This is a genomic window from Pseudomonas sp. ICMP 460 (assembly GCF_002723595.1).
In the GTDB taxonomy this organism is placed as follows: Bacteria; Pseudomonadota; Gammaproteobacteria; order Pseudomonadales; family Pseudomonadaceae; genus Aquipseudomonas; species Aquipseudomonas kitaguniensis.
This window is the reverse complement of sequence record NZ_LKBR01000011.1, coordinates 1-57,671: the sequence shown is the minus strand read 5'-3', so window position 1 is coordinate 57,671 and position 57,671 is coordinate 1. Positions and strand designations below refer to the sequence as shown.

Sequence of the window (57,671 nt, the reverse complement as noted above, 5' to 3'; positions counted from 1 at the left end):
CCAGGGCAGTGTGCGGTTGTTCTGACCAGACAGGAAGTTAACGCCTCGATGGTCTGTGAGTTCGTCGAGCGTTTGCGGTTGGCCGTGCTGGTGCAAATACTCGGGCGCAGCGCAGGTGACCATCGTGGCCATCGCGATTGGGCGCGCGATCAGGCTGGAGTCGGGTAAGTCGCCGATGCGCAGCGCGCAGTCGACGCCTTCGCCGATCAGGTCAACGGCGCGGTCGGTCACGCCGAGTACCAGGTTGATGCCTGGGAAGGCGGCGGTGAATTGTTTAAGGCTTCTTATGAGTTCGATTTGTGCGAAGGCGGTCGGGATGTCGATGCGCAGGCGGCCGCCGAGCGTTGCGCCGCTGCGGTCGAACATGGTGGTGGCGGCGGCTATGTCGGTGAGAATTTCTTGTACGCGCTCATAGAATCGCTCGCCCTCGGCGGTGAGTGCGACTTTTCGCGTGGTGCGCTGAAACAGGCGCACGCCCAATGAGGTTTCCAGCTCCTGGATGTAGCGGGTGACTTGTGGCCGCCCGATGTCCAGCGACTCAGCGGCTTTGGTGAAGCTGCCGAGCTCGGCCAGCCGTGCGAACAGTCGCATTGATTGCAGCAATTCCATGGTGTGTTCCTTTACGCCTGGCTGACTCAGCCATGGCTGACGCTGATTGTTGTTTCAGAATAGAACAATCATGTCTTTTTGCGCGCATTTATTGCGCGCTTGTAAAGGTGAAAGATGCGCTCAAGGCGGGCCGGTGTCGGTTTGCGATCATTGACGTGTATGTGGAGATTCACCATGAAAGCCTGGTTATTGAAAGATTTCGGACTCGACAATTTGCAGCTTGGCGAGACAGCGACCCCACAACCCAAGGCTGGCGAGCTTTTGGTCAAGGTCGGCGCCGTCTCGCTTAACTTTCGCGACAAGGCCATCGTTGACGGCATCTATGAGCCGCACACGGTGCCCAAGCCATTGATTCCGGTCAGCGACGCCGCAGGCACGGTGGTTGCGGTGGGCGAGGGCGTCACGCGCTTCGAGGTCGGTGATCGGGTCAATTCGCACCTGTACTCGCGCTGGCTGGACGGCGAGCCTGGCCCGAACGAGCCGGATTACTGCTTTGGCTCGCCGTTGCCGGGCGGTTTGGCCGAATACATGATCATCCACGAAGACAGCGCAGTCGGCGCACCCGCGAACATGAGTGACGAGGAGGCGGCCACATTGCCGATCGCGGCACTCACCGCGTGGTATTCACTGGTTGATTTCGGGCAGATTCAAGCCGGGCAAACCGTGTTGGTTCAGGGCACTGGCGGTGTGTCGATATTCGCCGTGCAGATTGCTACCGCGCTTGGCGCGAAGGTGATTGCAACGTCGAGCAGTGATGAGAATCTGCACGCGGTTAAGCGTTTGGGTGCAGTGGCGGGCATCAATTACAGGACCACGCCGAACTGGGCAGACGAAGTGCTGAAACTCACCGAAGGCAAAGGCGTCGACCTCTTGCTCGATGTGGCTGGCGGCAGCGGTATCAATCAATCGGTTGCCGCAACCAAGGCATCCGGGCGTATTGCCCAGATCGGTTTTTTGACGGGGCAGACGGTCGAGCTCAACCTGATGCCACTTATATTCCGCCAGACGACCATTCGCGGTATCGCGGTGGCGCCACGCTCATCGTTCGACCGGATGAATGTGTTCCTTGACCAACACGCTATTCGCCCTGTTATTGATCAGGTGTATCCGTTTGAACAGGCTCGTGAGGCCTACGAGCATTTGGCGAAGGGGGCGTTTGGGAAGGTTGTTATCAAGGTCGGTTGATACGAATGAAGGCGCCGAAATGGCGCCTTTTTTGCAGACGTGGAAAAAGCGTGCGTTGCAGCATCTGATTCACGATTGACCTGAGGCTTTTTGTCTACCCGGCCGCATAATTTTCAACCGCCCACATCGCGCATCTCGTCTCTACCGCTCGGGGTCAGCGGGAGCAACAAGCAAAGTTTTACTTAAGCTAAAAAAATCAAGGTTTTTGACTTGCGCGACAACAAGCTGTTTAGCCAAGCCTTCGCCCGACTCTTTCGCCCTTGTTTTGACATATTTAGTATGTCTTTTTTTAGTATGTCTTTTCGGAAGTCTCCTACAGCTCGATTAAAATCTTATCGTAATAAGATGCTGGGCTAACTAAAAGGAGCGCGATAAATGGCTAGCCACAGCTACATGACTATTACCGGAAAAAAGCAAGGTTTGATTTCTGCTGGTTGTTCTGGTCAAGAATCTATTGGGAATAAATGTCAGGCTGGCCACGAGGATGAAATTATGGTGCTGGCTTACTCTCATAATATGGCCGCTGGTAGTGACGGCAGCACGTTGGGTGGCAATGGTAAACATATGCCAGTCATCCTTACAAAGAATATTGATAAATCTACACCGTTGCTAGCCAGTGCACTTCATGAGGGCGAAGAGGTTGAGTGTAGAATAAATTTCTACCGCATTTCAGCTGCTGGCTTCCAAGAAAAGTATTTTACGGTGGTTTTAATTGGAGGGCGTATTGCAAATTTGAGTGTTCAAGTCCCGCACGTCATCAATATGGGCGCCGCGCAGCCGCAGGAAATTGTTGCTATTAGGTATCGGGAGATTAGTTGGGTGCACCATCAAGCGAGTACGAGTGCGTACAGCGCTTGGGGTAGTAGAGGTGAGTGAGCCGTCGTGTGATATGAATGATGTGGCCAATGCTGCCTCTGACTTGGTGACATTAGGGTGTTCAATGGGCGCTATGAACCTCCATGATGGTCGTGCTCAGCTTCAATTTAGCGCAAGCGTCGCCCATTATGTAAATGGAATTATAAGCGATGTAAGTGACGGAGTAATAAGTGCTTGGGACGGCGTGCAGCAAATGATGGCAGAATATACTGAATTGTCCTCTGAAGCCCTTTTCTATGCTCAGAACGGTATAGGGGTTGCTGCTGGCGCCATGCAGGTTGAAGTAGGGTTCGCGTTTACAGGGGCGTCATACGGAGTGGCGGCACCAGTAGGTGCATTATTTGTTGTGCACGGCGTTAATAATATTTATGAGGGTGCAGCGAATATCTATAATGGTCCTGCTGCAACACCAGCACAAGGCCCTATCAGAAGTGCCTACCAATCTTTTTTGGGGGATGATTATGACGAGAATGTGGCCTATGGAACCATTGACTTGCTTTTGTCTGCAGGTGGCATGATGCGGCTAATACGCAAGACTGATTCAGTACAGCTTTTCAGGCACGATCCGCTTAATTATCAGTCAGCCTACCAGGGGGCTGGGAAGTTGGCTTTGCTTTTCGAGGCGTTAGTCGATTCAATTACGGTTAACTCTATTCTTTCAGAAGAAAGGAATAGAGCGCAGCATCAGTGACGTAGTATGTAATGGTTATGGCTACCACACATTGCGTAGTCTAGGAATATAAAAAATCAAGCCGGCGATAGTCAGGGAAAGGAACACAATACCGCTGGTAACCCAATAAGCTGTGCCTGTGAGGGGAAATATTTTTTTTATTCCCCACATAATGATAATTGTGTAGCCCATAGAGCATCCGATCATAATCAGTCCTAAACTAACTAAGTATCTTATCGTGTACATGCGCTACACATTTCCTTGCTGAAGATCCAGGAAAAGCAATATACCTTAGATTCATAAGGTGCGTGCAACACTGGAATCAACAGTCCGTCGTTAAAGTAGGAAATATCTGTAGCTTGTTTCGTATTTTGCAGATCCGCCGGGTATCGACTTGCTACACACACGCGGCCGTAGCCGGATTATCACTACTCTGTGAGGAGAATCGCTAGGTTCACGAAGGCCGCGAGTGAAACTGTAAAAACGGCGCATCCTTGCACCAGTCCAACTTAAAAACTGTACTTTGCACTCAACATCATATTGCGCGGGCTGCCGTAGGAATCACCGCCATAGCTCACCGAATTCGAGATGGCCTGGTAATAGCGGCGGTCGAAGATGTTATTGGCGTTAAGTTGCACGTCCAAATGCTGGTTGACCTTGTAGCCAGCCATCACGTCGGTAACGGCGTAGCCGCCTTGCTTGAGCCGGTATTGGCTGCCATCGGCCAGTGCGATGTCGTTGTACATGCGGCTTTGCCAGGAGACGTTGCCGCCTACACGGAGTTTTTCCAGCGGGCCCTGGAAGTGGTAGCGGGTGGTGAGTTTGAACAGGTGCTCGGGGGTGTCGGTGTCGAACTGTTGGTTGACGTTTTGCGGGTTGGCGGCGTCCTTGATGGTGTGGGTGCGCGCGTAGGTGTAGCCACCGCCCACCTGCCAGTTTTGCGTCAGCGCGCCTTGCAGTTCGAGGTCGATGCCTTGGCTGCGGATTTCGCCGGAGGGTTGGTAGCATGCGGTCTGCGGGCAGTTTTCGACGAACACTTGTACGGCGCGGTTTTCCTGGTCGACGCGGAACAGCGCGAGGCTGGCGTTCAAGGCGCCGTCGAGGTATTCGCCTTTGATGCCGACCTCGTAGTTTTTGCCGACGATGGGTTTAACCGGTGTGGCGGAGGTACTCTTTTCGGTCTGCGGGGTGAAGATGTCGCTGTAGCTGGCGTAGACCGAATGGTGTTCGTCCAGGTCGTAGATCAAGCCTGCGTATCGCGTGAGGTTGCGTGTGACCTTGTAGTCGCCGTCGCCATCACGGTTGTCGTAGTCGTACCAGTCCAGGCGTGCGCCGAGTATCAGTTTCAGCGGGTCGGCCAGGCTCAGGCGCGTGGTGACGTAAACGCCGTCCTGGGTGGTGACTTCGCGCGGGTTGTCGGTGCGCACGAAGTCGGGTTTGCCCGCCGTCAGCGGCCAGTTGCTGTCGTAGGGGCTGTAGTTGTGCGTGGTCATGTCGTAGATGCGTTTGCTGGCACCCACGACCAGTTCGTGGGTGCGCCCGAATGCCTGGAACGGGCCGCTGGCAAAGGCATCCACACCGGCCTGGTTTTCATCGAAGGCCGCTTGGTAGACGGTGCGGGCCAGTGTGTTGTTAACCCAGCGCGATTGATAGGAGCCAGAGAACACGCCGTTTTGTTCGGCGTAGTTGGCGTTGACCTGAAGGTTCCAGTCATTCGCCAGGCGCTGACGGAGCTCGGCGAAGACGGTGTTGATCTCCTGGTCTTTATTCTCCCAGTCGGTGCCTGGGTTGTAGGCGCGCGACAGGTTCAGGTGATGGCCGTCCTGGCCGATCATCGACGAGCCCCAGAAGTAATTGGTTTTGTCCTTCTGGTGCGAGAAACCCAGGGTCAGCGTGGTGTCGTCGCTCAAGTCGGCTTCCGTCACCGCATAGAACAGGCCGTGATCTTCGGTCACGTTATCGATAAAGCTGTTGGCGTCGCGGTAGGAGGTCACCACCCGGCCACGCAGTGTGCCGCTGTCGTTAAGCGGGCTGGAGGCATCGACCTCGCCACGGTAGTCGTCCCAACTGCCGGCGGCGCCGGTGAGGGTGACTTTCTGTTCGTCGAGTGGCCGCTTGCGGATCATGTTGATGGCGGCTGAAGGATTGCCCGCACCCGTCACCAAGCCGGTAGCGCCGCGTACGACCTCGACGCGATCAAACATCGCCAGGTTCGGCTGTGCGCCGATTGTGGCGCCGCTGTAGCCGCTCGGAATGCCGTCATACATCAGGTTGTCGATGTCGAACCCGCGCGCTGTGTATGACTGCCGCCCCGGCCCGTTGGAGAAATTCAGGAACAAACCGGGCGTCGCTTTTACCACATCATTGATGCTGGTCATCGCCTGGTCATCCATGCGCTGACGCGTGATCACCGTGACCGATTGCGGGGTTTCACGTTGGGTCAGCGGGAGTTTGGTCGCAGTCGACATCGCGCCAGTGGTGTAGGACTCGGAGCCTTCAGTAATGCTGCCGAGTTGGCTGCTGGTGATCTCGGTGGCGCCCAGTTCCAGCGTGGCCGCTTTGGCGTTTTCCGGTGGGCTACTGATTTCTTCGGCGAAGGCCGGCGCCAGGCTGGCCATGCATATAGCCATCGCCAACAGATCGCGAGCGGGGCGGAAGGTGCGTGGCGGGGTGGTGCAAATCGACATGACGGGGCTCTGTATTGATAATAATTATAAGAATCATTACCAACAAGTATGTCAGGATTTGTTACCGCGAAAAAGCCCGCCAAGCAAAACCGGCCTCAGATGTCGGGCCGCGGTGAGCGCCTTTATGGTGGGGCCGGTCAAGGTTTATCGGGATGTATGATGAACCTCGCAGCGTTTTAGCGGTTACTGATGAAACCTGCGCCCCAACGCATCCAGGCGCACCGCAATCGGCGGCAGCCGTTCACTGCTGCGCGCCAGTGTTTCCACGTCGTCCGCCGTGCTCTGCGCAACGCTTTGCACAGACTGCAAACGGCCCACGATCTCTTGGTTCGCCATTGATTGCTCGCGCGTAGTGGTCACAATCTGCCCGTTCAATTGATCGATATGCGCAATGTCGCTGCCCACCGCTTGCAGCATCTGAACCGCCATTTGGCTGTCTTGCACGCAGCGCTCTACGCCTTGTTGGCTGTCGTGCATGGCCTGGACCGCGTCACGGCTGCCTTGTTGCAAGCCCTCGATGATCTGTTTGATTTCCTGGGTGGAAACCGCCGTGCGCTGGGCCAAACTGCGCACCTCATCAGCCACCACGGCGAAGCCACGGCCTTGTTCACCGGCGCGCGCGGCTTCGATGGCGGCATTGAGGGCGAGCAGGTTGGTTTGGTTGGCGATGCTGCTGATCACTTCGAGTACCGAGCCGATTTGCTCCGCCTGGGTCGCCAAACCCTGCACGGTTTGGTTGGTACCGTTGATGCGCGCCGCCAACTGGGTGATTTCTTGCTGCGCACGGCCGACACTTTCCTGGCCGCGAATAATTTGTTTGCTGGCTTGGCCTGCGTGTTCGACCGCGTGCTCGACGTGTACGGTGATGTGGCCCATCGCGTCTTCCATGCGCTGCATCGAATCGCTCATCTGAGTGATTTCCGCCAATTGATGCCGTGCGCCTTTTTCCAGGGTGCCGCTGGCGCTGGCGAGTTCCTGGCCGAGTTGGCCAAGGCCTTGGGAGTCGCGGGTAACGCCGTCGATCAGGTGGGTGATTTGTTGCAGGAAATGGTCGAAACGTTTGGCAAGGGACACGTGCACCTTGCCTTCACCCTCGGCGTTTTCGACGGTGAGTTGGGAGGTCACGGCGAGCATCTTTTCGAGCATTTCCTGGCTCTCGACGGCTTCGGCGTGGCTATGAATGGCGAGGTAGAGCAGGGCGACGCTCTCCATCACCACGTAGAACGCGTGGAGGAACACCATGCTCCAGCCGCCGTGATGTTCCATTACAAACACCGGGAAGCCTTGGTGTTGCAGAACGTGAAAGACCACGTGGTGCACCGCAATGGTCGCCGCAGCCACCAGTATCGGCAGCCAGTCGCGGTAAAACGTCAGCACCGCGAGCAAGGCGAAAATCCCGAAGTGCGATTCGATCATGCCCCAGGACTGGTTGATGTGCAGGGCGGCCATCACCATCAAGCCGGCGCCGAGCAAGCAGCGCATCAAGCGAGTGCCGCTGAGCGCGCGGTAGAGCGCCGTCAGCACCACGCTGGTGCCACCGCCGACGATCACGGCCTGGATCAATGTGTCGTGCCAGAACGCCAGCCCGAGTGAAAACCCGAACATCAGCCAGATCAACGCCAGCATGATGCGATCGGCCTTGCGGTAATGCGCCAAAAAACGCGTGTGGACAGGCATTCACTCATACTCCGTGTGGTCGAGCCATCAACAAAGCATGCGGCGTGCCACCATGGCCCGCAGGTGCTTTGATCGCACCAGCTTATCGGCCTGCCCGATGGCGACTTGAGCCTTGCCGCTGCAGGCTTTTACACGCGGTAATACGCCACGCGCTAGGCAAACACGATTTCATACGGTTCGCGTATGCGCTCCAGCAGCTCTTGGGCAAGCATCGGCGCCAGGCCGATGTGTGGGTCACCGGCCAATTGGCTGGCGTACGCGTGGGTGGCGTGAAGTTTGCGCGCGACGCCCCAGCTGTCCAGGCGGATTTTGCGCGCGCGTTGCCAGGGGATCACCGCGCCTTCGCGCACCGGCCGGTGCCAGGCCCACACCGGTAATTCATAAAGCCGCGCGCCCAGCAGGCTGCAGGCTTTGGCGCTGGCGCGGCCGACGGCCTCGTGGTCGGCTGTACCGTCGTTGCGCCAGGTGGTGAACACCACGTCACCGGTGTGCAGGTAGCGCGCAATAAATTGGCTCATTGGCTGCTCACAGGCGGCCAGCGCATCGTCGCGAAAGCCGCCACGAATCCACTTCAGGCTGTGCAACGGCATGCCCAGGCGGCGCAGCGCCTCGGCACTTTCTTGCGGGCGAATCACGCTCAGGCGGCTGGCAGGCCACGTGCGCGAACCCGGATGGCTGGCGCTGCCATCGGTCAGCGAAATCAACAGCAGCGGGTGTTCCAGGGTGCTGAGCACTTGCAGCAAACCACCGCACACCACCACCTCATCGCCTGGGTGGGGCGCAATGATCACTACGCGTGCGCCTGGCGGCACCAGGGTTGAAGGGGCAATGGTGGGGATTTGCGCCAACTGCGGCGCGCTGTTCCAGATTTGCGCGGGGGCGCGTCGACCATCGCTTTCGGCGGCAGGTTTCATGGGTGTCACATCCTTGTAGAGTGATGCGGGGCCGTGCTCTATGTGCGGCACGACGCTCGTTTAGTCACTGCAGGCTCCGCTGCGGTGATTAGCGGCAGTCCAACCATGGATTGCGCGCAAGGCCTCTACAGCATAGCCAGGGATTGGACACTCTTACATGTTGTAGCGCCGATTTTCACGGTGCTTGCGTCAGGCTCTTCAGGTAACCGCCAAAACCGCCTTGGACGCGGCAGTCCAGGCGGGCGCTGGTGATGACTTGCGGGGAGTGGCGCCAGGCGATGGTGGCGCCGCAACGCTCCAGGTTACGCACCCATTGCACATCGTCTCGGTACGCTCGCCTAACAGTGCTTCTTCGTTATGCCCCGGCATCAAATGCCGATCATCGTAAGCCTTCAAAAATCGCTACCGAGGTGCCGTCGCGGCTCCACAGGTCGAGCAAAAAATCACTTTCGTGATGCTGCACCACCGGCTGTATGCCCAAGCGCTGTTGCAGCAAGCCATGCACCTGTTCGGCGGTTTGTGGGCAGCCCTCAATGGTCGGGCGCCAGTGGCAGGCGAGCAATTGCCCGTTGTCGGTCAGGGCGGCGAGGGCACGATCAATCAGGCCGTGCAGGTCGTTGGCGTCGAGGTAATAACACAGCTCGCTCAACACGATCAGCTCGAACGAGCCCGCTGGCCATTGTTCGGGTAAACGACTTTGCTCAACCTGGGCATGGCCAAACCCCGCCAGGCGGGCTTTCGCCAGGGCTACGGCGGCGCTGGCCGTGTCACAACACACCAGGCGGTCGCAGCGCGGCGCCAATTGCGCACTCAGCTCACCGTTTGCGCAACCGGGCTCGAATATAGACGCGTAATGTGGCCGGGTCAGCGCCGCCAGGGTCAGCGCGCGTTTACGCTGCTCGTACCAGCGTTGGCGAAAGGCCCAAGGGTCGTCATTACCGGCAAACAACTGATCGAAATACGGCGTGGCCACGCTCATACAAACACCACTTCAAAGGGTTGCAGTAGGCGCTCCACCACATAGGGCGCGAGTACGGGGGGCAGGCCGATCTGCGGGTCGCCCTCCAACTGGCTGGCGAACGCGTGAATGGCATGGCGTTTACGCGCCACCGCCTCGGGTGCCAGCGGGATTTTACGCGCGCGGTGCCAGGGTACTTTGCTGTCTTCGGGGGTTGCCCAGTGCCAGGTCCATACCGGTAATTCGTAGACCGTGGCGCCCACTGACTCTGCGGCTTTTGCGCTGGCGCGGCCGACGGCTTCGTGGTCGCAGTGGCCGTCTTCACGCCACGTGGTAAACACCACGTCGTTGGGTTTGAGGTGGCGCTGGATAAACGCGACCAACTGCTCTTCGCGTGCGGCTACCTGGCTGTCGCTGAACCCTGCACGCAGCCATTTCAAACTGTGCAGCGGCACACCGAGGCGGTGCAGCGCTTGCGCCGATTCCTGCGGGCGCACCACACTCAAGCGCTCCACCGGCCAATGTGTCGAGCCTGGGTGACTGGCGCTGCCGTCAGTCACCGAGATCAACTGAATCGGCCGGTCGAGCAGGGCCAAGCCTTGCAACAGGCCGCCACACCCGAGTACTTCATCGTCCGGGTGGGGCGCGATGATCACGGCGCGATGCCCCTCGGGCACCAACTGTTCAACGCTGACGTGCGGTAACTCGGCCATGTGCGCCGAGGCCTGCCATTGATGCAGTGGCGTGCCCTGGCCGACGATTGGATTGGGTTTCATAACTGCCACCTCCCTGCGCCGTCTTCGGCAACTTGCTCGCCCAAGGCGGCCAGGTCACGTTCAGCGTGGCTTTGGCGCACATACACCGGCAAGTCCGCCATCAGTTGAGCAAACTGCGGGTCTTTGCAATAAGGCCCGGCACCGACTGCGCGGCCGACATGGCGCATTACCTGTTCAACACTGTCTTCGACGCACGCGCGGGCGCGCTGAGCCCATTGGCGAGCATCCGCCTGGGGCGCGCGGTCAACCTGCGCCGCGCAGTCGCGCAACACACAGGCCGCGCTGTTCAGCACACTGTCGACCGCGCCCAAATGCGCGAGCGCATGCGGTTCGGGGCGCTTGGCGCACTGCTCACGCAGCACCTCTGCCAAGCGTTGCGCGGCGCCGTACCAGCACGCCGCAATGCCAATGCCGCCTTGCCAGAAGCCGGGGCGGGCGAGGTAATCGCCCGGCCCGCCGACGGCAAAACCTTTGGCGCCACTGAATACAACTTCAACGCTGCCGGTGGCCGCCATGCCCACGGCGTTCCAGCCTTCATCTGTCACGCTCACGCCGGGCTGCTGCATATCGACCGCCACCAACTGCTGGCGGTCCTCCTCATCCCAAGCGGTCAACAAGCCGTGACTGACCACCGCCGCACCGGAACACCAAGCCTTGCGACCGTCGATGATCATGCCGTGGCCGTTACGCCGCACACGCACTTTGGCGGTCGGCGGTTCGGCGGCCCACGTGCCCCACACGCTGCCCAAGGGCGGCAGGGGGCTGTCGAGTTCAGCCATGATCGCCAAGGCATCGGCATGCCCTTCGAACAGCTTGCACAGGCGCAAGTCATGCGCTGCCACTTGCGCCAACACCCTGAAACGCTGCAGCGTTTGACCGCTGCCGGGTAACGGCAGCTGGTCCAGGCCTTCTTCCTGAAGGGCCTTCAGGGCATGACCCAGCGCTTGCGTGTCAGCATAGCCGGGTGTGCCTTGAAGGAATCCGTGCAAGGCCATTTCACACCTCGTCGCGCTGCAGTTCAAACAACAGCAGCGAGCGGCCGGTGACAGCGTACTCGTGCTCGAACTCAAAGCGTTCCTGGCCCAGCACGGCCGGGTCGTTGGTGTCGAGCATGCAGGTCCAGAACTCACCCTCGGGCACTGGCGGCAGGCGGAAATTGACCATGTCGTGGTGGGCGTTAACCACCAGCAACAAGGTGGCGTCACCGCCCGCTCGACGAATACCGGTTTCCTGCGCGCGACCATCCATCAGCATGCCGAGGCAGCGGCCGTGGCTGTCTTCCCATTGTTCGGTGCTCATCTCATCGCCACTCGGCGCCAGCCAGGTGACGTCCTTCACGCCGATGTCTTCGTTGTAATCGCCCACGAGGAACCGACCACGGCGCAGAATCGGGTAAGCCATGCGCAGCTTGATCAGGCGTTTTACAAACTTGAGCAGCGCCTTGCCGTCGTCGTCGAGTTCCCAGTTGACCCAACCAATCTCACTGTCCTGGCAATACGCGTTGTTGTTGCCGTGCTGGGTGCGTGCGAACTCGTCACCGGCCACCAGCATCGGCGTGCCTTGGGCCAGCAGCAGGGTGGCGAAGAAGTTGCGCATTTGACGCAGGCGCAGCGCGTTGATTTCCGGGTCGTCGGTCGGGCCTTCGACGCCGTGGTTCCACGACAGGTTGTTGTTGCTGCCGTCCTGGTTGTTCTCGTCGTTGGCTTCGTTGTGTTTGTCGTTGTACGACACCAGGTCGTGCAGGGTGAAACCGTCGTGGGCGGTGATGAAGTTCACCGAGCTGTAAGGCCTGCGGCCACGGTGGTTGAACATTTCGCCGGAGGCGGTCATGCGCGCGGCAAAGTCTGCGAGTTGGCCGTCGTCGCCTTTCCAGAAGGCGCGCACGGTGTCGCGGAAACGGTCGTTCCATTCCACCCAACCCGGCGGAAAGTTACCCACCTGGTAACCACCTGGGCCGCAGTCCCACGGCTCGGCGATCAATTTAAGCTGGCGCAGCACCGGGTCTTGGCGGCAGGCCACGAGGAAACTGTGACGCTCATCGAAGCCCTCGCGGTAGCGGCCGAGGATGGTCGCCAAGTCGAAGCGGAAGCCGTCCACGTGCATTTCCGTGGCCCAGTAACGCAGCGAGTCGGTGACCATTTGCAGCACGCACGGGTGGCTCAGGTCGAGGGTGTTGCCGGTGCCGGAATCGTTGATGTAAAAGCGCTTGTCGTCGGGCATCAGGCGATAGTACGAGGCGTTGTCGATACCGCGCATCGACAGGGTAGGGCCGCGCTCGTTGCCTTCGGCCGTGTGGTTGTAGACCACGTCCAGAATCACTTCCAGCTTGGCGTCGTGCAGGTGCGCAACCATCTCCTTGAATTCGGCGATCTTGCCACTCGCCAGATAGCGCGGGTCGGGGGCAAAAAACGCGATGCTGTTATAGCCCCAGTAGTTGGTCATGCCTTTTTCGAGCAAGTGCTGGTCATTGACGAACGCATGCACCGGCAACAGTTCGACGGACGAAATGCCCAACTGGCGGATGTGCTTGAGCACGTCTGCTTCCATCAAGCCGGCGCAGGTGCCACGCACCGATTCGCCCACCGAAGGGTGGCGCATGCTGATGCCGCGCAAGTGGGTTTCATAAATAATCGTGCGGTCCCACGGCACGCGCACCGGCTGGTCGTTGCCCCAGGTGTGCGCCGGGTCGATGACCTTGCACTTGGGCACGAAGGGCGCGCTGTCGCGTTCGTCAAAACTGAGGTCATCATCGGGGTGGCCGATGGTGTAGCCAAACAGCGCTTCAGACCACTTGAGTTCGCCGACCAACTGCTTGGCGTAAGGGTCGATGAGCAATTTATTGTGGTTGAAGCGATGGCCGTTGGCCGGGTCATACGCACCGTACACGCGGTAGCCGTAGATCAGCCCGGGGTGGGCGTCGGGCAGGTAGCCGTGGAAGGTTTCATCGGTGTATTCGGGCAGTTCGATACGCTCCAGCTCAACTTCGCCGGTGTCGTCGAACAGGCACAGCTCAACCTTGGTCGCGTTGGCTGAGAACAGCGCAAAGTTAACGCCAAGGCCATCCCAAGTGGCGCCAAGCGGGAAGGGCAAACCTTCACGAATCCGCGACGGCTCGTTTTCCGGCGTCGTTTGGCTTTTTTCTGGTTTGCTCATCAAATTGCTCCTGCAGAGGTATTTATTCGGGCCGAACGGGACCGTGCCGACGATCTTTCAGCTGACGCAATGGGTAGTGGAATGGCCTCCTGCCGACAACCGCGGAAGGAGGCGGTGAAAAGTTGCGAGTATTAAGGCTTGGGCTTTTTTGGAGCTGCTGGTTTTTTAGCGGCCGGGGGCACCGGTTTGCTCGCGACCGGCGCGGGCGGCTTGGCTTTTGCCGCAGGCTTGGGTGCGGTTTTCGGCTTGGCGGCTGCCTTGGGTTTACTCGGCGTCAGCGCTTCGGCTTCTGCCAGCTTGCGCGCCATTTCCCAGTGACGTGCATCTTCACCGTGGGGCTTGCCTTCAGATTCCCAGATCTGATGCGCTAGTTCGCGAACGCGTTTGTCTTCAGTACTCATCAAAATGCTCCTCGCAGAAAATTTTCAGCTTTCTTGATCATCAGGATTGATAAAGACATTGACCGGGAAATCCCCCAGGGCAGCGCTGATCAACAGCTCCTTGTCTGGTGTGACTGCGCCTGTGTGAAAAAGTCCCTTCCAGTTTTGTGTTGTGGCGGCGAACGGTAATTTCACCCGGGTATCGCCCCAAACCTGCGCATTGATCTCAGGGTACACGCCGTTTTCCAGCAGCTCATGTGACCAGCGTGGCACCACCACCAGCACGCGTGTGCCCTGATGCTCGCGGCAAAAAGCGACCACGTGTTCGGCGTGTTGGCCGACCACTTCAAGTGGCGTGTAACTGCCACGCTGGAACAGCTCGGGTTGGGCCTTGCGCAAGGCCAGCACGTGGGCAATCAGCGCCTGTTTGATGCGCCCGTCACGCCAGTTGAACAACAGCTCACCCACGTCCGGTGGTGTATCCAACGCCTGTTGCCGCGCGTTGAAATCCACCGGGCGGCGGTTGTCCGGGTCGACCAGGCTGAAGTCCCAGAACTCATCGCCCTGGTACAAGTCCGGCACACCCGGCACGGTGAGGCGAAGCAAGGATTGCGCCAGCCCGTTAACGGCGCCCGCCGGCGCGATGGCCTGCGCGGCGCTGTTGATGGCGCTGCGCAACGGTTGCCCCTCATCGCTGAGCAAAACGCGAGACAGGAAGGCTTCGACGCCTTGTTCATACGCCTCGTTGGGCGCGCTCCAACTGCTCTGCAACTTGGCTTCGCGCAGGGCCTTTTGTTGCCACTGCCACAGCCGCTGTTGATAGCCGTCAAAATCCTCGCCCTGGTCCAGCGGCCAGCTGCCCAGCAGCACTTGGTACAGGATCAACTCATCGCCTGCCGAGGGCGTGCTGGCGTCGTTGCGCAACGGCGCAGCAAGCCTGCGCCAGTCTTCAACCTGTGCGGCGTACCACGGCGCGCATTCGCTGAGCACGGCCAAACGTGCGCGGGTATCTTCGCCGCGCTTGTGGTCGTGGGTGGCGGTGGCCAGCAGGTTGTCAGGGAACGTCTCCAGGCGCTGCTGGTTGACGGCGTGAAACGCCTCCACGGGTGCGCTGAATTGCTCGGTGCTGAAGCCTACGTCGTTGCGCGACAGCAGCACGGCCGAGCGGTAAAACGCGGTGTCTTCCACGGCCTTGGCGGCCGCCGGCGAGGTCAGTTGCTGGAAGCGCACACACGCATGCTTGAGCATCTTGCGTTCACGGCCCACCGGGCGATTGCGCCACGGCTGGCCGCCCAGCCATTTTTCCAGGTGGTCGAGCACTGGCCAGTCGCCTTCGCTCAAGGTGCTGCGGGCACCGGCCAACGCCTGCAGGAAAAACACATCGTCGCGCTCGCTGCGGCCCAAGGCGCTGATGTAGGTGCGGTACACCGGAAAGTGCACGATCAGTTCCTGCAAGGCGCGACGTATCGCGCCCAACGTCAGGTCGCGGGTCATCACGTCATCGCGGGCCACTTGCAGCAGGGCTTGGGCCACGCTTTCGAAGTCACCGGCCAGCGAACCGTTGAGGATCTGCTGGCGCGCCAGCCACGCCTCTTCGATAAACGCCGAAGGCCGCTCGCTGTGGCGGGTCCACAATTCGGCCAGCGGCTCAAAACCATCGGGATGGTGTTGCAGCAGCGACAGCTGATTCATGAACTCGTAGCCGGTTGTGCCGTCCACCTGCCAGTCTTCACGCAGGGTTTCGCCTTCACCGAGGATTTTTTCAACGAAGATCGGCAAGTGCCGCTCTGGTGAGAGTGAATCGACGCGACGGCGCAACTTGCGGCAATAACCGCGTGGGTCGGCCAGCCCGTCGATGTGGTCGATGCGCAGACCGTCTATCAGGCCTTGGCTGATCAGCTCGAAAATCTTGCCGTGAGTGGCTTCAAACACGGCGGTGCGCTCTACGCGCAAGCCGCCCAGCTCATTCACGTCGAAAAAGCGCCGCCAGTTAATGTCGTCCGCCGCGGTGCGCCAGCTCGCCAGGCGGTAGGCCTGTTGCTCAAGCAGCGCGTGCAGGCGCGTGAAACCGTCGGCTTGGCGCCCGTCAAACTCAGCCAGGCGTTGTTGAATGGCGCGCAGCACCTCGCCTTCGGTGGCGCGTTCGGCCAAGGCCTGCTTGAGCCACGCCGCTTCGTGATAAGCGTCGTCCTGGTAGGCGAGGGCGCTGAAGCGCTCGGCCAACGGTTTGAGCAAGTCATCACCGCCCAGAATAGAAGCGTAATCACGCGGGCAGATCGGGAAGCGGTGTTCGTAATGCTCGACGTAAAACGCCCCGTGCGCGGCGTCGAATTGCAGCACCAAGGCGCCGCTTTGCAAAGCTTCGCCATAATCGCTGCCGAGGAACGGCATCAGCAGTTGGCCCTTGAGCAACGGGTCGGGCGAGTGCCACTGAATGTCGAAGAACTCGCTGTAGAGGCTTAAGCGGCCCCATTCCAGCAGGTCCAGCCACCACGGGTTATCCGCGCCGCCGACCGCCATATGGTTGGAGACTATATCGAGGATCAGCCCCATATTGTGTTCACGCAGCGCGGCCACCAAGCGGCGCAGCGCAGGTTCGCCGCCCAGTTCGGGGTTGACGCTGGTCGGGTCGACCACGTCGTAGCCGTGCATCGAGCCTGCGCGGGCGCTGAGCAGTGGCGAGGCATACACGTGGCTGATGCCCAGTTGGGCAAAGTACGGCACCAACGGCACCGCGTCATCCAGGGTGAAACCTTTGTGAAATTGCAGGCGCTGGGTAGCGCGCAGAGGCAGTGCTTTCATCGATCACGCTCATAGGCTTGGTTGCGCGCGACGGCCAGCAGTTCGAGGCGGCGAGCGGCGCCGGCGTTGTCGAGCAGGCTGGCAGCCTCGCCCGGCAGGCGGCGGCGCCAGTTAGGGTGGGTGTCGGTGGTGCCGGGCAGGTTGGCTTGTTCTTCAACGCCCAGCGCATCTTCCAGCGGCAGCAATACCAGCGGTGCACGGGTATGGCCCAAGTAGCGCACGCTGGCATCGATCACGTGGTCGGTGTCGTTGCGGATTTCATCGACGAAGTTCTGCGGGTCTTCGCTCAAGGCCTGGCGCAGCGCCTGACGCTCGCGCAGGCGCTGTTCGCTCCATTGCTCCACGGTAGGCGCGTCGATCAGGCCGAGTTGGATATTCCACTCGATGTCGCGGCTGTGCCACCAGCCATTAAGGGTCGGCAAGTCGTGCGTGCTGGTGGTCGCCAGGGCATTGTCCGGCCAGTCGAGGATCGGCGTGAATTGGCCATCGTGGCCTTGTTCGAAGAGCAACACGCGCATGCCCAGAATCGAGCGGCCGCTGAGTTTTTCGCGCAGGCCATCGGGCACGGTGCCGAGGTCTTCACCGAGCACGATGGCCTGGTGGCGATGCGATTCCAGCGCCAACAGGCGCAACATGTCGTCCACCGGGTAATACAGGTAGGCGCCTTCACGCGGCGAGGCGTCCATGGGGATTACCCACAGGCGTTGCAGGCCCATCACGTGGTCGATGCGCAGGCCGCCGGCGTGGGCGAAGTTGGCGCGCAGCATTTCGATAAACGCGCGAAAGCCGTTGCGCTTGAGGCCCTCAGGCGAAAACGCCGAGATGCCCCAGCCCTGGCCCGCGCGGTTGAGAATGTCGGGCGGTGCGCCGACGGTCAGGTTCGCGAGCAACTCATCTTGCCGGCTCCAGGCCTGGCTGCCACCGCCGTCGGCGCCCACGGCCAGGTCGGCGATCAAACCGACGCCCATGCCGCTGCCCCGCGCAGCTTGTTGCGCGCGCTCCAGGCAACGCGCAATCAGCCATTGGCAGAAGGCGAAGTAGCCGATTTGTTCACGATTGTTCTCGGCGAACTCTGCCAGTGCCGGGCTCTGCGGGCTGCGCCATGCCTCTGGCCAATGGCGCCAATCGAGGTCTTCACCGGCGGCGGCGCGAACCGCTTGTACCGCTTCGAAGCGGCAATGGTTTTCCAGCGCTTCGCCACCGGCCTGGCGGAAGCTCAGGAAGTCGGCGTGTTGCGGGTGCTGGCCTTGGCGGAAGCCTTCATACAGCGCGCGCAACAGGCGTTGCTTGGCGCTGGCAGCGGCGGGCCAGTCAATCAGCGTGTGTTGTTCAAGGCTGTGCAGCTCTTCGGTCAAGCCGAGGGTTTCGACAGCGTTGCGCACTTCGCGCTCACCGAGGATGCACGCAGGCGAGGCGTACAAGCTGTTTAGAAACAGCCGGCTGGAAGGCGAATATGGGCTATAGCGCGAGGTATCGGCGCTGAACATCGCGTGCATCGGGCTGATAGCCAGGGCGTCGGCACCGCGCTCGGCGGCGGCACGCACCAGATGTTCCAGCGCCAGGGTGTCGCCGAAACCGCCGTCGCCGAGGCGGCGCAGCGCATACAGTTGGGCGCTCAAGCCCCACGCCCGCGCAGGTTGGCTGTCAGCCGCTTCGCCCACGCTGTAGCAATGGGTGGGCGCAACCGCCAGGGTAAAGGTCTGGTCGCCGATGTGCACTTGATGGTAGCCAAGGGCGATGACGCCTGGCAGCACGGCGTCACTGTCGAGGCGTAATTCGAGGCTTTCGCCACCTTCCAAATTGACCCGGCACAGCGTGTCGGGTTCGAAGTAGCGCGCCAGGTCAAGGCCTTCGCCACTGTCGACGGTCATCAGCGGTGGCAGGTGTTTGTCTTGTTGCACCTGCTCCATTTCAAGCAAGCTGGCGTCGATTTCGGCATCGGTATCCGCCGGGTGGCCGAGGCCTTTGAGCACGGCGCGTAGAGCCTCGGGTTTTACATGTTGCGGGCGGCCGTTTGCGTCGATCCAATCGACGGCCAGGCCCGCGCGACTGGCGAGTATTTCCAGATTCGCTTCGCTCAAGAGTGCTCTCCAACAGGGAATAAGGCCACGCGTGCACTGAACGGCGCGAGTTGCGCGCCACCCGTGGCAGGCGTTTCAAATAGCAGGTGTTGCGGCGCGGGGTGACTGAGCGGCGTTGCGCTCAAGTTCAGGTCAATCTGCAATACGCTGCCATTGCCCAGGCGCCAGCGTGCAGTGACGGCGCCGTCTGCCAGCACCTGCGCACCCAACGCCACAGTGCCCGGCAAGTGCGGCACGATGTGCTGGTGACGCAGGCTCAGCAGGTGGCGGTAAAGCTGCGCGTGTTCGTTCTCGGTCAACGTGGGCGTTGACTCCAGAAACGTGGTCAAGGCGTTTGGATCAGGAATACGCTCACGCCGCTCCGGGTCCTGGAACGCGGCAAAATCCGCAAACTCGCTGCGTCGGCCTTCGCGCACGGCCTCGGCCAGTTCACCATGGTGGTCGGTGAAAAACAGGAACGGTTCGCTGGCGTTGACTTCATCGCCCATGAACATCAATGGAATCATCGGCGACAGCAGTAACAAAGCGGTCGCAGCTTTCAGCGCCTGCGGCGAGCAGAGTTGGTGCAGGCGTTCGCCAAAGGCACGATTGCCGATCTGGTCATGGTTCTGCAAAAACAGCACGAACGCACTCGGCGGCAAGTGCCCGCTGGGCTCGCCGCGCATATGGCCATGGCGAGTGGCGTGGCCCTGATAGATAAACCCTTCGCTCAGGCAGCGCGCCAGTTTGGCGGTGGTGTCTTTGGCAAAATCGCTGTAGTAGGCGTCGGTTTCGCCGGTCAACAGCACGTGCAGCGCGTTGTGGCCGTCGTCATTCCACTGCGCATCAAATGAGTGTTCAAGCAGGCTGGCCTGGTTGAATTCGTTTTCCAGCACCAGCCACACATGGCGGCCGGTATCTGTTTGCTGGCGCACGCGCTGCGCCAGCTCCTCTAAAAAGCCGGGGTTGTCGATGGCGTGCACCGCATCCAGGCGCAAGCCGTCGAAGCGGTATTCCAGCAGCCACATCAGCGCGTTATCGAGGAAGAAGTCGCGCACTTCGCGCCGATCAAAATCAATGCCCGCGCCCCAAGGCGTGTGCACGTCTTCTTGAAAGAAGCCTTTGGCGTATTGGCCGAGGTAATTGCCGTCGGGGCCGAAGTGGTTGTAGACCACGTCAAGCATCACCGCCAGGCCGTGTTCATGGGCGCTGTCGATCAACTGCTTGAGCTGTTCGGAGGTGCCGTAGGAGGCTTGGGGCGCATAGGGCAGAACGCCGTCGTAACCCCAATTACGCTCACCGGGGAATTGCGCCAACGGCATCAATTCAATCGCGGTGACGCCCAATTCGGCCAGGCGTGGCAGGTGCTGTTCAACGCCTGCGTAGCCGCCCAGCGCGCCGACATGCACCTCGTAAATCACCGCTTCGTGCCACGGGCGGCCTTGCCAGTTGCTGTGTCGCCATTCGTAGGCGAGGGGGTCGACGACGACGCTCCAACCGTGCACGTCCGCAGCCTGAGCCCTGGAGGCCGGGTCGGGAACGTCCATTTCGCCGTCGATGTTATAGCGGTAAAGCGTGCCCGCCGGGCACTGTATTTCGGTCTCGAACCAGCCATCTGCCTGAGGCAGCATGGCGATCGACTTGCCGTTTTCCAATTCAACGCTGACATAAAACGCGTCTGGCGCCCACAAGGCAAAACGCGTGTGTTGCGCGTCCAGCATGATTGCGCCGTGGGGCCAGGTTTCCAAAGTCCGTAACGGCATCTATGAAGACCTCCCTTGATTAACTAGCCGATTTCCCCAGTGCTTTAGCCACAAGCTGTTCGTACAGTTCAGCATAGGGTTCCACCGCTTGGCTCCAGTTGAAAGGCTGGGTCATGGCGCGGCAGCGCATGGCGTTGAGCAGGCCGGTGTTGGCGAACACCCTGAAGGCGCGGCTCAGCGCTTCTTCGTAGCTTTGCACCGTGGATTCATTGAACAGGAACCCGGTCACGCCATTCTCGATGGTGTCGGCCAGGCCCCCGGTGTTGCGCGCTATCGGCAACGAACCGAAGCGTTGTGCGTACATTTGGCTCAGGCCGCAAGGCTCATAGCGCGATGGCATCAACAGGAAGTCGCTGCCGGCGAACATGCGCCGCGCATCGGTCTCATTGAAGCCAATACGTACGCCAACCTGGCCGGGAAAACGCAGCGCCAGTTCACGCATGGCGTGTTCTTCTTCCGGTTCGCCACGGCCGATAATGGCGATCTGGCCGCCGTTCTCGACGATAAAACTGGCCACCGCTTCAGTCAGGTCCAGGCCTTTTTGATAGACCAAGCGCGAGACCACAGCGAACAACGGGCCGCTGGAGTCATGCAGGCCGAACAGCTCGCGAACGTGCGCGGCGTTAACCGCCTTGCCTTCCCAGTCGCCGATATTGAAGTTGTGGGTCAGGTGCGTGTCGGTAGAGGTTTCCCAGCTTTCATCGATGCCGTTGGGAATGCCACTGAGCAGGCCTTGCTGGGTCTTGCTGGCCAAAAAGCCATCAAGGCCGCAGCCGAATTCCGGCGTGGTGATTTCCTGTGCGTAGGTCGCGCTCACGGTGGTGATGTGGCTGGAGTACGCCATGCCGGCCTTGAGGAACGACATCTTGCCGTAGAACTCCATGCCTTCCTGTTGCAAGGCATGCGGCGGAATGCCCAGCTCAGGCGTCGACGCCAAGCTGACCACACCCTGGTAGGCGAGGTTATGAATGGTGAACAGAGTGGGAGTGCGTGAGCCACGCCAGTGCATATAGGCAGGTGCCAGGCCAGCAGGCCAGTCATGCGCGTGCACCAGGTCCGGGCACCAGTGGATCTGCGCGAGGTTGGCGGCCATGTCGGCGGCGGCAAGGCCCAGGCGGGCGAAGCGAATATGGTTGTCCGGCCAGTCGCGGCCGTTGTTGGCACCGTAAGGTGTGCCTTCGCGCTCGTAGAGTTCAGGGCAGATCAGTACATAGATGACCAGGCCGTCCTTGAGGTCCATGCGCCCGATCTTGCACGGCGGCAGCGCGGCGTGGCCGCCCAACTCGCCAATGATATGAATCGGGTTGTCGCTTTCCATCACCTGCGGATAGCCGGGGATCAGCACCCGCACATCGTGCAGGTGCGCCATTGCGCGGGGCAGGGCAGCGGAGACGTCGCCCAGGCCACCGGTTTTCACCAGATCGGCGAATTCGGAGGTAACAAACAGCACTTTCTTGCGATTAGGATTCTGACTCACGATCGGCCGCACAGTGTTGGGCAGGTCGGCCAATGACGTAGGCCCCCCTACCGGCTGACTAAAACGCTCTCCCTGAGTATCTACTGCGGCACTGATCATAATGCTCTCCCACGTTTTGGTGGGCTAGTGGCCCGCTGCCACTAGCTCCGATGACCGCATCCTGCGGCCAGGCGCGCAAGCGCTGTACAAATCTGGCAAGGCTTATGCCAGTTGCACGGCAAGCAGAAATAGATTGGATGGACGGGCATTTCGCGAAACGCGCGTGCTCGCCTCCCTTAAAACTGGACCTATGGCAGAGTTGGAAAGTTTAGATTTTTTGCGGGGTTTTTGTTTTGGAACGGACCCATGGTTGATGAGTCTAGGACAGATCCCAGCGCCTGTAGGGTTTTCGCCGGATTTTGTAGGACAATAAACTTGTAACCATATGCAAATTTAAAATCTGCAGCCGGGCTTGCCGGCAAAGTACTCAAAGCGGGGCGATGCAACCGCCAGCAGGTGGTGCGTATGCACTGAATGGGTGCGTCAGCCAAGCACGCGCATGGGCATGCCGTTGGCCCATGCCTGAATGTCTTCGATCATCTGCTGGTAGAACTGCCGGTAATTCTGCTCGCTCACATACCCCACATGTGGCGTGGCCAACACGTTGGGCAAGCGCCGAAATGGATGATCAGCCGGTAGCGGCTCGTCGCTATACACGTCCAGCGCCGCCCCCGCCAAGCGCCCGCTTTCGAGTGCCTGAACCAACGCCTGCTCATCCACAATCGGCCCACGCGCGGTATTGACCAAGCGCGCAGTCGGCTTCATCCAGCTCAACGCCTGGGCATCCACCAAACCACGGCTGCGATCGCTGAGTACCAAGTGAACGCTGAGAATATCCGCCTGCTCGAACAACTCGCGCTTGCTGACCCAGGTCACACCCGACTCGGCGGCACGTTCGGGCGTGAGGTTTTCGCTCCAGGCCACCACGCGCATGCCGAATACCTGGGCGAACTGCGCGACCTTCTGGCCAATACTGCCCAAGCCGAGCACCCCCAGGGTTTTGCCGTACAGATCGCCACCCAGCCCCACCTGCCAGTTGCCGGCACGCAGGGAGTTGGCTTCGGCGAGCAAATTGCGCGTCGAGGCCATGATTAACGCCCAGGTCAATTCAGGTGCCGCCTGCTTGTAGCTGTCGGTGCCGCACACCTGAATGCCGAGGGCCTTGGCGGACGTAATGTCGATAGCGGCATTGCGCATGCCGCCGGTCACCAACAGCTTGAGGTTGGGCAAGCCCTGCAACAGCGCTTTGTCGAAGAGGGTGCGTTCGCGCATCAGGCAAATAACCGTGAATGCCTGCAAACGCTCGATCATCGACGCCGTGTCCGCCGGGTAATCGTGCAGGAAATGCACCTGGCCAACCGACGCCAGCGCCGACCAGTCCACCACGCCACTGGCAACGTTCTGCCAATCATCAATGACTGCGATCTGTACCGACGTTCACGAGTGCCTCGATAAAAGTTGACTTAAAGGGCCTTTAAACCCTGCAACAACGCTTTATGAAACTTGGCCGGATCTTCCATCTGTGGCGCGTGCCCCATGCCCGGGAATTCCACCAGAGTAGCGTGCGGGATCAGCTTGGCCACTTGCTTGCCCAACACCGCATAATTGCCCAGCTTGGCCTTGACCTCGGGCGGCGCAACGTCACGGCCGATGGCGGTGGTATCGGCGGTGCCGATCAGCAGCAGGGTCGGCATTTGCAAGTCCTTGAACTCGTAGTACACCGGCTGGGTGAAGATCATGTCGTAAATCAACGCCGAGTTCCAGGCGACCTGAGTATGCCCCGGGCCTTTATTCAGGCCCGCGAGCATGTCGACCCAACGCTCGTACTCGGGCTTCCAGCGCCCGACGTAATAAGTATTCAGTTCGTACTTGCGAATGCCGTCGGCGCTCACTTTCAGCTCGCGTTCATACCATTGGTCGACACTGAGGTACGGCACGCCCAAGGCTTTCCAGTCTTCCAGGCCAATCGGGTTGACCAGCGCCAGTTGCTCGGTTTGCGCCGGGTAAAGCAACGCGTAACGGGTGGCGAGCATGCCGCCGGTGGAGTGGCCGACGAGGGTGGCTTTTTGAATGCCGAGTTTATCCAGCAACTGGTGGGTATTAATCGCCAGTTGCTGGAAGCTGTACTGGTAATGGTCCGGCTTGCTGGAGGTGCAAAAGCCGATCTGGTCGGCTGCGATCACCCTGTAACCGGCGTCGCTCAAGGCCTTTATCGATTGATCCCACGTCGCGCCGCAGAAGTTTTTGCCGTGCATCAGCACCACGCTGCGGCCATTGGCAGGGGCTTTGGCCGGTACGTCCATGTAACCCATTTGCAGGGATTTGCCCTGCGACTGGAAGTTGAAGTGCTCAACCGGATAGGGGTATTCAAAGCCTTGCAGTTCGGGGCCGTAGGCCGGGCTTTCGGTGGCGGCGAAGGCGGGAAGGGCACTGCCGAGCAGCAGGCTGGCGGCGCACAGTGAACGGATCAGGGGCATGGGTCAGTCTCCGGAGGCAGTGACCGGATGCTGTGGCGCAACGATTAAGTGAGGATTAACGGGGCGGCGCAGTCACGCCACTGGCGCCCCGTAACTCAACGGGCTAGAGGGCTTTCAAGCCTTGCAGCAACGCCGTGTGGAACTGTTCAGGATCTTCGAGCTGTGGCGAATGGCCCCGGTTGGCGAATTCCACCAGGGTTGCGTTGGGAATCAGCTTGGCGACGTGCTTGCCGAGTTCTGCGTAATTGCCGATTTTCGCCCTGACTTGCGGTGACGCCAGGTCGCTGTTAAGCGCGGTGGTGTCGGAGGTGCCAATAAGCAGCAAGGTGGACATTTTCAAGTCCTTGAACTCGTAGTACACCGGCTGGGTGAATATCATGTCCCAGATCAGCGCCGAGTTGCGCACCACTTCCTTCTTGCCGGGCCCGTTGTGCAGCCCTACCAGCATGTCTACCCAACGATCGTGCGCAGGTTCCCAGCGCCCAAGGTAGTAGTTGGCTTGTTGGTAGTCGCGCACGCTTTGGTAGGTCAATTGGCTATCGGCTTGCGCCCATTGGTCGACGGTGCGGTAAGGAACGCCCATGGCTTTCCAGTCTTCCAAACCAACGGGGTTGACCATCGCCAGCTGTTCGGTCTGCGCCGGATACATCAAGGCATAGCGGGTGGCGAGCATGCCGCCGGTGGAATGCCCCAACAGCGTGATCTTTTTAATCCCGAGTTTTTCCACCAGTTGCTGGGTGTTGATTGCCAGTTGCTGGAAGCTGTACTGGTAGGTTTCGGGCTTGCTGGAGGTACAAAAACCGATTTGGTCAGGCACCACCACGCGGTAACCGGCGTCGCTCAGGGCCTTGATCGAGTCTGCCCAGGTGGCGCCGCAAAAATTTTTGCCATGCATCAGCACGATACTGCGTCCATTCGGTGTGCCCTTGGGTTTCACGTCCATATAACCCATTTGCAACGATTGGCCCTGTGACGAGAACGTGAACTGCTCAAGCGGATACGGGTAGCGAAAACCCTGCAACTGCGGACCGTAAGTGGTTTGTGTGCCGGTAGCACAGCCGGTGAGGGCCGCTGCGAGTAATAAAGGGGTGAGAAAGCGCGTGCACGTGGCTTGCATGGGGCGGGGCTCTGCAGGGAAAAATCGGAGTCTTTGGGCCAGGCATTAATCGAGGATTAAGCGAATGAAGCGCGCGCCGAACTCGGCGAAAACAAGGATTATTCCTGCAGGGCGTGGGAGAGCTGGCTCAGCGTCAACAGCGCCAGTACCGCGTATCGGGCGCCTTTTGCGACGGTGACCAACAGCAGGAAGCGCCAGAATGGCTCGCGCATGACGCCTGCCACCAGTGTCAGCGGGTCGCCGATAATCGGCACCCAACTGAGCAACAACGACCAATGCCCCCAGCGTTGGTAGTGGCGGCTGGCCTTTTCCAGGTGCCGGGGGCTGACCGGAAACCAGCGCCGCGCCTTAAAGCGCTCCACCGAGCGCCCCAGCCACCAGTTGACCACCGAGCCCAGCAAGTTGCCGACGGTGGCGATTGCGAGCAACGCCCACAGGCTGTAATGCCCACTGATCAACAAGCCCACCAGCACCGCTTCGGATTGCATCGGCAACAGCGTGGCGGCGCCGAAGGCGGCGAAAAACAGCCCCAGGTAACCGGCGAGCATCAATCAGTGCGCCGGGTGCATGCCCGGCATGGTGGTCAGCGCAAGGGCAGGGGTGACCAACGCAAACAGCAGGGCTAGTTGCAACGAGGTTTTCATGGGGGCTCGCGATCAGGCAGGGGCGGAGGGTGACGGCGGCATCGTAGCACAGGCATCTACACGCTTTTGTGGGTCTTAGCTTTGGGGTTGTTACTGATGGCGAGTCACTTTTGAAAGGGTCCAAAACTGCATGTGTGGGAGCGGGCTTGCTCGCGATGCAGGCACCTCGGACCCTCAGTCACACCGAGTTGACTGCATCGCGAGCAAGCCCGCTCCCACAATTTTGGCTCGGTGTACCTGCTCTAAAGACCTGTTTCCAGCCGCTGCTTAAGCTGGTCCAGCGCCACATTGGACAGCTCAAGCATGCGCTGATGAAGCGTGGCCAGTTGCAGCTCGGTCTCATACGTCAACACACGTTTAAACAACGTGCCACCGCGATGCGCTTGCAAAAAGTAATGCACCGACCCATCCACCACCAACGAGGTAAACACGCTTTTAAACTCACCCGGTCGACACGCCACTTGCACGCGATAACTCATGGGCACACGCACGCCGAGCAAGTCGATAACCCCGTTAAAACGTGTGCCGGCCAGCAATGACCCGCGGGTGCCGGTGTCGGCACTGAGCGCCGTAGGGTGCCACTCGTGCCAACGATCAGGCTGGCTCACATAGTCATAAACAACCTCCAGGGGCGCTTCGATAAAGCGCTCCTGGCTGATCCGCTCCAAGCGGCTTGAATGCTCGACAGCGTGCATGACCCACCTCCTGTGTGGCTCGGAACTTTCAGAATAGTCCCACTCCCGCGCATTGCACGGAAGTGCCACAGCCACTTATCAGCGCACCTTGAAACGACTCATCAGGGCAATCACGCGGCCATTCGCATCCAGCAGGCTCTGTGTGTTGGTTTGGGTGGTGTGGCCGCTTTCTACCAGCTCGTCGACCATATGTCGGATTTGCACCATGCTGCGGTTGATCTCCTCGGTCACCGCACTTTGCTGCTCGGCGGCTGTGGCGATCTGCGTGCTGAGGTTGTTGATATGGCTGACCGAGCCAGCCATTTCATCCAGGCCGGTGTTAACCCGTGCGGTGGCATCCGCCGCCGATTGGCAACTGGCTTGGGTGTTTTCCATGGCCGTCACCGACGAACTCACGCCGGTGGTCAGGCGCGCGAGCATCTCGTTGATCTGCGAGGTGCTGGCTTGGGTGCGCGCAGCCAGCGCGCGCACTTCGTCGGCGACCACCGCAAAACCACGGCCTTGCTCGCCCGCCCGCGCTGCTTCAATCGCCGCGTTCAGTGCCAGCAGGTTGGTTTGCCCGGCAATCGCGCCGATCACACCGAGGGTTTCGGTGATGCGCGCGGCGTCCTGGCGCATGTTTTCTACCGTGTGGGTGGCGCTGGCCACTTCGCCGATCAAGGCGCTGACGCTGTTGGACGCTTCACCCACCACCACCCGCGAGCGGTCGGCATGCTCATTCGCGCGCTGGGTAAACGACGCGGTTTCGGCGGCGTTGTGCGCGACGGTGTCGGCGGTGGAGCTCATTTCGGTGATGGCGGTGACCGTTTGATCGGTCTCCGAGGCGTGCCGCACCAAAATCTGGTTGGTGTGGGCCGAGGTCTGTTGCAACTGCTCAAGGCCTGACGACATCGCGCCGGTGGCCAGCGTGACTTCACTGATCATGTTTTGCAGGTACACGATAAAGTGATTTACCGAGTGACCAATCGCGCCCAGTTCGTCTTCAGCACGAATGGTGATGCGCCGCGTCAGGTCGGCGTCGCCGGCCGACAGCGCGTCGATATTGGTCTTCAGCGACTTCATGCGCTGCACCAGTTGGCGAATCGCGTAGACCTGCAACAGCACCAGCAGCAACACCATGGGAATCTGGATCAGGCTGAGGCTGCCGAGCACGTCATCGCGCTGGGCGGTGATCAACGACGTGGGCAGGGCGGTGGCGAGCAACCACGGCGTGCCCTCAATCGGGCGCATATAGAAGGTGCTGGCGACGCCCTGGTTGTCGAACTCGGTGCGTTGCAGCGCCTGGTCGCGTTGGCCCAGCGCCTTGCTGACTTGAGCCGCAAAGGCTGAAGAACCGGCCAGTTCGCTGATGTTTTTCAACACCACCGGGCCGCTGATGCGTGTGCTGTTGCTGATGATCTTGCCGTCAGCCTCGACGATCAGCATTTGCCCGCCGATGTCTTTTTCCTTGCTGGCCACCAGATCATTGAAGAAACCCAGGGTCACGTCGATGGTGGCGATGCCATAAGCCGCGCCGTCGCGCTGGATCGCCATGGCGCAGTTGGTGCGCGGTTCCTGGCTGGCGTCATCTTTGTAGGCGGCCGCCCAGGCGCACTGGCCGCGCGGTGCGGCGAGGCCACCTTTGTACCAACTCTGGTCGTAGTAATTGGGCGCGGCGTCACTGTTCCAGAAGGTGTTCACCGCCAGTTTGCCCGACGCATCGCGGTGCCAGAAGGTGCTGTGCTTGTTACGGCCCGGCGTTCGCTGGTTAGGCAGCGGCCAGATGCCACCGCCAAAGACTTTCAGCTCGCCGTATTGGTCGACCAGGCCAGGCAGCACCTTGTCGATGGCGTCGCTGTCGAGCAGCGGGATGGTTTGGGTGATGCTGCGTTGCTGGGACTGAACCTTGTTCAGTTCGCCCTGGATTTGTACGGCCACTTCGTTGATGCGGTTGAGCACGACCTGTTCTTCGGTCTGTCGCAGCTTGGGCGCGACCAACTGGCCGATGCCCACGACGGTCAACACAAATAACACCAAGACGAACAGCACCAGAAACACGGTGTAGCGGGTTTGGATGGAGCGCAATGGGGGCATGGGTATCGTCCTTACGAAGCGTTTATTATTGGCGCGGCTTTGTTAGAGCTTCGTCGGGGTATCGGCTTGGCAGGGGGGAGCTTTAGGCACGAGGGTGCAAAGTTTATGGCGGTCGATGTAATGCGATGCCCGGTGTTCCTGGCGAGTGAACTCGGACGATTTCAATGACTCTCAACCCAGACATCAGCGTCAGCCGTGGGGAGCCCGGAGATGAACACGACTTTTAATAATGGAGCGGTGTTCGAAACTGATTTGCCTGCCCGGCTGGATCGCCTGCCGTGGGGGCGTTTTCATACCTTGCTGGTCATGGCGCTGGGCATTACCTGGTTGCTCGACGGCCTGGAAGTCACCCTCGCAGGCTCGGTAGCAGGTGCGCTCCAGGCCAGCCCGGTGCTTAACCTCAGCCGCAGCGACATCGGCCTGGCCGGCGCTGCCTACATAGCCGGTGCGGTGGTGGGCGCGCTGTTCTTCGGCTGGCTGGCGGACCGCTTCGGGCGCCGCAAGTTGTTCTTCATCACCTTGCTGCTGTACGTCGGCGCTACCGCCGCTACGGCATTCTCGTTCAGCGTGTGGAGCTTCATGCTGTTCCGAGCGCTGACCGGAATGGGCATCGGCGGCGAGTACGCGGCGATCAACTCGACGATTCAAGAATTCACGCCAGCCCGTTACCGGGGTTGGGTCGATCTGACCATCAACGGGACGTTCTGGCTAGGCGCTGCGTTGGGGGCAATCGGCTCGATTGTGTTGCTCGACCCGCAGTGGGTGGGTGCCGAGTTGGGCTGGCGCCTGTGCTTCGGTATCGGTGCGGCACTCGGTTTGCTGGTTTTGCTGATGCGCTTGTGGCTGCCGGAGAGCCCGCGCTGGTTGCTGATTCACGGGCGTTCGGACGAAGCGACAAAGATCGTTGAACAGATCGAAGTCGGCCTTGAGCGCCAGGGACACGTGTTGCCTGCCGTCGCGGGCAGGCCATTGCGGCTGCATGTTCGCGACCACACGCCGCTTGGCGAAGTCGCCAAAACGCTGCTGGTTACGTTTCGCCAGCGCTCGCTGGTGGGCCTGACGTTACTGACGGCGCAGGCTTTTTTCTACAACGCGATTTTCTTCACCTACGCGCTGGTACTCACGGACTTTTACGGTGTGCCTGCTGAACGCGTTGGCTGGTACGTGTTGCCGCTGGCGCTGGGCAATTTTTGTGGGCCGCTGCTGCTGGGCAAGTTGTTCGACGTGGTGGGTCGACGGGTGATGATCAGCCTGACCTATGCTGTTTCTGCGGTGCTGCTGGCGATCAGCGGTTATCTGTTTCAACAGGGGCTGCTGGATGTAACTCAACAGGCAATCGCCTGGATGGTGATCTTTTTCTTCGCGTCTGCGGCTGCGAGTTCTGCCTATCTGACCGTGGCCGAAACTTTTCCGCTGGAAATTCGTGCGCTGGCGATTGCGCTGTTCTATGCATTCGGCACGGGGCTGGGCGGCATCATCGGCCCAACGCTGTTTGGTGAGCTGATCGAAAGCGGTGAGCGCAGCCAGTTGTTGGTCGGCTACTTGATTGGTGCAGGGCTGATGTTGTTTGCAGCGATGGTGCAATGGCGCTGGGGCACGGCTGCCGAGCGCAAATCGCTTGAAGAGGTCGCACGACCGCTGTCGCAGGCGGATAACCCTTAGGCGCTGCACCGTCAGGCTTGAGCCTTGCGATAGGCGCCGGGTTGTTGCCCGATGACTTTGTGAAAGGCCCGGGTAAACGCCGCCACCGATTGATAACCCGCCGCCAGTGCCACCTGCGCCACGGTCTGGTCTTGCTTGAACAGCTCGCACGCATGGCGCATGCGCATCATCAGCAGCACGTGCCCCGGCGATTGGCCGCACAACTCGCTGAACCGTTTGAAAAACGCCGAGCGCGAGAGCCCGGTGCAGGCCGCCATGCTTTCCAGGCTCCAGGCGTCGGCAGGGCGCGCGATCAGTTGCTCCAGCAGGTTGGCGAACGCCGGTTGCCGGGCGAGTGCCGCCAGCCCGCCAAGCTCGGTATTGTCGAGCACTTGCTGGCGCAGCACATACAGAAACAGCAGGTGACACAGACGTTCGAGCAGCGCGGAAGAGGGCGCCGGGGCGCGCTCGCACTCTTGCAGGATCAGTTCGAACAAGCTGCGTGCGGCGGTCAGTGACGGGTCGCCGGCGCGCAGGATGATCCGTGCCGGCAGGCTGTCGACGATCATTGCCGACAGGCCGGAGTGGAAGTGAAAAAAGCCGCAGACCAACCCCACGCCGTCGCCGGCAGCGCTGTCCAGCGGCAGCATTGGGCGCCGTGGGCTTGCCTGCGCCGCAGCGGCGGTCGCTTCACCAGACAAGCGATACGCCAAGTCACGCAGCAGAAACACCGCATCGCCATTATTCAAGTGTTGCGGCGTCGGCTCGCCGTCCAAATGCAGCCAGCACTGGCCTTGCACAACCAGGTGAAAACTCGCGCTGGCAAGCCCGTGAGTACTCGCGTGCCAGTCGCCGCAATAGCGGCCGATGTGGAATAAACGCGTGTTGAGTTCGAGGCTGTCTAATAACCAATCGACAAGTGCACTGGACGAATTCATCTAACGGAAAGACTCTAGAGCAAGTAATCGCTACTTTAGCCTATTGAGCGGTTTTTTTATAACCAACAGACTGAGGACACGAACTCATCAGGAGACCACTCCATGCCCCGTGTACCCTTGCTGACCCCTGAAACCGCACCCGAAGCGGCCAAACCTTTTCTGGAGAACGCCCTGAAAGGCTCGGGCTTCATCCCCAATCTGCTCGGCGTACTCGCCAATGCACCGGCGGCGCTGGAAACCTACATTACCGTCTCGGCTATCAATGCCAAGGCTGAGCTGAGCCTGGCCGAGCGTGAAGTGGTGCAACTGGTTGCCGCCACCACCCACGGCTGCGATTTCTGTGTGGCCGGCCACACCGCCGTAGCACGCAACAAAGCCAAGCTGCCCGAAACGGTGATTGAAGCCCTGCGCCAACGCGGCGAATTACCCGACGCTCGCTATGAGACACTCGCCGCGTTCACGCGCGAAGTGATCGCCACGCGGGGTGATGTCAGCGACGCAGGCTTTGAGGCGTTCCGCGCCGCCGGTTACTCCGACGGCCAGGCACTCGAGGTTATTTTGGGCGTGAGCCTGGCCACCCTGTGCAACTTCGCTAACGTGTTTGCGCGTACGCCGCTCAACGCGGAGCTGGCGCAATACCGTTGGGAAAAACCTGCACGCTGAGGCGCACGCAGGTGTCGGCCCCTGTGCTTTAAATGGGGCTCTGTGCTTAAACAAGGAGAAACATGAATGCTTGACCCAATCCTGAGCCGTTGGCTCGATGTTCAAGCGCAGGCCCTGGATGTGGGCAGCTGCGACCCCCAGGAAGTACTGCCGCGCCTGGCCGAGGCCAACGTGCTGCGCATCGGTGTGCCGAAGGCGCTCGGTGGCCTGGGCGGTGATGTAACCGGTGCGGTGGAAGCCATCGCCCACGTTGCCAGCCATTCGCTGGCGGCGGCGTTTGTATGTTGGGGCCAACGATCCTTTATCGAGTACTTGTTACAGAGCCCGAATGCGCCGCTACGTGAGTAACTGTTGCCGGACTTGCTCAGCGGCAAATTGGCCGGGGCCACCGGGCTGTCGAATGCGATGAAGTTTTTGTCAGGCATTGAGGCACTGCACGTCAGCGCCGAGCCGACCGACGATGGCTGGACCCTCAATGGTCGCCTGCACTGGGTGACCAACCTGCGCAAAAACGGCTTTGTGGTTGCCGCCGCGATTGACCATGCCGGTGGCGGTGCACCGTTTATTCTGGCGATCCCCGATTCCGTTTCAGGCTTGCAACGCTCACGCGACCTGGAGCTGATGGGCTTGCAATCGAGCAACACGGCAGCGCTGGGCCTGGAAGGGGTGGCATTGGGCCGCGACTGGTTGCTGCACGAGGATGCGCGCACATTTTTGCCTGCGGTACGCCCGGCATTTCTGGGGTTGCAATGCGGCATGTCGATCGGCCTGGCGCGTCGCTCGCTGGCCGAAGTCGCCAACCATTTGGGCGCTAGCCGCACGGTATTGCGCGATGAGCTGGAGGCGCTGCGGGCGACCCTCGACCACCTGGTAAACGACTTGAAAAAAGGCCTGTTGGCCGGGCGTTTTGCAGCAGAGCCGGTGCCGTTGTTCAAACTGCGCATTGCCCTCGCAGAAACCGCCGCCGGTGCGGTGCAGCTCGAACTGCAAGCGAGTGGCGGCAAGGCCTACCTCACCGCGCACGGCAGCGGTTTTGCGCGGCGCTGGCGTGAGTCGGCCTTCGTGCCCATCGTCACGCCAAGCCTGGTGCAATTGCGCACCGAGTTGCATCGCCAGGCCGCGCTATGAGCCAGGCGGTATTAAGCGCCGAAAATATTTGCCTCGGGTACGCGAGCGGCCCGCTGCTGCAAGGGTTTGACTTGCACTTGCAGGCCGGCGAAGTGGTGTCGATCCTTGGCCCCAGCGGCGTCGGCAAGTCCAGCCTGTTGCGCGTACTCGCCGGCTTGCAAGCGCCACAGGGCGGCAGCGTCAGGGTGTTGGGCGCGCCGTTGCACGGTCCCCATCCGCGCGTGGCGGTGGCGTTTCAAGACCCCAGCCTGTTGCCTTGGCTGAATCTTGAAAAAAACGTCGCGTTTGGCCTGGACTTCGCCCGTCAGCCGAATGTAAGCGCAGAAGAGCGGCGCCACCGCGTCGACCACGCCATTGCGGCGGTCGGCTTGCAGCACGCGCGGCAACAATTTCCCGCGCAGTTGTCTGGCGGCATGGCTCAGCGCACCGCATTGGCCCGCTGCCTGGCGCGGCAACCGCAAGTCTTATTGCTGGATGAGCCGTTTGGCGCGTTGGATGAAGTCACCCGCGCGGATATGCAGCACCTGTTGCTCAAGGTCAACCGCGAGCAAGGTTCGGCGGCGGTGTTGATCACCCACGACATTGATGAAGCGCTGCTGCTGTCCGACCGCGTGTTGCTACTCGGCAACCGCCCGGCACGCACGTTGGGCGAATGGCAGATCGACCTGCCGCAACCGCGCGAAGAACAGGTCGAGGCCATCGGCGCGCTGCGTATCGAGATTCTTAAAACCTTACGGCAGGCGAGCCGCCCTCAACCCAACTCCCTTGAATTGCTGGAGCCCAGCCATGTGCCTGGATGACCTGACCCACTCGCGCCGTGACTTTTTGAAACTCTCGGCGGTACTCAGCGCCGCCGGCGCCTTGCCGCTGTTGAGCAGTTTGCAAGCACGCGCCGCCAACGAGCCGGACGCGCCGGTACGCATCGGTTACTTGCCGATCACCGACGCCACGCCGCTGCTGGTTGCGCACAACAACGGCCTGTTCGAAGCCGAAGGCATCAAGGCCGAACGCCCGGTGCTGTTGCGCAGTTGGGCGCAGGTGATCGAGGCGTTTATCTCCGGGCAGGTCAACGTGATTCACCTGCTGTCGCCAATGACCGTGTGGGCGCGTTATGGCAGCAAGGTGCCGGCCAAAGTGGTGGCCTGGAACCATGTCGGCGGCTCTGGCCTGACCGTATCGCCGGGCATTACCGAGGTGAAACAACTGGGCGGCAAGTCGGTGGCGATTCCGTTCTGGTACTCGATCCACAACGTGGTGGTGCAGCAACTGTTTCGCGATAACGGCCTGACGCCGGTGGCGCGTGCAGCCGGCGGTGCGATTGCCGCCAACGAGGTCAACCTGATCGTGTTGCCGCCTTCCGACATGCCGCCAGCCCTGGCCAGCAAACGGATTGACGGCTACATCGTCGCCGAGCCGTTTAACGCCCTGGCGGAAAACCTCAAGGTCGGCCGCGTGCAACGCTTTACCGGCGATGTGTGGCGCAACCATGCGTGCTGCGTGGTGTTCATGCACGAACACGACCTGACCAATCGCCCGCAATGGTCGCAGAAAGTCGTGAATGCCATCGTCAAGGCGCAAGTGTGGACGCGCGACAATCGCGAAGAGGCGGTGAAGCTGTTGTCCAAGGACGGCCCGAACCGTTACACCCCGCACACTCAGCCGGTACAGAGCAAAGTACTGGCCCCGGCCGCCGCCGACCGCACGGCGTACCTGGCCGACGGTGCAATCCAGCATGCACATTGGGATGAACACCGCATCGACTTCCAGCCTTACCCGTTCCCCAGCTACACCGAGGAACTGGTGCGGCGCTTGAAAGACACCTTGATCGAAGGCGACAAAAAATTCCTCGCAGACCTGGACCCGGCCTTCGTCGCCAAAGACCTGGTGGGCGAGCGCTTCGTACGTAACGCGATCGAGGCGGTGGGCGGCATGAAAACCTTCGGCTTGCCCGATGGCTACGAGCGGCACGAGGAGATTGGCGTTTGAATACCGGCAAAACCTTCGCATGCCCAGGCTGGTTACTCGGCGTCAGCGGTCTGGCGAGCGTGCTGGTGCTGTGGTGGCTGGGGGTCAAAGTGTTTGGCGATGCCGAGGGGTTGTCGGCGCGCTTTTCGCTGGCCGCGACTTTCAGCAGCTTGTGGGAATTGCTCTGGCGCAGCGAGCTGTACTTGCACATTGCAGTCAGCCTGAAGCGTATTTTTGTCGGGCTGTTTTTCGCATTGCTGGTGGGCGTGCCACTCGGGCTGTTGGTCGGCAGTTGGCGCAACCTGGAGGCGGCAACCACGCCGGCGTTTCAATTTTTGCGGATGATTTCGCCACTCTCCTGGATGCCCATCGTGGTGATGTTGATGGGCGTGGGCGACCAACCGATCTACTTCCTGCTGGCGTTTGCCGCGGTGTGGCCGATTATGCTCAACACCGCAGCCGGCGTGCGTCAGCTTGACCCACGTTGGTTGCAGTTGAGTAAAAGCTTGAGTGCCACGCGTTGGGAAACCTTGCGTCGGGTAATCATCCCCGGTGTGGTCGGGCATGTGTTGACCGGCGTGCGCCTGGCCATCGGCATTCTGTGGATTGTGCTGGTGCCGTGCGAGATGCTTGGGGTGAGTGCCGGGCTCGGCTATTACATTCTCGATACCCGCGACCGCCTGGCCTATTCGGAACTGATGGCGATGGTAGTGCTGATCGGGCTCTTGGGGTTTGCGCTGGATGCGTTGGCGCGTTGGCTGCACCAGCGTTGGGTGCATGCAAGCTAAGCCGCGAGCGTCTGGCTTTCCGGCCTGGAAAGCCAGACGCGGTTGCAATCAGCGGCGCTCGTAGCCAGGGCCGCCTTCATAGCGGTGGTCATGCCAGCCGCCACCACCGCCACCGTGTGGGAAAAAGAAGCAGCCGCTCATGCTCAGCATGATCAGCACTGGAATCAGCAGGGTGATTCGACGCAACATTTCAAAATCCTCTAAGGTACCGACAGGTTCAATCAGGCGCGGTCATTCGGTCGTGGAGCGAGCCAAAGTTTTTCATCGCCTGTAACATACGACCCTGCTGGCCCCCATCCATCCCCGTTATCGGGTATGTGCTTGGCATGGCCTGCGATACAAAGCAGATACATTTATCCGGTTCAGGAACCCGTCATGACCCAGAAGCAGCGTTTGAAATATTCGATTCTGATTTCCCTTGCAGTGCTGGGGACGATGTTTGGCTTGTCCTATCTGCAGAACACCGGGGTTATCAGCGAGAAGACGTTCCAGTACATCGCCATTGCCGTGGCCGTGACCGTGGTAGTGATCAACGGCATCATGCGCCGCAAGGTCAAACCTAACCTGTAATGTCGGCGCCACCGTCGAGCACCTTGGCAGCCTCTTCATGGAGGCTGTAGCTTTTATCCGCATTGAGGGTTATCACGCCCTCGCTGCACAGGCGCTTGAGCACCTCACGCACGCTAAGAAATGACAACGGGATGCCCAGCTCAAGCAAATGGCTGTGCACGCCGCGCACCCCAAGCGTGCGCTGGTTGTCGGCGGCAGTGAGCAGGGCGTCGATGACCTTCAGCCGGATCAGGCTGGTACGCAAACCGAAACGCTTGAGCAACTGGCGAATCCGCTGGTTGCCTTGCTGTTCCGGCGTTTTGCCGAATGCTTGTGCGGCGCTGCCGAAAGTGGAATCGGCAGCGGGTGAACGTCCGTCCGTGGGCAGTTGCGAGTTGTGCATGCGAAAAACTCCTTATCAGAGCCTGATCAGGAAAATGATGGCGCTCTTAGGTAATAAGACGAACGAGCGGCATAAATCATGAAGTGCTGGATGTAGAAATTTTGTCGGTCGCGCGTTTGTCGCCGTCCAATTGCCCGGATAAACCTCCGCTTCGGCTAAATTATTCCCGCTCATTTGCGTCCTTACGGTGGGGTAGTTGCCCCTTGTATGGGTGTTTAATTTGACTGCGGAGCTTGCGTGATTAATTCCAACAGGTTGTCCAGAGTGTGCGTGGCAGGGGTGTTGCTGGGGTTGAGTGTGGCCGCCTCGGCACGCGAGCAGGTGGCGACGCCGGCATCGGCATCGGCTTCGGCATCGGCGGATATTCGGCGCACCACCTTCGGTGTGCCGCACATTCGCGCCAATGACGAGCGCAGCCTTGGTTACGGCATCGGTTACGCCTATGCGCAAGACAACCTGTGCCTGCTGGCCAATGAAGTGGTGACGGTGAACGGCGAGCGCGCGCGCTATTTCGGCCCTGATCTGGCAACCCTTGAGGAGCGCAACAACCTGGCCAGCGACGTATTTTTTACCTGGCTGAATACCGAGCAGGCCAGCGCCGCGTTTTGGAACGCGCAAACCCCGCAGATGCAGCAGCGTATTGAAGGTTATGTGGCGGGCTACAACCGTTACCTGAAAGAGCAGGGCGCGCCGGCGCCGTGCCAGGCAGCGTGGGTTCGGCCGCTGGTGGTGGCAGACGTGGTCAAGCTGACGCGCCGGTTGCTGGTTGAGGGCGGTGTAGGCCAATTCGCCGAAGCCCTGGTGGGCGCGGCACCGCCGCAAGCCACCGCCGCTGTGCAGTCCGGTACCAAGGCCTTTGAACTGGCCGCCGCCAATCAGCAGCGCTTCAGCCTGGACCGTGGCAGCAACGCCGTCGCCGTGGGCCGGGATCGCTCCTTTAATGGCCGTGGCATGCTGCTAGCCAACCCGCATTTTCCGTGGGTGGGCGGCATGCGTTTTTACCAGATGCACCTGACCATCCCCGGCCAACTCGACGTGATGGGCGCCGCGCTGCCGGGCTTGCCCGTCATCAACATCGGCTTTAACCAGCACGTGGCCTGGACGCATACGGTGGACACGTCCAAGCATTTCACCCTGTACCGACTGACGTTGGACCCCAAGGATGCCACGCGCTACCTGCTCGACGGTAAATCCCTGCCGCTTGAGCAAACCCGCGTCAGCGTGAAGGCCAAACAGCCGGACGGCAGCCTCAAGGACGTGACCCACACGGTCTACAGTTCGCAATTCGGCCCGGTGGTGCAATGGCCCGGCAAACTCGATTGGGACAGCCACTACGCGTTCAGCCTTCGCGACGCCAACCTGGGGAACGACCGGGTGCTGCAACAGTGGTACGCGATGAACCGCGCCAGCAGCCTCAAGGAACTGCAAAGCTCGGTGCACACCCTGCAAGGCATTCCGTGGGTCAACACCGTGGCCGCCGATGACCAGGGCCAAAGCCTGTACATGAACCTGTCGGTAGTGCCCAACGTCAGCGCCGCCAAACTTGCGCAATGCAGCGACCCGCGCGCCGGCGTGCAAATGATCATGCTCGACGGCGCCCACAGCGCCTGCGCCTGGGACATCGACCCACGCGCGGCACAGCCCGGCATCTTTGCCGCCGAGCAACTGCCGCAACTGCAGCGCAGCGACTACGTACAACACTCCAATGACTCGGCCTGGCTGGCCAACCCAAAGGCGCCGCTGACCGGGTTCTCGCCGGTAATCAGCCAGGACCACATCAGCCTTGGCGCTCGCGCGCGATTTGCCGTGCAACGCCTGCAATCACTGGAGAAACAACCGATCAGCGTCGCCGACCTGCAAAACATGGTGATGGACAACCAGGTCTACCTCGCCAGCCAAGTCATGCCCGACCTGCTCGCATTCTGCGCCAACCACCTTGGCGCCTATGCCGCGGCACTCAAGCCGCTGTGCACCAGCCTGAAAACCTGGGACCAACACGCCAACCTCGACAGCGGCGTCGGCCTGATGCACTTCATCAACTTGATGCAACACCTCGAACAAACCCCCGACGCCTGGCGCGTCGCCTTCGACCCCGCACAACCGCTGACCACGCCACGCGGCCTCGCCATCGACCGCGCACCCGTGGCCAAAGCCCTGCGCGAAGCCATGCTGGCGTCCGCCGCAGACGTCGCCAAACTCGGCCTGAGCCGTTGGGGCGAGGTGCAAGTCTCGGGGCAAATCCCGATTCACGGCGGCCCACAAGCGCTCGGCATCTACAACGCCATGCAAACCGTGCCACGCGCCGACGGCAAACGCGAAGTCGTCAGCGGCAGCAGCTACCTGCAAATCGTCACCTTCGACGCCCAAGGCCCGCAAGCCCTCGGCGTGCTGGCGTTCTCTGAATCCAGCGACCCCGCGTCCCAATACTCAAAGGACCAAACCCAAGCGTTCTCCGAGAAAAAACTGCACGCAATACCCTTCACCGAAGCCCAGATCAAAGCCGACCCGCACTACCAGCAACAAGTCATCAAGGAGTAACGAGCGCACGCAACCCTTTGATGCCGCTACGAAATATTTTTGAAATCAAAGGGTTGCAGGCAAAAGCAAATGAGTACATAATGGCGCCCATCGAACGCAACGAAGCATTAAAAACTTCAATGTATTCAATGATTTAGAGTAGAGGCGCGCTTCACAGAGCCCACTCAAGTTTGTATGCGGTGAATGCCAGCGGCAAGGGCATTCACCGTTTGAGGCCGAGTAGCAAAATGGTTATGCAGCGGATTGCAAATCCGCCTACGCCGGTTCGATTCCGACCTCGGCCTCCACTCTTGAAAACCCCGTAGATTAACGTCTGCGGGGTTTTTTATTGGGTACAGGAAAGTACGGAAGCTTCAAAACCATCTCACAGACCCATTTGAAGGATCAAAAACAATGCGTTTTTTAATTGGCCCGTTGATGTTGCTCGCCTCATCTTTAGTACTCGGTGACGAAGCACAAATGAAGCAATGGGAAAAGATGGATCGTTGCTCCAATGCCGCTTTTATCGTGGTAAAAATCCTCGAGGAAAGTCCAGATACCGCCAAACAAGCGCTAGCGCTATATGGCGCGGTAGAAGGCCTCAAAACCAACACAAAGTTGAAAGAAGCCACGCCGACTGCGAACGAAGTCAATGGTGCCTATAAGTTAGCGCTTCGAGTCTCTGACGGTATGCCTCGGCCTTTCGCAAAACGTGAGCATGATTGGCTGATTGCCCAAGCCGCCACCGCCTGCACTTTATGGGTCCCAAGCGGCAGTGCCGAGTAATCAAGGCGGCTGGGTAGCAACCGTTCGTTAAGTGATTGAGCCTGATTTGATGCGGGCTCAGAAAGTGAGCAGAGGCAGTTGAGTACTTGGGGCTGTTTTCAATCAGCGGCAACGAGCGCTTGTTCCTGCGTGTGTTGGAATGGGCCAAGTGTGTTGTATTTGCATCTTGCGCCGCCACAAATGTGTCACCGCAGGTACATCGGAGTGTAAAACCTGCTTGCTAGGGTCGTCGCCTTATCTAAATAGAGTGAAGGCGTACGCTATGCGATGTAACACACCGGTTGCCCATGTCATGGCGTCTTCATTGATACTTTCACTGCTTGCCGTATCGGTTCAGGCAGCGGGCCGGGCAGGGGACGATAGAATCAACGGGGTCGATCTGCTCTCGGGGTTCGATACCTTGTGGACGACCGGCGCGACGTGGGATACCGGCACGCCGACCGCCCTTGGGCAGAGTTTGCTGAGGCGCAACCTGCAAATCGTGGTCGACCGCGCCAACTCCCGCACACTGGCGCAGGAAACCGCTGCCTATTTTGACGACCGCCGCGACCAGAGTTACAGCGCCATCAGCGGCCTTGGCTCGTTGAGCGCTGCCTACAAGGCAGGCGCGGGTGCCTTCACGACCATCACGCAATTTGACGACAGCAACAAAACCGTCAGATACGACGACAAAGGCAATGGCGCTGGCAGTTCGTCTTCGGCGCTGGGCAAGGTGGTCGACCTGGTCGGCGCGGTGCGCAACGACGCCTCTACCACGCCCGCCAAGTCGCACTATTTGTACCCACGCCCATGGCGCCAAAGCCTGGACGGGCAAAGCCTGGAATTCGTGGTGCAGCCTTCCTTGCGCCCGGCCAAGAGCACCACGCCGGCCAGCGACTCAGGATTTCCGAGCGGCCATACCAACGCTGCGTACTTGTCTTCCTATGCCTTGGCCTACGCGATTCCCGAACGTTTCAGCGAGTTGATGCTGCGCGCCTCGGAAATTGGCGACAACCGCATTGAAGCCGGCATGCACTCGCCGTTCGATGTGATGGGCGGGCGCATTACCGCCACTTATTTCGCCATCGACAACTTGTCCAACCCTGCCAACGCGCAACTGCGCGCCGATGCCCGTGCGCAGGCACTGAGTTATTTCACGGCGCAATGCGGCGGCGACGTCAACAACTGCATGGCGTCCATCGACCCGGCGACTGACCGCACGTCCCAGCATGCCCAGGACAAGGCGCTGTTTACCTCGCGCATGACCTACGGATTTAACCCGGTCGGCCCGACCAACCTGGCGGCGGTCGTGCCGGTTAACGCAGAAGTGCTGTTGGAAACCCGCTTTCCCTACCTGGACGCCAGCCAGCGCCGCGAGATTTTGGCGACCACTGAAATCTCCTCGGGCTATGCGGTGATCGATCAGTCCGGCGGTTATGGCCGTTTGAACCTGTACGCAGCGGGCGATGGTTATGCGGCATTCAATTCCAATGTCACGGTCAACATGAACGCCAGCCTCGGCGGCTACAACGCGATTGACGCCTGGCGCAACGACATCAGCGGCAGCGGCGGACTGATCAAGAACGGCAGCGGCAACCTGATGCTCACCGGCAATAACACCTACTCGGGCGGCACCGTGATCAACGGCGGCACCCTGACCGGTCACGCCCAAGCCTTCGGCAGCGGGGCGATCACCGACAACGCCACGCTGGTGGTGGATCAATCCACCAACGCGACCCTTGCCAACTCGTTGGCCGGGAACGGTGCGCTGATCAAGCGCGGCGCCGGCTCTTTGAACCTGACCGGCAACAGCAGCCTGTCGGGCGCGACGACCGTGCAAGCCGGTCGCCTGGCAGTCAACGGCAACCTCGGCAACTCCATCGTCAGCGTGCAGCAAGGCGCAACGCTGGGCGGTAACGGCAGCGTTGGAGGCATCAACGTCGCTGCGGGCGGTGTGGTTGCGCCGGGTAATTCGGTCGGCCAACTGAACGTCAACGGCGACGTCAACCTTGCGCCAGGTTCGGTCTATCAGGTGGAATCGGACGCCAACGGCAACGCGGACCGCATCGTCGCCAGCGGCCGTGCAAGCATCAACAACAGCACGCTGTCGCTGGTTGAAGGCGGTAACTGGCTGGCCGCGGGCCGCTATTCGATCCTCTCGGCAGCCGGCGGCGTCAGCGGGGCATTTGCCACTGTGCAGACCAATTTCGCCTTCCTCACGCCGACGTTGAACTACACGGCGACCGATGTGGGGCTGACGCTTAATCGCAACGCGCAAACCTTCGCCAGCCTGGCGACAACCCGCAATGCCGCAGCCGTCGCGCAAGGCCTGGACAGCGCAGGCGCAGGCAATGCGCTGTGGCGCCAAGTGGTACAGGATGACGCGCCGACGGCACAAGCCACGTTCAATGCGCTGTCAAATGAGCTGCAGGCTTCAACGCAGTCCGCGTTGATCGAAGACAGCCGGCTGGTGCGCAATGCCATGAACGAGCGCTTGCAACAATCGCAGTCGGCACAAACCTTCGGCAGCACCCCGCAAACCCTCGCTGGCGATGCTTCGCGTGGCGTGGTGTGGACTCAAGCCATCGGCGCGACCGGCAAAACCGACAGCTCCGGTGACGTGTCGGGCCTCGACACGCATACCAGCGGCATGCTGTTCGGCGCTGACGTACCGCTCAACGATACCTGGCGCGTGGGCGCGCTGGCCGGCTACAGCAACAGCCGTTTCGACCTGCGTAATGCGCCCGGCTCCACGGACAGTGATAACTACCACTTGGGCGTGTACGGCGGCGCCAAGTGGGGCCAACTCGGCCTGCGCCTCGGCGCGGTACGCACCTGGCACGAGCTGACAGCCAAGCGTACGCTGGACTTGCCCGGTTCTTCCGAGCACTTCAAAGAGGATTACAAGGCGGCGACCAACCAGGTCTTCGGCGAGCTGGGTTACGCCATCGAACTGGGCAATGCGCGGCTCGAACCCTTCGCCAACCTTGCGCATGTGCGACTGGACACCGACTCGTTCGATGAGAACAGCAACGCGATCAGCCTGCAGAACAAGTCCCAGAACAACCACATCACCTTCAGTACCCTGGGCCTGCGTGCCGCCACGTCTTTGAAAGCCGGCAGCGTCGCAATCAAGCCCAACGCCACACTCGGCTGGCGTCGTGCCTATGGCGACGTTACCCCCGAGAGTCGCGCAGCCTTCAGCGGCGGCGATACCTTCGAGCTGTCCGGCGCACCGATTGCGCGCAGCGCCGCAGTGCTCGGCGCTGGCGTCGATCTGGGCTTGAGCGATACCTTGACCGTGGGCGTGAGTTACGACGGGCAGGTGAGCAGCAAAACCTCTGATCAATCGCTGAACGCGCGGGTGACGTTGGCGTTTTAAGGCTGAAAGCTGCGTGCCTTGTGTGAGGCGGAGTGTCACACAAGGCAGGCGCGAGAAATTCCACACAGGTTTTGATTCAGGTGTTTATTTGGGAATGACTGTAGTTTCAATTAAAGAGAAATGGGGAACGTCTATTACGCTCACACTTTTATTGCCTAACTATGGGCGAGGGCTACTTCACTTAAGAAGCTGAATAAGTTTTTGTACTTGGTTTTGCTCCATGCTGATGTTTCGTGATCAAAAAAGAAAACCTCGGGAAGGCAACAATTATTTACTATCTCGAAGGCGTAGAAGTCGCCGCATCCATTTTCAGAAAATAGAAAATAATTTTTATGTACGTTAGACTTTCTTCTGTTTATTTTGATTAAATTGAAGTCACTATCATTGTCGAGAGAGTAAACGATGCTAAACGCAAAATAGCCACCGCCATATTTTTTTATGAATTGAACGTACTCGTTCGGGAATCTCAACCCTAAAGATTGCTGGGAGGCAATTATAACTCGGTCACTTGCGGTCTTATCTGCATCTAGATCAAACCAAACAGGATGGGTCTGTTCTGTTTCGGTTACCAGATTCACAAAATCAGTAAGCGTCATTTTTTCAGAAACTCCTGCTTTTTATTTGAGATTCGGTAAAATTCGCCGATTTTATCGGCACAGAAATACTACTTTATTTCAAATTTTTGGTTAAGAGGGAGGGCGCTTCGTACTCAAAGCTTCCTTAGTACTCAAATATATGGCTTCTAATGGTAGCGTGTTTGGGTGTGCCTGAAAATGAGTAGTCGTATATCGCAACTACAGTGTTTATTGGCGCTCCGCTCAGAGGAATATTTTTATTCTTCATGTCAAACACAATATCCAAATAATAGGAACACCCCTCAATAGCGGCCATCATAGAATTTGTTGGCTCGACTTTAGCAGCTTCGATTGTGTCATCGTCAACAAAGCCGAGTGAGAACGCATTGCTAAATTCAGAGCCAAGAATGTCGCCATCATCTGAGTACGCTGGACTCATGACCTGTTTAAGTGTAGATGATTCCCAGCCGGTATTTGAAGTCCAAATCGAGACGGTTTTTTTTGAGCTCATTTCTAGCGTCCTTAATTTTTATCGTGAAGGCGAGGCGTCAGATCCACCTTCCAATTACCCAGCAGTCCAATTCCTCCACTGGTCCTGTTCCCAAGTTTACAGGGGCGATCCAACTGTGTTGCGCTAGGCATGTACTGGCCGTTCTTCAGTCTACCCGCAAGCTTGATCCGTGCCATCATTAAAAAATGCATAGTGCCAAGGGTGTAGTAGCAAAGCCGCCTGTAATGTCCCCCAGCCAGATTGAGGTACTGACTAAAAAATTTGGGCTGTCAAAAATCAAACGTTGCGCTGATTATCTTTTTTGTTTTATCTATGAGTGGTTTTTCTTCATCTGCTATCAGGTGTGTGATGAATTCTATAAGGTTTGCTGCTATTAAAAATTTTATTTCACTTTCATGCTCGGCTTCGTGATACCAGTAATAAATTTTTCCGGATTCTCTTTCTATACAGTATTGGTCTCCGCTGGCGGATTCGCCGAAAGTATAAAAATCTTCGCCTATTCTGTCTTTATATACGCTATTTTTTAGAAAAATATTGTTGGAGTCGCGATTCAATCCATAAATTATATCAAGATCAACATACCTGTCCTCATCTGCTACTGGAATGTCAGCATCGACTTTAAATTTAGCGCCTCGGATGAAGACAATAGCGCCCTTGAAAAAAATAAGAAGCTGCGCGAGTTCAGTGGCCAATTCAATACGACACGCCTGGTCGATATCAGAAACCTCAAAGAATCTTGCTTCAGCGCCTAAGGTTTCTATGATTTTATTATATAGCATTGAGTTTCTCATCTAGGGTGTGAATACAGAATGAGTGAAGCGTCATAAAGATGGATGCTTGGAGTAAGGCAAATACCAATTTTTATGATGTCAACATGTTACGTCATTATAGCTATCGGGACGGTTCCCGTAGTAATTCTCGGTAAATTTTTACAGATCAGGAGGCCGTATAATCAACAGCCTAAAGATATCAGATTGAGTAAAGGCGCACTATTCCTGCCATGAATTAATAAAGTCATCAAAGTCATTGGAGGCAGTGTGAGATTTTTTTGAGGTTGGGTCAAAAACCTCAACAGCCACATTGGTTGTTTCAAAGTTTAAGCAAATTAGAACGCCGCCCGCATCTCTAGCTATGGGGATCATGCCATTTGGTAGTTTAGGGGGGCGTCCTGGTCCGATGTACCAAGAAATAGTATGCGGTGTTACTTCAGATGAAAATGAAAAAAATTCGCTGACGCATGTTTCTTCTTCGCCATATGAGAACGAAGACATTGCTGGTGACGCTTCATCAGCAAAAGTGACAAGATCTAGATACGATTCTGGAAAAATTACTCCAAGCGTCTTTTGCAGTTGGAATATTTTATTCTCGTCAACGGACGAGCCTTTATCAATCCCAAACGAGCTCCAGTCGTATTTCATATAAAACTCCTAGCTTTATTTTTCCTCATCAGCAAAGCTATGTATTTTCCGAAGTAGAAAATTTTTGCCGACAACGTCTAATATAGGGGCTCGGTAGCATCAGTATGACCTGAGGTGTACGTGTTCCTGATGAGTTATGCGATATTACCTCTCTAATTGGACCAATGCCTACTATAATTGTCAGCGGGCGAAAGGTAGTGGGCAGCTGGGCGCTGTTGCGAAAATGGGTTAGGTACTCGTTCTGAATATAAGGCGTTACTCAAAGTTGACAATGTTTATAGCTCAGCCAGAAATAAACCTTGTAAATCGCCCTCTAATAATTTTTCGTCTTTGCCGTAGGAAAGCGAAAATTCGTCGCGCGCGCCCGCTATCGTAGTAGCGCCATCTATAATTCCTAAAATATTAGAAGTCGTGTCTATTATGGTTTGCTTGATGATTTCAAAGAAAATAGTTTTTTGCTCGTTGGTCAATGAGTTAAATAGCGTTAATGCATTCTTCCAGTAGTCATCAGTTGCGCTTTCAACGTTGGTATTCAAATACAGCCTTTTATAGCTGGAAACGTTTTCGTGTACCACACTGTTTTTGAGGCCTGTTACAAACTCGTTTGAATTCATTATTAATTTCCTTAAATAAATATTGATTCTGATTACAACTTCCGGCCGGTTATTTTGGAGATAACTGATTGGTTTTAAATGTTTGTGATGGGTAGGTTTGCCTTCGCCAGGTCCGCGTTTTATAAGATAAGTGCGGTTTTTTCCTCAACTAATCTCGCACCCATTACCAACATTTCTGGCAGGCGGGTCTTGTCCTCTTCTGATGCCGGTCCAAGATGGGTGTCACCTTGCCAACGCTCACCAGCCACGACCCTTAAATCGAGGCTCTGTTGCGTTGTACGCAACGCTTCGTGCCCTATATAGTGCCAGCGGTTTTTCCGTATCGGTGCCTTTGATGTATAGATTAATAATTCAAAAATATCTTCCAGGTGGCAAGGGGAGTGGAGTCAGCTACAAGATTTTTATATAGCTCAAGCAAAATCGTGTGTTTGTATCTTAGTGATACATATAAGACCTTTGCTGGTCTGAAGCTCTGCTCCAGAGGGATGAGAATGATGTCGCCTACTTTGGTTTTTTGGGTTTTCACTAATTTTACCTTTGCAAGGCTTAATTTAATGGTCTGTCCGTAGAGCGTTCGCTTGTTTAGGGTGCCAACGAAGATTAAATTTGCCTCAGCAGGGAAGTGTTTTGGCTAAAGAATTTTTAATGATTTTTTTGTTAAGGGTTCAATGGCTTAGCTTGATAAAGCTATCGTTTTCAAGATAATAAATGAACGCTGTGTATGCCATATCTAATTCAAAAAAGTTTGTTTGCTCTCTTAAATTAAATATTATGGATGCAAGGTCGTCGCACAGTAAAATGTACCTGTAGCCAATGTTAGACATTTCGATTGGGTTGTCGTTGTCATCGTAAGCCTCAAAACTTTCCGGGTTTTCGATAATTACGTCACAACTCAAGCTCCATTTTTTTTCGTCCTTTGGTAGGTAAATTGCATCTTGCCAATTTAGACTTTCAGGATAGGACAAAATATCGGATAGCTTGCTGCTATTCATTTTTCCAGTCATCTGCTCTTTCGCACCTCTAAATTTCATCGCGCTTCCTCTATGAGAATAGAAACATTCGACGCAGCGTCGATCAATTTTTATTGAGGCGTCTAAATTGGTTTAAACAAATCTTCATTATAGAGTTTATTTAACGCTTGTGCTGTAGCTGACATTATTGAGGCGGACTTGCAGGAGCTTATAAAACGCGCAGGTCGGTCATCTGAAGCGCCGGCTTGCTTTCCTTGTATAATAATTCCAAGGAAATAGTCAGGTCGCTCATTCCTTCTTCTTGCGTCCATAGAGGCATATCTATGGCCATGCCAGAGCCATCGCTGTAATTGTAAGTATCTATTTTCTCTAAAAAGCTATTAGGAGGTAATATCAGTGTATTGCCGTATTCGGAGAGTTTAGACTCAACGTCCTCTTTGCTAAGCCTGCCGTACCAATTTCTTTCGGAGATTTTTGCATGATCACCCTTAACTAGTGCGTCAATGAGTTCGATTATCTCTATTTCCAAGTACTTGTCGATATTCACTTTCATATATTTCCACATATTTGGATTGAAGTCTGCGACTAATCATCGATCGCCCTAATGTGCTCGTTCGTATTTTGAACTAAATCTTTTTGTCATATTTCTTTATAGTGGCACTGTATAGTGATATGAACGTAATTTTTCTCCGAATTTATAAGCTTCCCTGCGCCTGCTCGGAGTTAAGCCCGTATTGATTTGCAACGGCGAGCGCCTCTTGCGCATAGGGGGCAAGAAGGTAATACCAAATTACTGTTTTTAGCATATGCCCAGTTAATTCAACTAACTCAATAGCGGCGTTTGTGCTAGAGCTTCTCGAGCTCAAATGGGCAGCCGTTATTTTTAATGTGATTTAGTTCTTGCTCAAAAGAGTACTTTAAAACGTTTTCTTTGTTCTTGTCATATTCTTTTCTCAGTACTCTAAATAACGCTCCTATATGGTTTTTACTTTTGTCGTCGAGCGCACTTATAAGGTCGTAGTCATCAATTGATAAAACAGGATTTTTTTTCCTCAGTACGTAGTACGCACTTATATTGCGTAGCAAGCCAGCTGCATCTGCGTAATTTTCATGGAGATATTTTACATATTCTTCGAAAATATTAGTTAATAAGGATGATGCTGCTTTTTGGTTTTTTAAAACACCACACACCTCTTGCCAATTGCTTATGTAAAGATGGTCGCCCCAATCAGAACCCCGGGCAAAATAAATTCCATTTCCTTTAAAGAATTCGGAGACTTCATGTTGATCTAGAGCGGTTTCGAACGTAGACCTCATTGGAGTTTTTCCCAGTGATGAAAATTTTTTAGCAACGTACTGATATCACTGTTGTGGGTGACGCTTTTCGAGCCTATTAAGGATGCGCGTTCATTTAATGCCAACTAAGGTTGCTATTTTTCTAGGCCTTGGGTTTTGTTGTTTCTCAGTCATACTGAGTAATGATATATACGTTATTATCGACTTCATCCGAAGTCCGTCCGAAGAAAAAAGACTCATTTTGATTAAAAAAAGTGTAGTTTCTTTTTTTTCTATCTTTCACGCCTCCAAATATATCCATCTCTTTTTGTGGTGGAGCTCCCTCTAAAATCTCAAAAGTTTGGTCCTTTTTTACTTGAAAAATAAAATTTACAGTTTCTCCTTCATAAGTCGATGGAGCTTCATCCTCAAGCGTCCAGTCAGGAGAAGGTCCAGCCCAGCCGAAGATATCGCCATCCTCGCTGGATGAGAACGCAAGGTATTGTTTTTTTATGCTTGGAAGTTTAGTTTTTTGTGTTTCTGCAGTCTCAGTTTTAAAAAGGTAGACTTTGAATAGTTCTTGATAGTCTTTCAGGAAACCAGTGGGTATTACTGCTCCCTTTAGATTCGAGTTTAGCATCCTAGGGATCGTCAGGTTTTCATCAAACTCTGCTGTAGCGCTGAAAAAGCTGAGCGAGTATCCGCTGAAGGGGTGTGGCTCAGAAAACTCGATTGTGAAAAAAAAAGTGAGTTCTATATTATTTTTGCTTTTTGGGTGCTCAAACCCTGAAGGCAGCACCGGATCGCCGCCTATATAAGAATTTGTTTTGATTTCTGTTTTTTTAATAAACATTGGTTCGCTCCTTAGTTCTCAAAAATCTTGCTAAGCTTTGAGCCATCTGAAAATTTAATTTCGTAAATTAACTGGTATGGACGTGTGTCCTTCCCTTCATACAGGGCAGTTAGTCGAGCCGTTGCGCTGACGTCATTTTCAATGATGTGTTCTGCAACTCCTTTTTCGAACACCCTAAACTTTCCTCTGTTTATTGATGGTGCTTGAGGGAAAATATTATCCATTACATTTCCCGGTCCTCCTAGCTTGCTCCCTCTCGCATGCCCTGCATCATCTGTTGCAATTCCGAGAGTTCTCGCATGATCGCGAGCTGCCTGATTGGTCACGCTCCCTGTACCAATGTGATCTGGGGCAATGTCAAAATCCCATTCCGTGATTCTGCCTTGCCCATCCCGCGTTACTTTAGGGCAATTTCCTATCGCGGAAGCCAACCCCAACGGATCCACCCACCCCGTAGGATTAGGCACGTACTGGTAGTTATTCAACCCACCCGCAAGCTTGATCGGATCCGGTGTCAAAAACCGTCCACTGCCCGGATTGTAGTAGCGATGCCGGTTGTAATGTAACCCCGTCTCCGCATCGAAATACTGCCCCTGAAAGCGCAGCGGGTTGTCGATTTCAGCCACATCCAGCGTAGCCAGGTTGCCATACGCTCGGTATTTCGCCGACCACATGATGTCGCCGCTGTAGTCGGTAAGCTCCTGCGGTGTGCCCAGGTGATCAAGTTGGTAGTAGAACGGCGTCGCTTTCAGCGGGCCTTCGCCATCGAGCATCGCCAGCGGGCGGAAGGTGCCGGGTTCATAGATATACGTGCGATAGCGGTTGTCGGCACTCTCTGCAATCAGCCGCTCGCCTTGCCACAAAAATTCTGTGGTGTGGCCATCGACCGTTTTGGCGATACGGCGACCAAATGCGTCGTATCGATACGCCGCGGTGCTGCCGCCGGGGAGGGTGGCGCCGATCAACCGGTGCTGGCAGTCGTAACGATACTCCGTGACCAGTTTCTGCCCAGCGCCACGCCGTTCGCGGATCTGGTTGCCATACGCGTCATAGTCGTAATGACGATCACCCTGCATCAGCAGGCGGTTGCCTTTGACGTTGGCCAGGCTCGCCACCGGCTGATCACCCTGATCGAGCAAGTTGCCTGCGGGGTCATGAGCGAAGCTTTCCGGCGTGGCGCCACGTACTTTGATCAGCCGATCAAGCGGGTCGTAGTGAAAGCTGCGATTGCCTTTGCGGCTGTCGTCGATTCCGGCCAGGTTGCCATTCGCATCGTACGCATAACGCCGCCGGTACAATTGGCGCTCCTGTTGGCTGACGCTGTGAGCTTGCAGACGGCCCTGTTCGTCGTACTGATATTGGCTGAGCAACAGACCTTGTTGGCGCTGGCGTTCAAGACCGGCGCTGAACTGATGGCTGGTCAGGTGCGAGCCGTTCAGGTCGATACGGCTGAGCTGGCCGCCGGGCTGGTGATGGTAATCGAGGGTGCTGCCATCGGGCAGGCGGCAGTGGCTGAGTTGGCCGAGCTTGTCGTATTCGTAGCGCGTGGTGCCCCAGCCTTGATGCTCGGTGGTGAGGCGGTCTTGCACGTCGTACTCGTAGGCCAGCGGCCAGTGGCCGTCATCGACGTTGACCAGGCGACCGAGGGCGTCGTAGCGGTAGTGAATGGCTTCACCGTCCGCCAGGGTTTTCACCAGCAGGCGGCCTGCGGCATCGCGCTGGTATTCGGTGACGAGTTCGCTGTCGTCATCACCGAACTCGGTTTTCTTCAGCAACTGGCCGTTGAGGTCGTATTCGTAGGCGGTGCGACGCCCATCGAAACCGGTCTCCTGTTGGATCAGGCCGTTGCTGTAGTAGTCGAGTTGGTAGTGCTCGCCACGTTCGTTTTCGATGTCGCTGAGCAGCAGTCGCGCGTTGTCGTAGCGATACTGCAACTGGCTGCCGTCGGGGTTGATGCGACGGCTGACCAGGTGCAGGCCATCGGCGTATTCATAGCGCGTGACGCGGCCGAGCTCATCGCGTTCGGCGGTGACGTTACCGTAGGGGTTGTAGCTGAACGCGCGCGTGGCACCGCCGGGCAGGGTGACGTTCGCCAAGCGGTTGGCGGCGTCCCATTGGTACTGCGTAATCGCGCCGGTTTCTTCCTGTCGGGTGATTTGCCGGCCGAGTTCATCGTAGCGGTATTTGCGCTGACCGCCGTTGGGCAGGCGCTCCTCCAACAATTGGCCGAGGTTGTTCCAGCCGAGCTGATGCAGGCTGCCATCGGGATGGCGGATTTCCAGCAGGCGCCCCTGCGGGTTGTAGCGGTAGAAGGTTGAGTTGCCTTGCGGGTCGACCTGTTCGGTGATGTCGCCTTGCTCGTTGCGCCAGTAGATCCACTTTGCAGGGCCGCGATTTACCACGCGTACAAAGCCGTTGTGATACTCGTACGTGGTCGGCAGGTCTTCCGGCGGAATCACCGCCACCAAGCGCCCGGCTTCGTTGTACTGGTACTCGGTGACGGCGCCCAGCGGGTCTTTTTCGGCGATCAGCCGGCCTTTATCGTCGTAGGCCTTGAGGTGTTCCGCGCCGTCGGGGTCGACCTTGGCGATGAGCCTGGCCTGGTCATCGTGCGCATAAACTTCCTGGCTGCCGTCGGCGTTGGTGACGGTAACGCTGCCGTTGTCATCCCAGGCGTAGCGCGAATCCATTTGCGAGAAGCTCGCCCAGTGATGGATACAGCGGGCCGACTTGCCTTGATTTTCCCATTCCCAGTAAAAACTTGCGCCGCCGGCCAGTTGGCGTTCAAGGATGACGTGCTGATCGTTGTACGCGTAGCGCTCTGCTTCACCGGCAGCGTTTTTTGCTTCGATGAGCCGGTGTTGAGCGTCGTAGCGGTAAGTGACCAGCGTTTGAATGTTGTTCCAGCAATCTTCCAGATTGTCCGCTGGCAGGAACTGCTGGTAATCAATGCCAACGATGTGTTTTAGGTCGTAGCGAATAAGCAGCGCACGGCCAGCGCCGTTGTCGACTCGTTTGATCCGCCCCAGCAGGTCGCGTGTGATGTGCAGGCGATTCTCGTACTTGTCGCTGATGGCGATCAGCGCGGCACCCTTGTTGTCGTAGCGAAAGTGGTAAAACTGCGGCGTTTCACCGGCCTGGGTGAGTATCAACTCAGACGCATCGTCGCCGAGAAAAATCGCTGCTTCAGAGAGGCTGTTGGTAATCGCCGGGCGCTGCACGCTCGGCAACGGGAAGGTGGTGACGCGGTTCTCGTGGTCGGTCCAGATGACCTCGTCACCCTTGATGTCGACGCGTTGCGCGAGTGCGTGACTCCAGCCGTAACCCAGGCCACAGTCGATTTCGGCAGCGCTGGTTCGATACAGACGGGTCCAATTGAAGGGCAACAATCCGTCGAGCTCGCCGTCGGTGAGGGTCAGCAGTTCTTCGCCGGTCACCATCGAAACCGGGCAACCATCAGTGCAGGTGTTCTTCGCGCTGGTGGCGGCCTTGTCGTCCGGGGTTTTGGACTGGCTAGGCGCGTCGTCGACCGTCTCCTTGCGTTCCAGCCTGGTCTGGTTGGTGGTTTTCTTGCGCGGGAACGACGCGGCGTCTTTCACGTGCTGTTTCGGTGTATCCGTGGTCTTCGGCACCTGGCTTTTTGAGCCGTTGGCCGCCGCTTCATCAATCTTCAGCGCCGCTGTTTTCGTCGGCGCCATGGGTACGTTCCGGGCACTGGCGATCAGCGGTTTCGACACTTCGGCGTGCGCTGGCAGGCTGTGTTCACGACTCAGCTTCATCAGTGTCGCCGCGAGTTCCTCCAGGTACTTGATCGCCTCGCCGGACTTGACCGCAGACAGCGTTTTAGTCCCCACGCGCACGGCGATACCGGCGCCGCCAGTCAGGCAGATCCCCAGCACCACGTTGATCAAAAATTCGGATGCGATGGCGGTCACCACATCCACGACGACTTGCGGCGGCAGCATGCCGACCCATGCCACGATGGCCGAGATGTAGATGAACATCAGTGGCTCGTCGCTGAGGATCAGCAAGCCGGAGGCGATTGATTCCTTCGATGCCGCGTAGAGTTTGTCGATCTCGACGTCCGACAGGTATTTACGCAGCTTATTCAGATTTTCTTTCGGGTGAGCGAGCAGCTCAAACAAGCTCTTGATGTCGTCCCACAACCGCAGCAGGGCTTTTTCCAGGCCGTCCATTGCGCGCTTCAACAAGATCACTGCGCGACCGCTGCGATCAGCCGCCGAGTAGCTGGCCCACTGTGGTTGAAATTTGCCGGACCACTCGCTTTGCAGCCAGCCGTTGAGCTTGCCGATCACGCCTTGATAGGAGTTGTAGAGCGCTTTTACGTCATTCTGGGAAACGTTGGGGAAAAACGTGATGCGGTACAGTTGGCCTTTCTTGCAACCGTCGATGACCTTGATACCGGTTGGGCCAATGGTGGTTTCAATCACCGGGCCCGTCACGTCGTCAGACATAATGCCTTTGGTGACCGGTTCAAGCCGCACCGGGGTGTTGCCGATCGGCACAAAACGCGCCGAGTCGAACATGTGGATCAGCGTGAAGTCGCCAGCGAGCGGGCAGGTGGCATAGGTTTTTACCGCGTCGGTCTTGGTTTTGCGCTGTGTGATGCTGACCTCATTGCCGACTTTGAACGTCTGGTCCACATCCAGCGCCCAGCCTGTCCAGAAGCCGTCCGCCCATTCCTTATAGTCACTCAGGCAATGGTTGAAGTCCTTCAGGATCAGGCTCACGTCAGGGGTTTTGGCGTCCAGCACGCGCAGAACCAGGGTGCCAATCGGGCTATTCATGACGTGACTTCCTTAGTCAGCTGAGCCGCAAGGCGCTCTGCCATATCTTCTGTATTGGGTTGTTGACGCACAAAACGCTCGACTTTGCGGCGCAGGTTGCTTTCCGGGAAGGCGAAAAATAGCGCTGGGCAATCCTCACCGAGCCACTGCATCAGGTTGTCGACGAGCATGTTGTGATCTTTTTCGACTAATGCATCAAGCAGCGCCTGCGGGATTTCCCACCACGGCCAGTCCTGCGCTTTCGGCACCACTCGCGGCCCGACTTCCAGGCTTCGGCCATTGATTAAATAGCGATCAAACACCGGCAAGATGTCGCCAGCTTCAGCGCCTAAGCGTTGAATAATCGGGTACAGGTGCCGGCCGTCCCAGAACCGGAAAAACACCAGGGTACCGTCGGGCATTTTGACTTGGGTGAGGCTGCGTAGATGCTCGAAGACCACATTCGGCTCGCTACGCGACACTGCGAGCCAGCCCCAGTCTTGCGCATCAGTGCCAGCAATCCAGTCGAGATAAGCCGAGTTATCGCTCAGTTCAACAAGGTAGGGCATCACCGGCTGCCACGACGCGTAAGGCGTACCGTTCCAGAGCGGAGTGAGCTGTGGCGTGGTTTCAAGCTGGTAAAGGGCTTTAAGCGCGTCGGCATCGCTGGCCGCGCTGACAATCAAATACAGCCGTTCGCTTGCCTGTAGCGGCCGTTCTGCGAGCCAGGCGTGGGGCGTCAAAAGGTCAGATTGCACAGGCACCGTCCTTGCATTTTTCACATTCTTCGCAGAACGGCGCATTGCGTTTCAGCGTATTGATTTGTGCCGGGGTGAGTACCGCACCGGCCTTGTCGCCGTCAGCTTGTTTCAGCACGCCCGGCAACAGCGGCGCCGTCGGTGTTCCGCTGCCAGGGCTGCCACCGGTATTCACATTCACCACCGGCCCGCTGAACACCACGCCGCTGCCATCAATCTTGATAAAACTGCCACCGGCCTTGAGCGTCAGCTCACTGCCAGCTTCCAGCACCACCTTCAAGCCGCTGCTCAGGTGAATTTCCTGGCCCGCCTCAACGAACTGCCCGGTGCCGATTTTGACGTGCTGGTTGACCGCAACCGTCAGGTGGTCGTCTGCGCGCGCTTCAACTTTGCGGTCGGCGTAGACGGTGTGGTGTTCCTCGGTTTTGAATTCGCTGTAGGTATTGGCTTCAACGGTGTCGTGGCGTTCGTTGCCGACCCTGATTTTTTGGTCGTGCTCGATGTTTTCATCCCAGTCGCGCTGGGCGTGCAGGAAGATTTGTTCCTGGCCTTTTTTGTCTTCGATGCGCAGCTCGTTAAAACCGCTGCCGCCGGGCGAACTCAGGGTCTTGAAGGTGCTGCGCGTCTTGTTGGCCGGCAGGTCGTAAGGGACGACGTTTTCCTTGTGGTACAGGCAGCCGCTGATCAGTGGCTGGTGATTTTTTGGTCGTGCTCGATGTTTTCATCCCAGTCGCGCTGGGCGTGCAGGAAGATTTGTTCCTGGCCTTTTTTGTCTTCGATGCGCAGCTCGTTAAAACCGCCGCCGCCGGGCGAACTCAGGGTCTTGAAGGTGCTGCGCGTCTTGTTGGCCGGCAGGTCGTAAGGGACGACGTTTTCCTTGTGGTACAGGCAGCCGCTGATCAGTGGCTGGTCGGGGTCGCCTTCAAGAAAGCTCACCAGCACTTCCATGCCGATACGCGGGATGGCGATGCCGCCGTAATGCGCGCCAGCCCAGGCGGATCGCCTTCAAGAAAGCTCACCAGCACTTCCATGCCGATACGCGGGATGGCGATGCCGCCGTAATGCGCGCCAGCCCAGGCGGACGAAACGCGCAGCCAGCAGCTGGTTTTATCGTCGGCCTGGCCGTCGCGGTCCCAATGAAATTGCACTTTGACGCGACCGTATTGATCGCAGTGTATTTCTTCGCCTTTGGGGCCGGTGACCACGGCGCTTTGGCTGCCGAGGATGCGCGGTTTGGGGTGTTTCAGCGGTGGCCGGTTTGGCACGTCCCACGGGGTTGCCAGGAAGCGGTTGCGATAGCCCTGATGGAAGTCGTCTTTAAGCGCGGTGGTGTCGCTGGTGACCGACTCTTCCAGCACGTGCGGCTGTTTGCCTTCGTGGAGCACTTCGGTGAGCAACCAGAGGTCGTTCCAGCGGGCTTTGCTGTGCTGGGTCAGGGCCAGGAAGTGGCCGCTGACCAGCAACGGCTGGTCGCTTTTACCCTCGGCCAGTTGGTAGTCCGCACGATGGCGCTCCAGCCCGCGTTTGGCCAGGTGCCTGCCGCGTGTGCGGTCGATAAAACGGCCGGGGTAATCGTAGTCTTCGAGGTCGGGCTGGGCGTCGCCGCGGCTGTCGGATTCTAGGGTGATGTGCGGTTTTTCAAAGTCGTAATCGCGGCGTGTGGTGCGGCTGGTGCGGGTTTCCAGGCGCAGGTCGAAACGCTTGATGACCGGGTCGTTTGCGACCAGGCCGGAGTCTTGCTGGTAGGCCACGGGCGCGAGTTTCGGGAACACCGTTTGGTCATCGCCGAACACCAGTTTGTGGCCGCTGGCGCTGTGCTGAAAGTGGTAGTGAATACCTTCTTCCTCGCACAGGCGCTGTATGAAATGCAGGTCCGATTCATCGTATTGAACGCAGTAAATACGCTCGGGATAAATCGTGCCGAGGTGGAAGGTATAGGCATTGCTTTGGATGCCATGTTCTTCAAGGACCTGGCCAATGATTTTCGGCACCGTGAGGTTCTGGAAGATGCGCTGGTTGATGCGGTGTGCCAGGTAGGAGAGCTGCGGTCGCAGCGTCACGGCGTAGCGCGTCAGGCGCTTGCCGGAGTCGCCCTGGGCGGCACGGTAGATCTGCCCGTGAATGCCGCTGCCGTCAGG

At 58.1% G+C, this 57,671-nt stretch carries 45 protein-coding genes, 1 tRNA gene and 3 pseudogenes (1 of these 49 running past the window's edge); 14 read left to right on the top strand and 35 right to left on the bottom strand.

The genetic code is table 11. The features are described from left to right. On the bottom strand, positions 1–609 hold the 5' portion of the coding sequence (locus AO240_RS09505) for a LysR family transcriptional regulator (RefSeq protein ID WP_099236326.1). Its footprint begins 315 nt before the window's first position; the window shows 609 of its 924 coding nt (coding positions 1–609); it begins with the start codon at positions 607–609; its stop codon lies beyond the left edge, outside the window. Positions 610–783: 174 nt separating this feature from the next. On the opposite strand from AO240_RS09505, the gene AO240_RS09500 reads away from it, so the two are divergent. From AO240_RS09500 to AO240_RS09490, 3 genes are all read left to right on the top strand, one after another. Beyond that, positions 784–1,794, top strand: coding sequence for an NAD(P)-dependent alcohol dehydrogenase (locus tag AO240_RS09500; protein WP_099236325.1), 1,011 nt, complete (start codon positions 784–786; stop codon positions 1,792–1,794). A gap of 375 nt (positions 1,795–2,169) precedes the next feature. Beyond that, positions 2,170–2,670 (top strand): Hcp family type VI secretion system effector, encoded by a 501-nt coding sequence (locus AO240_RS09495; RefSeq protein ID WP_099236324.1) that lies wholly within the window; start codon positions 2,170–2,172, stop codon positions 2,668–2,670. Positions 2,671–2,683: 13 nt separating this feature from the next. Further along, positions 2,684–3,361, top strand: a complete 678-nt coding sequence (locus AO240_RS09490) for a DUF4225 domain-containing protein (RefSeq protein ID WP_256585905.1) — start codon at positions 2,684–2,686, stop codon at positions 3,359–3,361. Between the two features lie 488 nt (positions 3,362–3,849). Here the strand turns inward: AO240_RS09490 and AO240_RS09480 are convergent, their stop codons facing one another. The 19 genes and pseudogenes from AO240_RS09480 to AO240_RS09385 all read right to left on the bottom strand — a co-directional run bounded on the left by AO240_RS09480 (position 3,850) and on the right by AO240_RS09385 (position 29,032). Continuing rightward, the gene (locus tag AO240_RS09480) at positions 3,850–6,027 is read right to left on the bottom strand and encodes a TonB-dependent siderophore receptor (protein ID WP_099236321.1); all 2,178 of its coding nucleotides are present in this window, start codon (positions 6,025–6,027) and stop codon (positions 3,850–3,852) included. 183 nt (positions 6,028–6,210) lie between these two features. Then, a complete protein-coding gene (locus AO240_RS29130; RefSeq protein WP_099236320.1) occupies positions 6,211–7,704 on the bottom strand; it encodes a methyl-accepting chemotaxis protein in 1,494 nt (497 codons plus the stop codon). 152 nt (positions 7,705–7,856) lie between these two features. After that, positions 7,857–8,618, bottom strand: a complete 762-nt coding sequence (locus tag AO240_RS09470; RefSeq protein ID WP_099236319.1) for a PIG-L deacetylase family protein — start codon at positions 8,616–8,618, stop codon at positions 7,857–7,859. A 175-nt stretch (positions 8,619–8,793) separates the two neighbouring features. Beyond that, positions 8,794–8,943: pseudogene (locus AO240_RS09465) on the bottom strand (glycosyltransferase family 2 protein); the annotation flags it as partial. A gap of 54 nt (positions 8,944–8,997) precedes the next feature. Next, positions 8,998–9,597 carry an SAM-dependent methyltransferase gene (locus AO240_RS09460; RefSeq protein ID WP_099236318.1) on the bottom strand — a complete coding sequence of 200 codons (600 nt, stop codon included), beginning with the start codon at positions 9,595–9,597 and terminating at the stop codon, positions 8,998–9,000. Continuing rightward, positions 9,594–10,352: a PIG-L deacetylase family protein gene (locus AO240_RS09455; RefSeq protein ID WP_099236317.1), complete on the bottom strand. Its 759-nt coding sequence runs from the start codon at positions 10,350–10,352 to the stop codon at positions 9,594–9,596. Before AO240_RS09455 ends, AO240_RS09460 begins: the two co-directional genes overlap by 4 nt. Beyond that, positions 10,349–11,347 (bottom strand): acyl-CoA dehydrogenase family protein, encoded by a 999-nt coding sequence (locus tag AO240_RS09450; RefSeq protein ID WP_099236316.1) that lies wholly within the window; start codon positions 11,345–11,347, stop codon positions 10,349–10,351. The genes AO240_RS09455 and AO240_RS09450 overlap by 4 nt, the downstream gene beginning before the upstream one ends. Before the next feature lies 1 nt (position 11,348). Further along, a complete protein-coding gene (glgX, locus tag AO240_RS09445; protein WP_058411147.1) occupies positions 11,349–13,505 on the bottom strand; it encodes a glycogen debranching protein GlgX in 2,157 nt (718 codons plus the stop codon). A 131-nt stretch (positions 13,506–13,636) separates the two neighbouring features. After that, positions 13,637–13,906, bottom strand: coding sequence for a DUF2934 domain-containing protein (locus tag AO240_RS09440; protein WP_099236315.1), 270 nt, complete (start codon positions 13,904–13,906; stop codon positions 13,637–13,639). 24 nt (positions 13,907–13,930) lie between these two features. Continuing rightward, the gene (locus AO240_RS09435) at positions 13,931–16,687 is read right to left on the bottom strand and encodes a malto-oligosyltrehalose synthase (protein WP_099236314.1); all 2,757 of its coding nucleotides are present in this window, start codon (positions 16,685–16,687) and stop codon (positions 13,931–13,933) included. Beyond that, entirely contained in the window at positions 16,684–18,768 is a 2,085-nt protein-coding gene (gene malQ, locus AO240_RS09430; RefSeq protein WP_099236313.1) for a 4-alpha-glucanotransferase, read from the bottom strand. Before malQ ends, AO240_RS09435 begins: the two co-directional genes overlap by 4 nt. Further along, positions 18,765–20,510, bottom strand: coding sequence for a malto-oligosyltrehalose trehalohydrolase (treZ, locus tag AO240_RS09425; RefSeq protein WP_099236312.1), 1,746 nt, complete (start codon positions 20,508–20,510; stop codon positions 18,765–18,767). The genes malQ and treZ overlap by 4 nt, the downstream gene beginning before the upstream one ends. Before the next feature lie 19 nt (positions 20,511–20,529). Then, positions 20,530–22,086 carry a glycogen synthase GlgA gene (gene glgA, locus AO240_RS09420; protein ID WP_099236311.1) on the bottom strand — a complete coding sequence of 519 codons (1,557 nt, stop codon included), beginning with the start codon at positions 22,084–22,086 and terminating at the stop codon, positions 20,530–20,532. 423 nt (positions 22,087–22,509) lie between these two features. Then, the gene (locus AO240_RS09415; protein WP_099236310.1) at positions 22,510–23,451 is read right to left on the bottom strand and encodes a D-2-hydroxyacid dehydrogenase family protein; all 942 of its coding nucleotides are present in this window, start codon (positions 23,449–23,451) and stop codon (positions 22,510–22,512) included. 38 nt (positions 23,452–23,489) lie between these two features. Then, positions 23,490–24,503, bottom strand: coding sequence for an alpha/beta fold hydrolase (locus tag AO240_RS09410; RefSeq protein ID WP_099236309.1), 1,014 nt, complete (start codon positions 24,501–24,503; stop codon positions 23,490–23,492). Between the two features lie 103 nt (positions 24,504–24,606). After that, positions 24,607–25,620 (bottom strand): alpha/beta fold hydrolase, encoded by a 1,014-nt coding sequence (locus AO240_RS09405; RefSeq protein WP_099236308.1) that lies wholly within the window; start codon positions 25,618–25,620, stop codon positions 24,607–24,609. A gap of 98 nt (positions 25,621–25,718) precedes the next feature. Continuing rightward, complete coding sequence (locus AO240_RS09400; RefSeq protein ID WP_099236307.1) at positions 25,719–26,168, bottom strand: YqaA family protein; 450 nt, start codon at positions 26,166–26,168, stop codon at positions 25,719–25,721. A gap of 338 nt (positions 26,169–26,506) precedes the next feature. Next, positions 26,507–26,959, bottom strand: coding sequence for an SRPBCC family protein (locus AO240_RS09390; protein WP_099236306.1), 453 nt, complete (start codon positions 26,957–26,959; stop codon positions 26,507–26,509). Positions 26,960–27,037: 78 nt separating this feature from the next. Beyond that, complete coding sequence (locus AO240_RS09385; RefSeq protein ID WP_099236305.1) at positions 27,038–29,032, bottom strand: methyl-accepting chemotaxis protein; 1,995 nt, start codon at positions 29,030–29,032, stop codon at positions 27,038–27,040. A gap of 210 nt (positions 29,033–29,242) precedes the next feature. On the opposite strand from AO240_RS09385, the gene AO240_RS09380 reads away from it, so the two are divergent. Continuing rightward, positions 29,243–30,694, top strand: coding sequence for an MFS transporter (locus AO240_RS09380; RefSeq protein ID WP_099236304.1), 1,452 nt, complete (start codon positions 29,243–29,245; stop codon positions 30,692–30,694). An 11-nt stretch (positions 30,695–30,705) separates the two neighbouring features. On the opposite strand, the gene AO240_RS09375 is transcribed toward AO240_RS09380, so the two are convergent. Further along, positions 30,706–31,611: an AraC family transcriptional regulator gene (locus AO240_RS09375; RefSeq protein ID WP_099236303.1), complete on the bottom strand. Its 906-nt coding sequence runs from the start codon at positions 31,609–31,611 to the stop codon at positions 30,706–30,708. A gap of 102 nt (positions 31,612–31,713) precedes the next feature. Between AO240_RS09375 and AO240_RS09370 the strand changes: the two genes are divergently transcribed. From AO240_RS09370 to AO240_RS09350, 5 genes and pseudogenes are all read left to right on the top strand, one after another. Beyond that, positions 31,714–32,274 (top strand): carboxymuconolactone decarboxylase family protein, encoded by a 561-nt coding sequence (locus AO240_RS09370; protein WP_099236302.1) that lies wholly within the window; start codon positions 31,714–31,716, stop codon positions 32,272–32,274. 66 nt (positions 32,275–32,340) lie between these two features. Beyond that, positions 32,341–33,402: pseudogene (locus AO240_RS09365) on the top strand (acyl-CoA dehydrogenase family protein). After that, positions 33,399–34,202, top strand: coding sequence for an ABC transporter ATP-binding protein (locus AO240_RS09360; RefSeq protein WP_099236301.1), 804 nt, complete (start codon positions 33,399–33,401; stop codon positions 34,200–34,202). The pseudogene AO240_RS09365 and the gene AO240_RS09360 overlap by 4 nt, the downstream one beginning before the upstream one ends. After that, positions 34,189–35,388, top strand: coding sequence for an ABC transporter substrate-binding protein (locus AO240_RS09355; protein WP_099236300.1), 1,200 nt, complete (start codon positions 34,189–34,191; stop codon positions 35,386–35,388). Before AO240_RS09360 ends, AO240_RS09355 begins: the two co-directional genes overlap by 14 nt. Beyond that, positions 35,385–36,155, top strand: coding sequence for an ABC transporter permease (locus AO240_RS09350; protein ID WP_099236299.1), 771 nt, complete (start codon positions 35,385–35,387; stop codon positions 36,153–36,155). Before AO240_RS09355 ends, AO240_RS09350 begins: the two co-directional genes overlap by 4 nt. 48 nt (positions 36,156–36,203) lie before the next feature. On the opposite strand, the gene AO240_RS28625 is transcribed toward AO240_RS09350, so the two are convergent. After that, entirely contained in the window at positions 36,204–36,344 is a 141-nt protein-coding gene (locus AO240_RS28625) for a hypothetical protein (RefSeq protein WP_177445807.1), read from the bottom strand. Positions 36,345–36,530: 186 nt separating this feature from the next. Here AO240_RS28625 and AO240_RS09345 point away from each other — a divergent pair, with 186 nt between their 5' ends. Then, positions 36,531–36,725: a hypothetical protein gene (locus AO240_RS09345; protein ID WP_058411129.1), complete on the top strand. Its 195-nt coding sequence runs from the start codon at positions 36,531–36,533 to the stop codon at positions 36,723–36,725. Here the strand turns inward: AO240_RS09345 and AO240_RS09340 are convergent. Continuing rightward, positions 36,715–37,107, bottom strand: coding sequence for a hypothetical protein (locus tag AO240_RS09340; RefSeq protein WP_058411128.1), 393 nt, complete (start codon positions 37,105–37,107; stop codon positions 36,715–36,717). The genes AO240_RS09345 and AO240_RS09340 overlap by 11 nt on opposite strands. Before the next feature lie 237 nt (positions 37,108–37,344). Between AO240_RS09340 and AO240_RS09335 the strand changes: the two genes are divergently transcribed. The 4 genes from AO240_RS09335 to AO240_RS09315 all read left to right on the top strand — a co-directional run bounded on the left by AO240_RS09335 (position 37,345) and on the right by AO240_RS09315 (position 43,771). Continuing rightward, the gene (locus AO240_RS09335; protein ID WP_099236298.1) at positions 37,345–39,645 is read left to right on the top strand and encodes an acylase; all 2,301 of its coding nucleotides are present in this window, start codon (positions 37,345–37,347) and stop codon (positions 39,643–39,645) included. 213 nt (positions 39,646–39,858) lie between these two features. Then, positions 39,859–39,932 (top strand) — tRNA-Cys (locus AO240_RS09330). 106 nt (positions 39,933–40,038) lie between these two features. Beyond that, on the top strand, positions 40,039–40,410 hold the full coding sequence (locus AO240_RS09325; RefSeq protein WP_256585903.1) for a hypothetical protein: 372 nt from the start codon (positions 40,039–40,041) through the stop codon (positions 40,408–40,410). A 262-nt stretch (positions 40,411–40,672) separates the two neighbouring features. Next, complete coding sequence (locus AO240_RS09315) at positions 40,673–43,771, top strand: autotransporter domain-containing protein (RefSeq protein WP_143505349.1); 3,099 nt, start codon at positions 40,673–40,675, stop codon at positions 43,769–43,771. Positions 43,772–43,926: 155 nt separating this feature from the next. On the opposite strand, the gene AO240_RS09310 is transcribed toward AO240_RS09315, so the two are convergent. The 12 genes and pseudogenes from AO240_RS09310 to AO240_RS09250 form a co-directional block, all read right to left on the bottom strand. Beyond that, positions 43,927–44,367, bottom strand: coding sequence for an SMI1/KNR4 family protein (locus AO240_RS09310; protein ID WP_099236297.1), 441 nt, complete (start codon positions 44,365–44,367; stop codon positions 43,927–43,929). Positions 44,368–44,491: 124 nt separating this feature from the next. Next, entirely contained in the window at positions 44,492–44,857 is a 366-nt protein-coding gene (locus AO240_RS09305) for an immunity 22 family protein (protein ID WP_099236296.1), read from the bottom strand. A gap of 269 nt (positions 44,858–45,126) precedes the next feature. Then, a complete protein-coding gene (locus AO240_RS09300; RefSeq protein ID WP_158231392.1) occupies positions 45,127–45,636 on the bottom strand; it encodes an SMI1/KNR4 family protein in 510 nt (169 codons plus the stop codon). Positions 45,637–45,846: 210 nt separating this feature from the next. Beyond that, positions 45,847–46,275 carry an SMI1/KNR4 family protein gene (locus AO240_RS09295; RefSeq protein WP_099236294.1) on the bottom strand — a complete coding sequence of 143 codons (429 nt, stop codon included), beginning with the start codon at positions 46,273–46,275 and terminating at the stop codon, positions 45,847–45,849. A 275-nt stretch (positions 46,276–46,550) separates the two neighbouring features. Further along, on the bottom strand, positions 46,551–46,889 hold the full coding sequence (locus AO240_RS09290) for a transposase (protein ID WP_099236293.1): 339 nt from the start codon (positions 46,887–46,889) through the stop codon (positions 46,551–46,553). Between the two features lie 665 nt (positions 46,890–47,554). Then, positions 47,555–47,920: a hypothetical protein gene (locus tag AO240_RS09285; RefSeq protein ID WP_256585902.1), complete on the bottom strand. Its 366-nt coding sequence runs from the start codon at positions 47,918–47,920 to the stop codon at positions 47,555–47,557. A gap of 148 nt (positions 47,921–48,068) precedes the next feature. Further along, positions 48,069–48,413 carry a hypothetical protein gene (locus AO240_RS09280; protein WP_099236292.1) on the bottom strand — a complete coding sequence of 115 codons (345 nt, stop codon included), beginning with the start codon at positions 48,411–48,413 and terminating at the stop codon, positions 48,069–48,071. Between the two features lie 293 nt (positions 48,414–48,706). After that, positions 48,707–49,177, bottom strand: a complete 471-nt coding sequence (locus AO240_RS09275) for a hypothetical protein (protein WP_099236291.1) — start codon at positions 49,175–49,177, stop codon at positions 48,707–48,709. 145 nt (positions 49,178–49,322) lie between these two features. Beyond that, positions 49,323–49,988 (bottom strand): DUF1963 domain-containing protein, encoded by a 666-nt coding sequence (locus AO240_RS09270; protein ID WP_099236290.1) that lies wholly within the window; start codon positions 49,986–49,988, stop codon positions 49,323–49,325. Between the two features lie 11 nt (positions 49,989–49,999). Then, the gene (locus tag AO240_RS09265; RefSeq protein ID WP_099236289.1) at positions 50,000–54,796 is read right to left on the bottom strand and encodes an RHS repeat-associated core domain-containing protein; all 4,797 of its coding nucleotides are present in this window, start codon (positions 54,794–54,796) and stop codon (positions 50,000–50,002) included. Then, the gene (locus AO240_RS09260; protein WP_371918611.1) at positions 54,793–55,578 is read right to left on the bottom strand and encodes a DUF4123 domain-containing protein; all 786 of its coding nucleotides are present in this window, start codon (positions 55,576–55,578) and stop codon (positions 54,793–54,795) included. The genes AO240_RS09265 and AO240_RS09260 overlap by 4 nt, the downstream gene beginning before the upstream one ends. Before the next feature lie 30 nt (positions 55,579–55,608). Continuing rightward, positions 55,609–57,671 (bottom strand): annotated as a pseudogene (locus AO240_RS09250) (phage baseplate assembly protein V); the annotation flags it as partial.

Excerpts from the sequence above, each read along its gene's own strand:
- AO240_RS09295 (WP_099236294.1), bottom strand. The coding sequence starts at position 46,275 with ATGAAATACGACTGGAGCTCGTTTGGGATTGATAAAGGCTCGTCCGTT.
- AO240_RS09285 (WP_256585902.1), bottom strand. The coding sequence starts at position 47,920 with ATGAAATTTAGAGGTGCGAAAGAGCAGATGACTGGAAAAATGAATAGC.
- AO240_RS09310 (WP_099236297.1), bottom strand. The coding sequence starts at position 44,367 with ATGACGCTTACTGATTTTGTGAATCTGGTAACCGAAACAGAACAGACC.
- AO240_RS09355 (WP_099236300.1), top strand. The coding sequence starts at position 34,189 with ATGTGCCTGGATGACCTGACCCACTCGCGCCGTGACTTTTTGAAACTC.
- AO240_RS09345 (WP_058411129.1), top strand. The coding sequence starts at position 36,531 with ATGACCCAGAAGCAGCGTTTGAAATATTCGATTCTGATTTCCCTTGCA.
- AO240_RS09305 (WP_099236296.1), bottom strand. The coding sequence starts at position 44,857 with ATGAGCTCAAAAAAAACCGTCTCGATTTGGACTTCAAATACCGGCTGG.
- AO240_RS09340 (WP_058411128.1), bottom strand. The coding sequence starts at position 37,107 with ATGCACAACTCGCAACTGCCCACGGACGGACGTTCACCCGCTGCCGAT.
- AO240_RS09385 (WP_099236305.1), bottom strand. The coding sequence starts at position 29,032 with ATGCCCCCATTGCGCTCCATCCAAACCCGCTACACCGTGTTTCTGGTG.
- AO240_RS09460 (WP_099236318.1), bottom strand. The coding sequence starts at position 9,597 with ATGAGCGTGGCCACGCCGTATTTCGATCAGTTGTTTGCCGGTAATGAC.
- AO240_RS09455 (WP_099236317.1), bottom strand. The coding sequence starts at position 10,352 with ATGAAACCCAATCCAATCGTCGGCCAGGGCACGCCACTGCATCAATGG.
- glgX (WP_058411147.1), bottom strand. The coding sequence starts at position 13,505 with ATGAGCAAACCAGAAAAAAGCCAAACGACGCCGGAAAACGAGCCGTCG.
- AO240_RS09440 (WP_099236315.1), bottom strand. The coding sequence starts at position 13,906 with ATGAGTACTGAAGACAAACGCGTTCGCGAACTAGCGCATCAGATCTGG.
- AO240_RS09275 (WP_099236291.1), bottom strand. The coding sequence starts at position 49,177 with ATGAGGTCTACGTTCGAAACCGCTCTAGATCAACATGAAGTCTCCGAA.
- glgA (WP_099236311.1), bottom strand. The coding sequence starts at position 22,086 with ATGATCAGTGCCGCAGTAGATACTCAGGGAGAGCGTTTTAGTCAGCCG.
- AO240_RS09410 (WP_099236309.1), bottom strand. The coding sequence starts at position 24,503 with ATGCCCCTGATCCGTTCACTGTGCGCCGCCAGCCTGCTGCTCGGCAGT.
- AO240_RS28625 (WP_177445807.1), bottom strand. The coding sequence starts at position 36,344 with ATGTTGCGTCGAATCACCCTGCTGATTCCAGTGCTGATCATGCTGAGC.
- AO240_RS09380 (WP_099236304.1), top strand. The coding sequence starts at position 29,243 with ATGAACACGACTTTTAATAATGGAGCGGTGTTCGAAACTGATTTGCCT.
- AO240_RS09495 (WP_099236324.1), top strand. The coding sequence starts at position 2,170 with ATGGCTAGCCACAGCTACATGACTATTACCGGAAAAAAGCAAGGTTTG.
- AO240_RS09490 (WP_256585905.1), top strand. The coding sequence starts at position 2,684 with ATGAATGATGTGGCCAATGCTGCCTCTGACTTGGTGACATTAGGGTGT.
- AO240_RS29130 (WP_099236320.1), bottom strand. The coding sequence starts at position 7,704 with ATGCCTGTCCACACGCGTTTTTTGGCGCATTACCGCAAGGCCGATCGC.
- AO240_RS09470 (WP_099236319.1), bottom strand. The coding sequence starts at position 8,618 with ATGAAACCTGCCGCCGAAAGCGATGGTCGACGCGCCCCCGCGCAAATC.
- AO240_RS09290 (WP_099236293.1), bottom strand. The coding sequence starts at position 46,889 with ATGAATTCAAACGAGTTTGTAACAGGCCTCAAAAACAGTGTGGTACAC.
- treZ (WP_099236312.1), bottom strand. The coding sequence starts at position 20,510 with ATGCCGTTACGGACTTTGGAAACCTGGCCCCACGGCGCAATCATGCTG.
- AO240_RS09265 (WP_099236289.1), bottom strand. The coding sequence starts at position 54,796 with ATGAATAGCCCGATTGGCACCCTGGTTCTGCGCGTGCTGGACGCCAAA.
- AO240_RS09280 (WP_099236292.1), bottom strand. The coding sequence starts at position 48,413 with ATGAAAGTGAATATCGACAAGTACTTGGAAATAGAGATAATCGAACTC.
- AO240_RS09300 (WP_158231392.1), bottom strand. The coding sequence starts at position 45,636 with ATGCTATATAATAAAATCATAGAAACCTTAGGCGCTGAAGCAAGATTC.
- AO240_RS09390 (WP_099236306.1), bottom strand. The coding sequence starts at position 26,959 with ATGCACGCTGTCGAGCATTCAAGCCGCTTGGAGCGGATCAGCCAGGAG.
- AO240_RS09435 (WP_099236314.1), bottom strand. The coding sequence starts at position 16,687 with ATGAAAGCACTGCCTCTGCGCGCTACCCAGCGCCTGCAATTTCACAAA.
- AO240_RS09400 (WP_099236307.1), bottom strand. The coding sequence starts at position 26,168 with ATGCTCGCCGGTTACCTGGGGCTGTTTTTCGCCGCCTTCGGCGCCGCC.
- AO240_RS09315 (WP_143505349.1), top strand. The coding sequence starts at position 40,673 with ATGCGATGTAACACACCGGTTGCCCATGTCATGGCGTCTTCATTGATA.
- AO240_RS09500 (WP_099236325.1), top strand. The coding sequence starts at position 784 with ATGAAAGCCTGGTTATTGAAAGATTTCGGACTCGACAATTTGCAGCTT.
- AO240_RS09325 (WP_256585903.1), top strand. The coding sequence starts at position 40,039 with ATGCGTTTTTTAATTGGCCCGTTGATGTTGCTCGCCTCATCTTTAGTA.
- AO240_RS09375 (WP_099236303.1), bottom strand. The coding sequence starts at position 31,611 with ATGAATTCGTCCAGTGCACTTGTCGATTGGTTATTAGACAGCCTCGAA.
- AO240_RS09270 (WP_099236290.1), bottom strand. The coding sequence starts at position 49,988 with ATGTTTATTAAAAAAACAGAAATCAAAACAAATTCTTATATAGGCGGC.
- AO240_RS09450 (WP_099236316.1), bottom strand. The coding sequence starts at position 11,347 with ATGGCCTTGCACGGATTCCTTCAAGGCACACCCGGCTATGCTGACACG.
- AO240_RS09405 (WP_099236308.1), bottom strand. The coding sequence starts at position 25,620 with ATGCAAGCCACGTGCACGCGCTTTCTCACCCCTTTATTACTCGCAGCG.
- AO240_RS09360 (WP_099236301.1), top strand. The coding sequence starts at position 33,399 with ATGAGCCAGGCGGTATTAAGCGCCGAAAATATTTGCCTCGGGTACGCG.
- AO240_RS09480 (WP_099236321.1), bottom strand. The coding sequence starts at position 6,027 with ATGTCGATTTGCACCACCCCGCCACGCACCTTCCGCCCCGCTCGCGAT.
- AO240_RS09260 (WP_371918611.1), bottom strand. The coding sequence starts at position 55,578 with ATGCGCCGTTCTGCGAAGAATGTGAAAAATGCAAGGACGGTGCCTGTG.
- AO240_RS09370 (WP_099236302.1), top strand. The coding sequence starts at position 31,714 with ATGCCCCGTGTACCCTTGCTGACCCCTGAAACCGCACCCGAAGCGGCC.